General features: G+C 31.7%; 48 protein-coding genes and 1 pseudogene. 23 read left to right on the forward strand and 26 right to left on the reverse strand.

Annotated features, from left to right (window positions below):
* Positions 1–978: 978 nt before the first annotated feature.
* Positions 979–1,677, forward strand: a complete 699-nt coding sequence (locus tag RCH18_RS07450; RefSeq protein ID WP_326936124.1) for a carbohydrate-binding family 9-like protein — start codon at positions 979–981, stop codon at positions 1,675–1,677.
* A 286-nt stretch (positions 1,678–1,963) separates the two neighbouring features.
* Here the strand turns inward: RCH18_RS07450 and RCH18_RS07455 are convergent, their stop codons facing one another.
* From RCH18_RS07455 to RCH18_RS07480, 6 genes are all read right to left on the reverse strand, one after another.
* A complete protein-coding gene (locus RCH18_RS07455; RefSeq protein ID WP_326936125.1) occupies positions 1,964–2,170 on the reverse strand; it encodes an addiction module protein in 207 nt (68 codons plus the stop codon).
* 173 nt (positions 2,171–2,343) lie between these two features.
* Complete coding sequence (locus tag RCH18_RS07460) at positions 2,344–4,389, reverse strand: hypothetical protein (protein WP_326936126.1); 2,046 nt, start codon at positions 4,387–4,389, stop codon at positions 2,344–2,346.
* Positions 4,390–4,732: 343 nt separating this feature from the next.
* Positions 4,733–7,147 (reverse strand): ribonucleoside-diphosphate reductase subunit alpha, encoded by a 2,415-nt coding sequence (locus RCH18_RS07465; protein WP_326936127.1) that lies wholly within the window; start codon positions 7,145–7,147, stop codon positions 4,733–4,735.
* A 279-nt stretch (positions 7,148–7,426) separates the two neighbouring features.
* A complete protein-coding gene (locus tag RCH18_RS07470) occupies positions 7,427–8,404 on the reverse strand; it encodes a ribonucleotide-diphosphate reductase subunit beta (RefSeq protein ID WP_326936128.1) in 978 nt (325 codons plus the stop codon).
* A gap of 254 nt (positions 8,405–8,658) precedes the next feature.
* Positions 8,659–9,231: a DUF3109 family protein gene (locus tag RCH18_RS07475; RefSeq protein ID WP_326936129.1), complete on the reverse strand. Its 573-nt coding sequence runs from the start codon at positions 9,229–9,231 to the stop codon at positions 8,659–8,661.
* A gap of 86 nt (positions 9,232–9,317) precedes the next feature.
* Entirely contained in the window at positions 9,318–10,121 is an 804-nt protein-coding gene (locus RCH18_RS07480) for a hypothetical protein (RefSeq protein ID WP_326936130.1), read from the reverse strand.
* A 188-nt stretch (positions 10,122–10,309) separates the two neighbouring features.
* On the opposite strand from RCH18_RS07480, the gene RCH18_RS07485 reads away from it, so the two are divergent.
* Both RCH18_RS07485 and RCH18_RS07490 read left to right on the forward strand, forming a co-directional pair.
* Entirely contained in the window at positions 10,310–10,888 is a 579-nt protein-coding gene (locus RCH18_RS07485) for a MarC family protein (protein WP_072988717.1), read from the forward strand.
* Between the two features lie 112 nt (positions 10,889–11,000).
* The gene (locus RCH18_RS07490; protein ID WP_326936131.1) at positions 11,001–11,201 is read left to right on the forward strand and encodes a hypothetical protein; all 201 of its coding nucleotides are present in this window, start codon (positions 11,001–11,003) and stop codon (positions 11,199–11,201) included.
* 540 nt (positions 11,202–11,741) lie between these two features.
* Here RCH18_RS07490 and RCH18_RS07495 read toward each other — a convergent pair.
* The 3 genes from RCH18_RS07495 to RCH18_RS07505 are packed head-to-tail and all read right to left on the reverse strand — an operon-like array spanning position 11,742 to position 14,397.
* The gene (locus tag RCH18_RS07495; protein ID WP_326936132.1) at positions 11,742–13,310 is read right to left on the reverse strand and encodes a S41 family peptidase; all 1,569 of its coding nucleotides are present in this window, start codon (positions 13,308–13,310) and stop codon (positions 11,742–11,744) included.
* 60 nt (positions 13,311–13,370) lie between these two features.
* Positions 13,371–13,802 (reverse strand): deoxycytidylate deaminase, encoded by a 432-nt coding sequence (locus RCH18_RS07500; protein ID WP_326936133.1) that lies wholly within the window; start codon positions 13,800–13,802, stop codon positions 13,371–13,373.
* Position 13,803: 1 nt separating this feature from the next.
* Entirely contained in the window at positions 13,804–14,397 is a 594-nt protein-coding gene (locus tag RCH18_RS07505; RefSeq protein WP_326936134.1) for a HupE/UreJ family protein, read from the reverse strand.
* Between the two features lie 177 nt (positions 14,398–14,574).
* Here RCH18_RS07505 and RCH18_RS07510 point away from each other — a divergent pair, with 177 nt between their 5' ends.
* Entirely contained in the window at positions 14,575–15,006 is a 432-nt protein-coding gene (locus RCH18_RS07510; RefSeq protein ID WP_326936135.1) for a TerB family tellurite resistance protein, read from the forward strand.
* 59 nt (positions 15,007–15,065) lie between these two features.
* On the opposite strand, the gene fbp is transcribed toward RCH18_RS07510, so the two are convergent.
* Positions 15,066–16,085 carry a class 1 fructose-bisphosphatase gene (fbp, locus tag RCH18_RS07515; RefSeq protein ID WP_326936136.1) on the reverse strand — a complete coding sequence of 340 codons (1,020 nt, stop codon included), beginning with the start codon at positions 16,083–16,085 and terminating at the stop codon, positions 15,066–15,068.
* Between the two features lie 167 nt (positions 16,086–16,252).
* On the opposite strand from fbp, the gene RCH18_RS07520 reads away from it, so the two are divergent.
* A complete protein-coding gene (locus RCH18_RS07520) occupies positions 16,253–16,750 on the forward strand; it encodes a GNAT family N-acetyltransferase (RefSeq protein ID WP_326936137.1) in 498 nt (165 codons plus the stop codon).
* 101 nt (positions 16,751–16,851) lie between these two features.
* Positions 16,852–18,105, forward strand: a complete 1,254-nt coding sequence (locus tag RCH18_RS07525) for an aspartate kinase (RefSeq protein ID WP_326936138.1) — start codon at positions 16,852–16,854, stop codon at positions 18,103–18,105.
* A gap of 42 nt (positions 18,106–18,147) precedes the next feature.
* On the opposite strand, the pseudogene RCH18_RS07530 reads toward RCH18_RS07525, so the two are convergent.
* Both RCH18_RS07530 and RCH18_RS07535 read right to left on the reverse strand, forming a co-directional pair.
* Positions 18,148–20,296, reverse strand: a pseudogene (locus tag RCH18_RS07530) (peptidase domain-containing ABC transporter).
* Between the two features lie 249 nt (positions 20,297–20,545).
* On the reverse strand, positions 20,546–20,860 hold the full coding sequence (locus RCH18_RS07535) for a transposase (RefSeq protein WP_196831047.1): 315 nt from the start codon (positions 20,858–20,860) through the stop codon (positions 20,546–20,548).
* Positions 20,861–21,136: 276 nt separating this feature from the next.
* On the opposite strand from RCH18_RS07535, the gene RCH18_RS07540 reads away from it, so the two are divergent.
* Positions 21,137–21,262: a hypothetical protein gene (locus RCH18_RS07540; RefSeq protein ID WP_326936139.1), complete on the forward strand. Its 126-nt coding sequence runs from the start codon at positions 21,137–21,139 to the stop codon at positions 21,260–21,262.
* A 414-nt stretch (positions 21,263–21,676) separates the two neighbouring features.
* Here RCH18_RS07540 and RCH18_RS07545 read toward each other — a convergent pair whose 3' ends face one another.
* Positions 21,677–21,871: a class IIb bacteriocin, lactobin A/cerein 7B family gene (locus RCH18_RS07545; RefSeq protein WP_326936140.1), complete on the reverse strand. Its 195-nt coding sequence runs from the start codon at positions 21,869–21,871 to the stop codon at positions 21,677–21,679.
* 206 nt (positions 21,872–22,077) lie between these two features.
* Between RCH18_RS07545 and RCH18_RS07550 the strand changes: the two genes are divergently transcribed.
* From RCH18_RS07550 to RCH18_RS07575, 6 genes are all read left to right on the forward strand, one after another.
* Positions 22,078–22,284, forward strand: coding sequence for a helix-turn-helix domain-containing protein (locus tag RCH18_RS07550; RefSeq protein WP_326936141.1), 207 nt, complete (start codon positions 22,078–22,080; stop codon positions 22,282–22,284).
* Positions 22,285–22,591: 307 nt separating this feature from the next.
* A complete protein-coding gene (locus RCH18_RS07555; protein ID WP_326936142.1) occupies positions 22,592–26,017 on the forward strand; it encodes a hypothetical protein in 3,426 nt (1,141 codons plus the stop codon).
* A 60-nt stretch (positions 26,018–26,077) separates the two neighbouring features.
* Positions 26,078–27,127 (forward strand): glycosyltransferase family protein, encoded by a 1,050-nt coding sequence (locus RCH18_RS07560; RefSeq protein ID WP_326936143.1) that lies wholly within the window; start codon positions 26,078–26,080, stop codon positions 27,125–27,127.
* A gap of 90 nt (positions 27,128–27,217) precedes the next feature.
* A complete protein-coding gene (locus RCH18_RS07565; protein ID WP_326936144.1) occupies positions 27,218–27,796 on the forward strand; it encodes a non-canonical purine NTP diphosphatase in 579 nt (192 codons plus the stop codon).
* 194 nt (positions 27,797–27,990) lie between these two features.
* Positions 27,991–29,934, forward strand: a complete 1,944-nt coding sequence (locus RCH18_RS07570) for a DEAD/DEAH box helicase (protein ID WP_326936145.1) — start codon at positions 27,991–27,993, stop codon at positions 29,932–29,934.
* 88 nt (positions 29,935–30,022) lie between these two features.
* The gene (locus RCH18_RS07575) at positions 30,023–30,790 is read left to right on the forward strand and encodes a carboxypeptidase-like regulatory domain-containing protein (RefSeq protein ID WP_326936146.1); all 768 of its coding nucleotides are present in this window, start codon (positions 30,023–30,025) and stop codon (positions 30,788–30,790) included.
* A 754-nt stretch (positions 30,791–31,544) separates the two neighbouring features.
* Here RCH18_RS07575 and guaB read toward each other — a convergent pair.
* Positions 31,545–33,017, reverse strand: a complete 1,473-nt coding sequence (guaB, locus tag RCH18_RS07580) for an IMP dehydrogenase (RefSeq protein WP_326936147.1) — start codon at positions 33,015–33,017, stop codon at positions 31,545–31,547.
* Between the two features lie 159 nt (positions 33,018–33,176).
* On the opposite strand from guaB, the gene RCH18_RS07585 reads away from it, so the two are divergent.
* Complete coding sequence (locus tag RCH18_RS07585; protein ID WP_326936148.1) at positions 33,177–35,681, forward strand: cation-translocating P-type ATPase; 2,505 nt, start codon at positions 33,177–33,179, stop codon at positions 35,679–35,681.
* Positions 35,682–35,689: 8 nt separating this feature from the next.
* On the opposite strand, the gene RCH18_RS07590 is transcribed toward RCH18_RS07585, so the two are convergent.
* The 3 genes from RCH18_RS07590 to RCH18_RS07600 form a co-directional block, all read right to left on the reverse strand.
* On the reverse strand, positions 35,690–37,084 hold the full coding sequence (locus RCH18_RS07590) for a DUF5723 family protein (RefSeq protein ID WP_326936149.1): 1,395 nt from the start codon (positions 37,082–37,084) through the stop codon (positions 35,690–35,692).
* Positions 37,081–37,632 (reverse strand): hypothetical protein, encoded by a 552-nt coding sequence (locus tag RCH18_RS07595; RefSeq protein ID WP_326936150.1) that lies wholly within the window; start codon positions 37,630–37,632, stop codon positions 37,081–37,083. The genes RCH18_RS07590 and RCH18_RS07595 overlap by 4 nt, the downstream gene beginning before the upstream one ends.
* A gap of 102 nt (positions 37,633–37,734) precedes the next feature.
* Positions 37,735–38,598, reverse strand: coding sequence for a hydroxymethylglutaryl-CoA lyase (locus RCH18_RS07600; protein WP_326936151.1), 864 nt, complete (start codon positions 38,596–38,598; stop codon positions 37,735–37,737).
* A 180-nt stretch (positions 38,599–38,778) separates the two neighbouring features.
* Here RCH18_RS07600 and RCH18_RS07605 point away from each other — a divergent pair, with 180 nt between their 5' ends.
* Together RCH18_RS07605 and RCH18_RS07610 are read left to right on the forward strand one after the other, a co-directional pair.
* Positions 38,779–39,390 carry a SatD family protein gene (locus tag RCH18_RS07605; RefSeq protein WP_326936152.1) on the forward strand — a complete coding sequence of 204 codons (612 nt, stop codon included), beginning with the start codon at positions 38,779–38,781 and terminating at the stop codon, positions 39,388–39,390.
* Positions 39,387–40,097: a DUF3307 domain-containing protein gene (locus RCH18_RS07610; protein ID WP_326936153.1), complete on the forward strand. Its 711-nt coding sequence runs from the start codon at positions 39,387–39,389 to the stop codon at positions 40,095–40,097. Before RCH18_RS07605 ends, RCH18_RS07610 begins: the two co-directional genes overlap by 4 nt.
* On the opposite strand, the gene RCH18_RS07615 is transcribed toward RCH18_RS07610, so the two are convergent.
* Positions 40,080–41,102, reverse strand: a complete 1,023-nt coding sequence (locus tag RCH18_RS07615; protein WP_326936154.1) for a quinone-dependent dihydroorotate dehydrogenase — start codon at positions 41,100–41,102, stop codon at positions 40,080–40,082. The genes RCH18_RS07610 and RCH18_RS07615 overlap by 18 nt on opposite strands.
* Before the next feature lie 140 nt (positions 41,103–41,242).
* Between RCH18_RS07615 and pepT the strand changes: the two genes are divergently transcribed.
* A complete protein-coding gene (pepT, locus tag RCH18_RS07620; RefSeq protein WP_326936155.1) occupies positions 41,243–42,496 on the forward strand; it encodes a peptidase T in 1,254 nt (417 codons plus the stop codon).
* A gap of 86 nt (positions 42,497–42,582) precedes the next feature.
* Here the strand turns inward: pepT and RCH18_RS07625 are convergent, their stop codons facing one another.
* Together RCH18_RS07625 and RCH18_RS07630 are read right to left on the reverse strand one after the other, a co-directional pair.
* A complete protein-coding gene (locus RCH18_RS07625; RefSeq protein ID WP_326936220.1) occupies positions 42,583–43,650 on the reverse strand; it encodes a sensor histidine kinase in 1,068 nt (355 codons plus the stop codon).
* On the reverse strand, positions 43,651–44,334 hold the full coding sequence (locus RCH18_RS07630; RefSeq protein WP_326936156.1) for a response regulator transcription factor: 684 nt from the start codon (positions 44,332–44,334) through the stop codon (positions 43,651–43,653).
* Between the two features lie 292 nt (positions 44,335–44,626).
* On the opposite strand from RCH18_RS07630, the gene RCH18_RS07635 reads away from it, so the two are divergent.
* The gene (locus RCH18_RS07635) at positions 44,627–44,965 is read left to right on the forward strand and encodes a T9SS type A sorting domain-containing protein (protein WP_326936157.1); all 339 of its coding nucleotides are present in this window, start codon (positions 44,627–44,629) and stop codon (positions 44,963–44,965) included.
* A 149-nt stretch (positions 44,966–45,114) separates the two neighbouring features.
* Positions 45,115–46,095, forward strand: coding sequence for a LuxE/PaaK family acyltransferase (locus tag RCH18_RS07640; protein ID WP_326936221.1), 981 nt, complete (start codon positions 45,115–45,117; stop codon positions 46,093–46,095).
* A gap of 51 nt (positions 46,096–46,146) precedes the next feature.
* Here the strand turns inward: RCH18_RS07640 and tyrS are convergent, their stop codons facing one another.
* On the reverse strand, positions 46,147–47,439 hold the full coding sequence (gene tyrS / locus RCH18_RS07645; RefSeq protein ID WP_326936158.1) for a tyrosine--tRNA ligase: 1,293 nt from the start codon (positions 47,437–47,439) through the stop codon (positions 46,147–46,149).
* Positions 47,440–47,599: 160 nt separating this feature from the next.
* Between tyrS and RCH18_RS07650 the strand changes: the two genes are divergently transcribed.
* Positions 47,600–48,589, forward strand: coding sequence for an NAD-dependent epimerase/dehydratase family protein (locus RCH18_RS07650; protein ID WP_326936222.1), 990 nt, complete (start codon positions 47,600–47,602; stop codon positions 48,587–48,589).
* 13 nt (positions 48,590–48,602) lie between these two features.
* Here the strand turns inward: RCH18_RS07650 and RCH18_RS07655 are convergent, their stop codons facing one another.
* From RCH18_RS07655 to RCH18_RS07665, 3 genes are read right to left on the reverse strand one after another with little or no spacing between them, the layout of a single operon-like run.
* The gene (locus RCH18_RS07655) at positions 48,603–49,094 is read right to left on the reverse strand and encodes a DUF4296 domain-containing protein (protein WP_326936159.1); all 492 of its coding nucleotides are present in this window, start codon (positions 49,092–49,094) and stop codon (positions 48,603–48,605) included.
* A gap of 10 nt (positions 49,095–49,104) precedes the next feature.
* Positions 49,105–50,445, reverse strand: a complete 1,341-nt coding sequence (locus RCH18_RS07660; RefSeq protein WP_326936160.1) for a dihydroorotase — start codon at positions 50,443–50,445, stop codon at positions 49,105–49,107.
* Positions 50,446–50,457: 12 nt separating this feature from the next.
* Positions 50,458–51,183 carry a polyprenol monophosphomannose synthase gene (locus tag RCH18_RS07665; protein ID WP_326936161.1) on the reverse strand — a complete coding sequence of 242 codons (726 nt, stop codon included), beginning with the start codon at positions 51,181–51,183 and terminating at the stop codon, positions 50,458–50,460.
* A gap of 103 nt (positions 51,184–51,286) precedes the next feature.
* On the opposite strand from RCH18_RS07665, the gene RCH18_RS07670 reads away from it, so the two are divergent.
* From RCH18_RS07670 to RCH18_RS07680, 3 genes are all read left to right on the forward strand, one after another.
* Positions 51,287–51,958 carry a DUF4271 domain-containing protein gene (locus tag RCH18_RS07670; protein WP_326936162.1) on the forward strand — a complete coding sequence of 224 codons (672 nt, stop codon included), beginning with the start codon at positions 51,287–51,289 and terminating at the stop codon, positions 51,956–51,958.
* A gap of 13 nt (positions 51,959–51,971) precedes the next feature.
* Positions 51,972–52,721 carry a uroporphyrinogen-III synthase gene (locus tag RCH18_RS07675; RefSeq protein ID WP_326936163.1) on the forward strand — a complete coding sequence of 250 codons (750 nt, stop codon included), beginning with the start codon at positions 51,972–51,974 and terminating at the stop codon, positions 52,719–52,721.
* Between the two features lie 172 nt (positions 52,722–52,893).
* Positions 52,894–53,289 carry an Lrp/AsnC family transcriptional regulator gene (locus tag RCH18_RS07680; RefSeq protein ID WP_326936223.1) on the forward strand — a complete coding sequence of 132 codons (396 nt, stop codon included), beginning with the start codon at positions 52,894–52,896 and terminating at the stop codon, positions 53,287–53,289.
* A gap of 229 nt (positions 53,290–53,518) precedes the next feature.
* Here RCH18_RS07680 and RCH18_RS07685 read toward each other — a convergent pair whose 3' ends face one another.
* Together RCH18_RS07685 and RCH18_RS07690 are read right to left on the reverse strand one after the other, a co-directional pair.
* Complete coding sequence (locus tag RCH18_RS07685) at positions 53,519–54,205, reverse strand: zinc metallopeptidase (protein WP_200778639.1); 687 nt, start codon at positions 54,203–54,205, stop codon at positions 53,519–53,521.
* A gap of 153 nt (positions 54,206–54,358) precedes the next feature.
* Positions 54,359–57,628, reverse strand: coding sequence for a leucine--tRNA ligase (locus tag RCH18_RS07690; RefSeq protein ID WP_326936164.1), 3,270 nt, complete (start codon positions 57,626–57,628; stop codon positions 54,359–54,361).
* Positions 57,629–57,671: the final 43 nt, after the last annotated feature.

Raw genomic sequence — 57,671 nt, forward strand, 5'->3', positions numbered from 1 at the left:
AACTCTGATAAACACTTAATAATGATGAAAAAATTAACCGCATAATTAATAATCGAAATTTAGAATAATACTCTTGTTTTATAGGGGTCAAAACACTTTATTAATAGTTATATTATTTTTTAAATAATTATTTCTTAAAATGTTTTTAGTAATAACAAAATAATTTTTCGCTTTTATAAAGCAGTTTTTTTGTAAAAGATCAATGGCAAGACTATCCGCAAAAAAAATGTGATTAAACTCAATGCAAAATGCTATAAAAAAACTCTCAATAACACTATCCTGTTATGCTTGAATAACTAAATCATTAGTGCATATATAATAAATCAAGCATACAATATTTGAGCTTATCTTTTTGCTGTTTATAATTGCTTTCATAATCATCCCCTTTATTATTACAAATATATCTTAGCTTGTAGCTTTTATATTTATACTTTTTGTAGCGAGATTTATAAAATTAAGACTCAATACAAACTTTTAAAAACTCAGTTTTTAACAAAGAATAAATTCATTACCGTGACTTTATTAGCAATTATAGCTTTTTTTGATTTATAATATATTCAAAGTATTTGATAATAGAAGTTTATTTATCATACTGAATTAATTTTATTTATTGCGATAATTAAATTTAAAGCGTTGTGCGACCTTTTAATTAGTTGTTGTATTTCCGTTCAAAGTGCTATTTAATGCTCCTTGAATATTTCGATTAATACTATTTTACTTTGTGTCTTTACTGTTAAACTTAAGGATTTCAGTAAGAACTCTTTAGTACTTCAAAGTTTGAATCTGTTGTATGACATTTAATTTTTCAAATGGTTTATGTGTAATAGACAATCTATAATTATTAAATTTACAAAACACTTCACACTATACAATCGCAATTAATTTTTTATCAGTTTTACATTTACTAAATTGATATCTTTGATTTACTCTGTGGTTATAGCAGCTACGCTAGCACTAAAGAGGATATCTAATTTAAAGATGAAATATAATATTATTGCTATCATACTGCTCATTTTTAGTGTTCAACATATTAAGTCACAAGCTATTTTAATACATAAAAGCAAGAAGCCATTCCTTATTGACGGTGATTTATCCGACTGGAAGACACCTTTCTCGCAAGAGTTTGTTATTCATAACTCTGGAGAAAAAACAACACAATCAACAGTTGCTTCTCTTTCTTGGGATAAAAACTTCTTGTACATTGCGTACAATTGTGTTGATTTTGAAATTATAGGCAAAGAAAGAGAGAAAGATGCTCCTCTTTTTGAAACTGATGATTTGGTGGAGATTTTTTTTAGTCCCACTGTAGAAGTTAAAAGTTATATTGAAATTGGCGTAAATGCTTTTAACACCAATTACGACCTTACCATTCAATGTCTTGCTGACGATTGCTCCAAACGAAAGCCTGATTTATCACTTACTATAAAGGGATTGCAAGCAGCTTCTAAAATCAATGAATTTGGCTATTCCGTTGAAATTGCTATTCCGTTTTCAAGTTTAAACGAAATTACCAATGGTAATTTTAAAACACCAAAAATTGGAACTATTTGGAAAGGAAATTTATTCCGAATTGACTTCGGAAAAACTAAAGAATATCAATCCTTAAAACCGTATCAAAGCAAAAAGCATGGTTTCCATCAACCAGTTGAATTTGCAAAATTAAAATTTGTGAAGTGATGGTAATGTAAAAAAGAAGTCTTTTTTAGAGGTTTTTTTATGTTCATTTTGATTTTTGACACAAGCTTGACGCTTGTGCTAAATATGATTATTTTTGGGATAATAATTAAATGAATTTATTAATTGTCATTCCGACGAAGGAGGACTCGAGGTTTTAAACAAACAGGCGAAGCAATCTCAACTAACGAGAGCAACAAACAAAGATTCTTCCTTCGTCAGAATGACAAAGTTGGAGAGTTAAGAACTTAATTTAATGACATTGTTTTCATCTGAGTAAATAATTCATTTATTTAATAGATTCAATATGCTTTTTCACATCTTCCCAAGTAAAATAATCCTCTTTACCTTCCTCGACTTTTTGCAATCGAAAATCTAATTCCCATTTAATTTCCGATGAAAGATCAATGTTTCTATTAGAAAAGCTATCCCATAACTGCTCTTCTGTAAAAGTTTTCTCATTCGCAGTTATTTTATTAAAATCTTTGATTTCCATTTTACTAAATTAATTTAAATTAGAAATGGATTTGAATTTTTATAATGTAAAAAGAAAGTCTTTTTAGGGACTTTCTTTTTTATTGCTTATTTGTGTTTGTCTACACAATCAGAACTCTAGCGATAGTAGAAGAAAAACTATAAAACAGCAGATGGAATAAGCAATTTGATTTATTAATTGTTATTCATTTCAAATTCATTATTGAATTCGCTTATTTTTTCCTTTCTCTGATCTTTATTATTCAAATTAGTTAGCCAGATCCAACCATATTTTACTTTTTCTTTGTTGAAAATATATGAACGTCCAAATATTTCAATGACTAAAATTAATGCTAAAAACAACCATATGTATATTTGATTATCTCCTATTGATTCCATCCAAGTACTTAATCTTCTATTTGCTCTTAAAATAAAACCAATAATTATTGGCAGAAGTGTAATTATAAAAACAAAGAAGGAATATAATAAGTTAAAATTTTGTTTCTTTTTATATCTTTTCCAACTTGCTTTAACGAATTTTGCTTTTTCAATATTTTTTTTATTTTCTTGTTCTAATGTTTCTAACCTCATTTTTTCAGTATCTCGTTTTTGAAGTTCTTTTTCTAACTCTTTATTTTTTCTTAAAGTTTGTTGAAAAACCTGCTCTTTCTTCTCTTTTTCTCTAAGTAAGTCTTCAAAATAACTGTCATTATTTAAAAATTCTAAAGAGTTATCAATATTATCAATTGATATTTCTTCTGGTTTATTTGGCTTCTCTCTTAAATGATAACTTATTTCTATTGCAGATTCTTTTGTTAAAGTACCGTTTTTAACTTGTTCTTGAATTTTCTTGTATTCTTGATAAACAGTTTGATTTAGTTGTGATGATAAAATAATTTGAGCTTTTGTTACAACGTCAAATGATTTTGGCAAACTTGATTTATCACTAAAGCCTTTTTTTAATTTGAACCAAAATTTATTTGTAATATAATCAATGTCTTTTGCAAATGGAATGTCATCTGCTTCAAATTTAACTTTTGACTGATGTGCTAAATATAAAGCAAACCTATTACCTGTTATAAAAATGTGACCAATTTTTTCAAAATTTATTTTGCTTTCACCACCCCTAAAATAATTTATTTTTGTAAAAATTTTGAAGAATTGTCTACAAAGATTTTCATCAAAATATTTTCCTTTATCTTCAGATGCGGTTTTTAATTCATTCATTATGCTTTCATCTTCAACCACATATTCAGGATGATCATAAATAGAATTTTTAAACTCTTTTAAATGAATTCCCATTGAATTTAAATCAGATTCAAATTTTATTCGTTTAGTTACAATATCACTTGGATTATAGCATCCATTCAATATTGATTTCATCGCGGTTTTACTAGTATCTAAAGCGGTTAATCCTTTGTGGATACTTTCTGCAGTTTGAAAAAAATAGTTTATTTCGTTTTTTGTTTCTTCAAGATAAAAAAGGTTAATTAATTTTTGACCACTTTTATTTTTACTTGAAGTATTTATTTCTCTTACTAAATTATAAAAATCATCAAAAATTTGTTTATAAAGCAAACCATTAAAACCTAATGAATTAAATAAATGCTCAGTACTTAAAAAAATAGTTAATTCACTATTCCATTTTCCGAGTTCGTTTATATCAGCTGTATATTTAATTCCTTGATATAAAATCACTCCTTCTCTAATTAGATTTAAATTGGTCGTAAAATTGATATTTGATTGATTTTTAATTATAAACGCACTAATATATTTTGAATATTTATCAGTAACACCATTATCAATTAAATACTTATTGAAATTTTCAACTACAAATTGTTTTTCACTTTCTGTAATTTTATTATTTTCTAATTTCTCAATATAATTCAACAATTGTTCAATTATAGTATTTTGTTTATTTTGAATTGAAATGAATTCAGAATTCAAAGTTTCAAAATCTTTTTTTATAGAAGTATTAAAAACATAGTGTCCATCTTTAGAAATCACTATGTCTTTTAACCTATTTCTTACCGTAGTTCTTACTACAGATTCAGGTATTTTGAAATCATAAACTTTTTCTAATAAATAGGTAAGCTCTGTCGAATTAGTCGCCCATTTATTTTCTTGTACTACTACACCTTTTATGAATTCTGCTAAAATATCAGTTACATTTGTGTATTTTTCATTATTATATAGTTCACTAAAGAGCGCAACTGATGCAATTAGATTATTGTCGTTCATACTAATTTTAAATTTAATACATGTTTTGGTAATATTAACACTTACATTATACTTTGGTCGATATTAAAAAGCGACTACAAACTCTTTTCTATTTAGATTGGCGAATCATAATCATCCTAAATTTATCTGATTTATAAAATCTAAACTTCTTACAAGAGATTGATTCCCCTAGCCTTGATAGTAGTGAAAACCCTTTTTTGCCGTCGTTCGGCGAAAAAGATTGCAACGCATAGCAGCAAATAGCTCCAAGAAAAAATTCTTAAAAAAAAAGCCATTCTCCTCACAAAAAGGAGAACGGCAATTTTCTAATTATATAAAATCGTCGTTCTTGAAAAGTGTGAAATTAAGATCCACACATATCGCAATCTTCAGGGGCAGAATTTCTGGCCATTTCGATCATTGTTCTGTATTCTTGAGAACTCATCTCTACTTGAGCAGCAGGAACCGCTACTTGAATAGGTTTAGGTTCTTCTTGAATAGGTTCTGCTTTTTTATCGTTGTTCAATGTAAATTTAATTGCATCAACAGCAGCTTTTGTTCTTAAATAATACATTCCAGTTTTCAATCCTGATTGCCAAGCATAGAAATGCATCGAAGTCAATTTAGAGTAATTAGCGTTTTGCATAAACAAGTTCAATGATTGTGATTGATCTACAAAATATCCACGTTGACGTGACATATCAATAATATCTTTCATCGACATTTCCCAAACTGTTTTGTACAATTCCTTCAAATCTTGCGGAACATTCAAATCCTGCACCGATCCATTGTTACGCATCAATTCTTGTTTCAAGGTTTCGTTCCACAAGCCACGCTCCACCAAATCATGTAATAAATGCTTGTTTACCACAATAAATTCTCCCGAAAGGACTCTTCTTGTATATACATTAGAAGTGTATGGTTCAAAAGCTTCGTTGTTACCTAATATTTGTGACGTAGAAGCTGTTGGCATAGGCGCTACTAACAAAGAGTTACGCACGCCATGTTCCATCACTTCTTTTCTTAAGGAAGCCCAATCCCATCTACCTGAAAGTTCTTCATCCTGAACTCCCCACATATTGTACTGGAATTCTCCTTGAGACATAGGTGACCCTACAAAACTAGAGTAAGGACCTTCCTCTTTTGCCAGTTCCATAGAAGCGGTTACGGCAGCAAAATAAAGGGTTTCAAAAATTTCTTGATTTAGCTTTTTAGCCTTATCACTGGTAAACGGCAAACGCAACATGATAAATGCATCAGCTAATCCTTGTACTCCAAGACCTATTGGTCTATGGCGTTTGTTAGAGTTTTCCCCTTCTATTACAGGATAGTAATTTCTATCTATAACTTTGTTTAAATTTCTGGTCACACGTTTTGTAACCGTATATAACATGTCATGATCAAATTTACCGTTTTCAACAAACATAGGTAAAGAAAGTGAAGCCAAGTTACAAACTGCGATTTCGTCCTTGGACGTGAACTCCATAATCTCAGTACACAAGTTTGATGAACGAATCGTACCTAGATTTTTTTGATTTGATTTTCTATTTACCGCATCTTTATAAAGCATATAAGGAGTTCCAGTTTCTATTTGCGATTCTAGAATTTTCTCCCACAATTCATGTGCTTTGATGGTTTTTCTACCTTTTCCACGTTTTTCATAATCAATATACATCGCTTCAAATTCGGCGCCATATACATCATACAATCCAGGACACTCATTAGGACACATCAAGGTCCAATAGCTGTCATCTTGTACACGTTTCATAAACAAATCCGAAGTCCACATGGCAAAGAATAAATCTCTAGCACGCATTTCTTCTTTTCCAGTATTCTTTTTTAAGTCTAGGAATTCAAAAATATCAGCATGCCAAGTTTCGATATAAATCGCAAAACTACCTTTACGTTTTCCACCACCTTGATCTACATAGCGAGCGGTATCATTAAAAACTCTCAACATAGGAACAATCCCGTTAGAAGTTCCGTTAGTTCCACGAATATAGGATCCAGTGGCACGAACATTATGAATAGAAAGGCCTATTCCACCTGCTGATTGCGAGATTTTAGCCGTTTGTTTCAGCGTATCGTAAATCCCGTCAATACTATCATCCTTCATTGCTAGGAGGAAGCAAGAAGACATTTGCGGTTTAGGCGTTCCAGCGTTAAATAAAGTTGGCGTTGCGTGTGTGAAAAATTTCTTTGACATTAAGTCGTACGTTTCAATCACAGAATCCAGATCATCTAAGTGGATCCCCACCGAAACACGCATTAACATGTGCTGCGGGCGCTCTACAATTTTACCGTTTATTTTAAGCAAATACGAACGCTCCAGAGTTTTAAACCCAAAATAATCGTAGTTGAAATCTCTGTTGTATATAATATGCGAATCTAAAAACTCCGCATTTTCCATAATTACTTTATGTACTTCTTCAGATAATAGTGGTGCATATTGACCATTTCGTGGATTTACATAATGAAACATATCGTTCATTGTTTCCGAAAATGCCTTTTTTGTATTGGAATGCAAATTCGAAATAGCAATTCTAGCTGCTAACTGTGCATAATCAGGATGCGCAATCGTCATCGAAGCCGCCGTCTCTGCTGCAAGATTATCTAATTCTGATGTAGAAACTCCATCATAAAGTCCTTCAATCACTCGCATGGCTACTTTTACAGCATCTACCAAATCATTCAAACCATAGCATAGCTTTTTAATTCTATCTGTGATTTTGTCAAACATTACAGGCTCTTTGCGACCGTCTCTTTTTACTACGTACATAATTTTTTTTTGTTTTTTTAAAACAACAAATCCCTTTGCTGCTTTTGTTTGTTTGTAAATTGTTGCGAGGAAAGAAACATTGTCATACTACGTCTTTTCCTCATTTTTTTTTTGAAGCTATTTCCAGCTATCCGTTGCAATCTTTATCTTTTTTTTCTCAAAAAAAGATAAAGGATTTCCACTGCTATCTGGGCTAGAGCTAAAGTAGTAGGAAGAAATTTAGTCTAAAATCAACATGTTTAAAATAAATTAATTTACAAACTCATTAAAATTTTACTATTAAAATTCAGCATCAAAAGTTATTTTTTGAGCATCAACATCTGAGTTCATCACTCCTGATTTTTGATATTCAGCTACTTTTTTCTCAAAGAAATTTGTTTTCCCTTGTAGCGAAATCATATCCATGAAATCAAATGGATTTGAAGTATTGTATTCTCTTTCACAACCCAGTTCCACTAACAATCTATCAGCAACAAACTCTAAATACTGAGTCATCAATACGGCGTTCATCCCTATCAAACTTGCAGGAAGCGATTCAGTGATAAATTCTCTTTCAATATTCAAAGCGTCAACAATGATACTTCTAATTCTTTCTTTTGGAACTTTATTAATTAAGTGGTGGTTGTGTAAATGAACTGCAAAATCACAGTGAACACCTTCATCACGAGAAATCAACTCATTAGAGAAAGTTAATCCTGGCATTAATCCACGTTTTTTCAACCAGAAAATAGAACAAAATGCTCCAGAAAAGAAAATTCCTTCTACCGCTGCAAAAGCAATTAAACGCTCTGCAAACGAATCAGACTCGATCCATTTTAAAGCCCAATCTGCTTTTTTACGAATAGCAGGAAAAACTTCTAAAGCATTAAATAAATCATCTTTCTCTGCTTCATCTTTCACATAAGTATCAATTAATAAAGAATAGGTTTCACTATGGATATTTTCCATCATGATTTGGAAACCGTAGAAAAATTTAGCTTCTGCATATTGCACTTCATTCACGAAGTTTTCAGCTAAATTCTCATTTACAATTCCATCTGACGCTGCAAAAAATGCTAAAATGTGTTTTATAAAGTATCTTTCATCATCATTTAACTTGTTATTCCAGTCATTTAAATCCTGAGATAAGTCAATTTCTTCAGCTGTCCAAAAACTAGCCTCCATCGATTTATAAAATTCCCAAATATCGTGGTGTTTTATAGGGAATATCACGAAACGATTTTTATTTTCTTGTAAAATTGGTTCTATATTTGTCATAATAATATTTTATTTTTATAGTGAGTTTAATGAATTTTTTCACATTAAATGATTTACAAAGGTTGTGAAATATTGCGGTTATTAAAAGCCAAACTTATCCACAATATAGGGTAGTTTTTAACAAAGGATAAAATTACAGAATTTTCAATCAATTGCGCAAAACATTGATTATCAATTACTTGTGGTGACTAAAAATATTTGATAAACGTTAAAATATAGGGTAATAAATTTAATTAAAAAAATAAAATAGGTACTTATTTTTCGCTTTTTAAGTCTTGAGCAACTTGCTCTAATTCTAAATACCAATCCTCACCAAATCTACGTATTAACGCTTCTTTGACAAATTTGTAAACAGGTACTTCAAGTTCTTGTCCAAGTGAACAAGCGGGATCACAAATATCCCATTTATCGTAATTTACAGCAGCAAACTCAGTAAAATCTTTAACTCTAACGGGATAAAGGTGACAGGAAACTGGTTTTTTCCAGTCAATTATTCCTTGATTGTAGGCTTGTTCAATACCGCATAATGCAGTTTTACCATCAAAGATTACATAAGCACAATCCTTGTTATCAATTAATGGCGTTTCCAGGTCGCCATCTGTTCCAGTTACCCATGTTCCTTGCGCTTCAATTGCCGCAATTCCTTGCTTGCGCAAGAAGGGCTTTACCTTAGGATAAATTGTTTCTAAAATTTTGGTTTCTTCTAAACTGAGAGGTGCGCCGGCATCGCCATCAACGCAACAAGCACCTTTACATGCAGTTAAATTACAAACAAAATCTTTTTGAAGTAGATCCTCTGAAACTATGGTTTTTCCTAATTGAAACATTTTGCAAAGGTATTCAAAGTAATTCAAAAAAGTACTTTTGCCAATTAAAAATTCAAAAAGAAAATAAGATGATTGCAGCAAATGAACTACATAAAGGTATAATCCGATTTTTTAAATGCATTTGTTTTTTTAGCGATATTAATACATTTCATAGAAGTTATAGCTCCTTTATTGGCTAAATCTTTCATAGTCATAGTCATCATTAGAGGCTTTTCATCTGGCTTAAAGTAATTTTTCAATGCATTAGGGGTTGTTTTATTTTGTTGTGTTTTAAATAAATCAGCAAAACTGATCTTAGCCTCATTTGTAAAATAAAAAACCATTTCAAATTCCTTGTTTTTTGCTTGAATCCCTTTGCAATTATATCCCATAATAACTTTATTAGGTAGAGTGGTATAAGTATAATCATCTATCTCTTTTCTTGTATCTTCCATTTTTGAATAATCAGGTATTTTTGACACCATGGCCATCTTTACCTTCTCTTGATAAAAAGCATTGATCATAATACCGTTTTTACTATCAATTATTATAAACATATCTTCAGTGTTCCTTATTTTAAAACCAAAATATTCAGCATCTGGTTCTAGCAAATAATCAGCAATTATAAGTTTATCGTTATCACTTTTTATTTCTAATGTATATTCCCAGCTAAACGGATATGAAAGTGGAATAGTGGCTACATCTACTTTATTTTTTCCATAAACCATTCCCATAATATCTACGTTCATTCTACTTTCATTCTCCTGCTCCGAAAGAGTATCACTATTCACCGTTTTTGGCAGGACTTTATCTTGGATCTTTTTTGTTATCCTTTTTAGAATTTGCGCTTCTGCTGTGCTTACAAATATTAATAAAAGTGCCATAATTATAATTTTTACTGTCTTCTTCATAATCATACTGTTAAAATTATTATCAAATTTACAAATTGATTTTCAGATAGTTAAGGATTTATTAAACAAATTACTATTTGCAAAATATAATAATTTAAAAATAAAAGTAGATTTAGTAAACAATCAAAAATAAAAATTAATATGGCCATCAACCAAGCTTAATTATATACTTTTGCACAAAAAATCAAATGTTTGGATTAGATATTAAAGAAATAATAACTGTAGGAATGGTACTTTTTGCTGTAATCGATATTATTGGTTCAATTCCAATCATTATTGGTTTGAGGGCAAAATTTGGAATAATAGAATCTGAAAAAGCATCTATAGTTTCAGGCGTCATTATGATCACCTTTTTATTTGTAGGCGAGGAACTGCTAAAACTTATAGGAATTGATGTAAATTCATTTGCCGTTGCTGGCTCATTTGTATTATTCTTTTTAGCATTAGAAATGATTTTAGGTATTCGCATTTATCGTGATGAAGAGGCTAGTTCCGCTTCCATTGTGCCACTTGCTTTTCCATTAATTGCTGGAGCAGGAACAATGACTACCCTACTTTCATTACGATCACAATTTTATACGGTAAACATAATTATAGCCATTATTCTAAATATAATTTTAGTTTATATCGTTTTAAAATCATCTTCAAAAATAGAACGGATGTTAGGCAAAAATGGACTTGGTGTTATTAGAAAGACTTTTGGTGTAGTGCTACTTGCAATAGCTGTTAAATTATTTGCCGCGAATGTTAAAGGTCTATTTGTGTAAAAAAAAATTACTTAGTTTTACTGACTAATTGGAGAATCAAGCATAATTTGGAATTTTATAATATTCCAAATCGAATTTAATCAACAATTTTTACATCTAATTAATACTGTTTATGAAAATTTTTATTAATATATTAGTTTTTCTAGCTATTGCTTTAATTGTATTCAATGTGACTCAACTTGATTACAGAGATCCATTTAACGGTGATTCTATTGTTGCCTTTATAGGAATTGCAGCAGCTTTCTGTGCTGTAATGATTCTTTTAATTTTTAAAGTTTCTAAAAGAATCGAAGAAGAAACGAACGAAAAGTAAATATTTAATTTTACTGTTTTGATCTTTGATAGAAACATTTAAGCTGAATTATGCACTCTTAATTTTAGCAATAATTAAAAGTAGATTTAGATAAAAGTACGTCACGGTAATTTTATAAAATTGTAATGATTTTATAAAAAATTGTATTTATTTCTTACTTAGTTGCTCATACCTGGCCCGTAATTATAGTTTGCAGAAAAATTGCAGCTATATTTTAAAAAAATGCTGCAAAATCGCAAAATTCATCAAACAAATTAGATCTATCTTGAGCTTTAAATAAACGTTTTAATTGGAGATGTGAATTAAGGTTGTGCTAATTACTACTTTTACAAAAGATGTTCTAATTTAGAGACCATCTCCCTCTTTCTGCTACAAAGGCTGGAGTACTAATTTTGAAATTAAATAAATTTCTAATTATTAGAACCTTAGCTTATCAAATAAATTACTTTCCAGTCAGAAGATATAAAGCAAATCGATTGATTCATAAAGTGTAGTGACCTTAATAATTTATAATTTTAATAAATATCTTTTACATTACAATTATTTCAAAACTGCATTAATCATGGCATCTTTTTTTAAAATAATTTTATAGTAATTATTTTCACCAAATATTTGTCTTGCAAATTCTGCCATTAAATAGCGTTTTACTATCGCTTTACTTTTCCCAAAATTCAAGTTTAATCCATTTCCAAAAATGAATGTTTGAAAGGCATTGAAATAAATGTCTGTTTGGTTCATTTTAATTTCAAACTGCTCAAAAGTCAATCCTTTAAAATTATTCCTGTCTTTATCTAATTGTTCAAACACAAAATTTCCAAGGATACCCGATTGCATTAAATAAGCCGTACTTTCACTTCCATGTTCTACTTCAAGAGGGACAAAAATATCAGGGACAATTCCGCCACCGCCATAAACCGTTTTGCCTTTTTTAGTTTTGAATTTTATCGCTTTTTCAACTTTGATACTGTCTTTTTCATATAGTTCACCATTTCCAATTCTCGACTCTGACTCTTGAAAATAGGCTTCATTCCCTTTTGAATAAGGTTTTTGAATCGAACGACCTGTAGGGGTGTAATACCGAGCAATGGTTAGCCGAACGGCTGAGCCATCAGCAAAATCCATTTCTCGTTGCACCAATCCTTTTCCAAAAGAACGACGACCAATTATTGTTCCTCGATCATTATCTTGAATAGCGCCAGCAAGGATTTCGCTCGCTGATGCGCTGTTCTCATTGATAAACACATAAACATTCCCATTTTCAAAACTTCCTTTTTCAGTTGCATAAGTCTTGTCAATATTGCCGCTTTTGTTTTTTGTAAATACAATTAGCTGCTTGTTTGGCAATAATTCATCTGCAATGGCAATCGCTTCTTCCATATAACCGCCACCATTATCTCTCAAATCGATAATTAATGATTTTGCGCCTTGTTGCTTCAATTTTGCTAAACCTGTAACAAATTCATTATAGGTAGTTTCAGCAAATCTATTTATTTTTATATATGCTACATTTTTTTCTAAAAGCAATGCAGCATCAACACTTTTAATGGGGATTACATCTCTAATGATAGTAACTTTCAATTTCTTTTTTTCCGATTTTCTGTAAATGGTAAGCTCAATATTTGATCCTACGGTTCCTTTTAATTTGGAAAACAAACTATCTGTTGGCAATTTTCTACCGTATAACTTTGTTTTGTCGGCATATAAAATTCGATCTCCTGATTCTATTCCTGCCTTTGCCGAAGGGCCATTAGCCACTGGTTTTATAACCGCAACAGAATCCTTGTACATATAAAAATTCACTCCAATTCCCACAAAGTTTCCTTTCATACTTTCGGCAACTTCCAGCTGTTCACTAGGTGGAATATAAATAGAATGTGGGTCTAATTTAGCTAGAATATTATTTACTGTAAGATCTACAATACTATCTGTATTGATATCATCAACATATTCTTTGTCTATAAAATCTATTAATTTATTGAGCTTATTTTTAGAATTACTTTTCACTAAATATTCAGTAGTGTTGGGAAAATTAAGCAATCCACCCAGAACAACTCCTGCAGCAAGGGCTGAAAAGATAAAAATAGGCAAATATTTAGCGGAATATTTCATTTTACAATTCTATTTATTAGGTGCAGTACGATAACTTTTAAAATTTATTACTTCGAGCAATTACTCTTCTAAAACTGGAATATGATCTACCTCTACTCCCGCCTTGATTAGAAATGCAAGTCCTGCATCATCTTTATATCCATTTTGATACACCACTCTTTTTATTCCTGATTGATGTATTAATTTACTGCACTCTTTACATGGTGATAGCGTAATATATAAAGTAGCTCCTTCACAGGATTGAGTAGACCTTGCCACTTTCAAAATGGCATTTGCTTCAGCGTGCAGTACATCCCATCGCGTGATTCCTTCACCATCCTCACAACAATTCTCAAATCCTGAAGGTGTTCCATTATAACCATCGGAGATGATCATGCGATCCCGAACAATTATAGCGCCTACTTTTTTGCGTTTACAATAGGATAGTAAACTCCATTCTTTTGCAATTCTGAGATATGCCTTATCGTATTTATTCAATTTTTTATCGTTCATTTTATTTATTCCAAATTTCACTTGCAATAATCATAGGCACCACTACACCAATTACAAATGCTGACATGACTAAAGTCCAGTCTCGTTTTGCAAATCGGAAAACCGTTTGAACGATATACGAAAATAGTAGCACCATAAAAACCACTACAATTTGTGCTGCTTCAATTCCTAACGCAAATTCACTTAAAGGTACTAATTTAGCACTAGCACTTCCCCCTAAAATTGATTTAAAATAATTTGAAAAACCTAAGCCATGAATTATTCCAAAAAAAAGGGTAATAAAAAATACAAAATTAATACTGCTTTTTTTATTTGATTTCCCAGCGGTAAAAAGGTTAAACAAGGCTGTCATTAAAATTGTAATAGGAATAAGCAATTCAATAAGATTTACTTTTATAATTACGATCTCAAATACAGATAACATCAATGCCATTGTATGTCCTATTGTAAATACGGTAACTAACAATACAATTTGTTTCCAATCGTAGAAGGAGTAAGGAATTGCAAGAGCTATTAAAAATAAAACATGGTCGTAAGCATTAATATCCAAAACGTGTTTTAAACCTATTTGAAAGTAAATCCAAAATTCTGACATCAGTAAAATATTAAGTTGATAAGGGTTTGTAAACTTACGATTAATTTTGAAAATCTTTGATTTGAAGATCTTATTTAATACCATCCTAAATCAAAGTAATGAAAATCAAAAATTTAAAATTTAAAAATCAATAAATTTAAAAATAGATTTATCTTTGCATGTTAAAAAACAAAATTTATGTCATTTTCAGATTTATTTGATAGCGAATTTCAGCAAAGAAATAAAGGTCATTTTGCATCAATTGTACGTGTAGCGTTTACTGACGAGAAAGTATCTCTTGAGGAAAAGGCATTTTTAGATAAATTAGCCGTACGATTAGAAATTTCACCTGCAGAATATGAGGAAATTTTAGAAAATCCTTTTAAATACCCAATAAATCCTCCCTATTTACACGAACATAGAATTGAGCGATTATATGACTTAGCACGTATTGTGCATATTGACCACCATTTAGGTGATAAACAAGAAATATTGCTTAAAAAAATTGGTATTGGACTTGGATTCAATGTTGATAATATAGATTACATCGTTGATAAAGCATTGAAGTTAGTCGATAAAAAAGTTGATATTGATACTTTTAGCGTTGAAATGCATAATATGAATAAATAAATTTATTCACTTATAAGAGCTTCCTGCAAAACAGGAAGCTTTCATATAAAAAAATTGATTTAGTACTTGCTCAATTTTGCTTTAAGCATAAAATCTTCGGCTTTTTCGACCATATTATAACTTCCACAGAAAAAAGGAACACGCTGATGCAATTCAGTTGGAATGATTTCCATGATACTTCCAAAACCATCCGATGCTTTACCGCCTGCTTGCTCTACAATAAAAGCCATAGGATTACATTCATATAATAAGCGCAATTTACCCTTTGGCGCTTTAGAACTAGTAGGATAAATATAAATACCTCCCTTTATCATATTCCTATGAATATCAGACACCAAACTTCCTATGTATCGCGAAGTATAAGGCCTGTCCTCTTCTTCGGTTTGACAATATTTTATATAATCCTTGACACCTTGGGGAAAATGAACATAATTTCCTTCATTGATGGAATAAATGGGACCATCTTTAGAGAATTGCATATTAGGATGCGATAAATAAAAGGTACCAATTGCAGGGTTCAAAGTAAATCCATTAACTCCATGCCCTGTAGTGTAAACAATCATTGTCGAAGTTCCATAAATCACATAACCCGCAGCCACCTGATTGATTCCAGGTTGTAAAAAATCTTCAATACTTACAGGAGATCCAATAGGCGTTATTCTTCGATATACAGAAAAAATAGTTCCTACTGAAACATTTACATCAATATTAGAGGAGCCGTCTAATGGATCCATTAAAACTACATATTTATTATTATGGCTATTATCACTCCCTGCTACAGTAATAAAATCATCATTTTCCTCTGAGGCAATGCCGCATACAATCTCCCTATTAATTAATGTTTGAATAAAAACTTCATTTGCATAAACGTCAAGTTTTTGCTGGTCTTCACCCTGTATATTTTGTTCTCCAGCAGCTCCTATAATGTCAACTAATCCGGCTTTGTTAACCTTATAATTCACCACTTTTGCAGCTAATCTAATGGAATTGATAATTCTTGATAATTCTCCAGAGGAGTATTGGAAAGCATTCTGATTTTCGATGATAAATTCACCTAAAGTTTTGTTGCGTTGTTTCATATCGAAATCGATGTAGTTTATTTGAAGTAACAAATATCGTTTTTTTTGTGAAATTGAATTCAATAATAGTTACTTAGTTTACCACTATTGTATATTTGCCAATAAACAGGGTATTTTACAAGTTAAAAATCAACTTTTCACAGTTAGAATCCAGTAATAAATAATGTATGAATATTAGAAAAGGAAAACCAGAGGATATGAAAGCAGTTTTAGAACTGATCCAAGAATTAGCTGAATTTGAAAAAGAGCCTGATGCTGTTCTTGTAACGGAATCAGATTTAATTCGTGATGGTTTTGGCACAAATCCATTATTTAAAGTATTAGTCGCAGAAATTGTTAATGGTTATAATGATAAAGACATTGTTGGGATCGCTTTATATTATTATCGATTCTCAACATGGAAAGGAAAAACAATTCATTTAGAAGATTTAGTAGTAAAAGAAAGTATGCGTGGAACAGGTTTAGGTTACGCTTTATATTCTGAAATTATAAAACAAGGGAAAAAAGATGGAGTTCGACGAGTAGAATGGAATGTCCTAAATTGGAATACGCCTGCAATTGAATTTTATAAAAAATCAGGAGCTAGAGTTCTCGATGATTGGATGGTTGTTCAGATGGATGCGGAAGGAATAAACAATTTTGTTGAAAATAAACTAAGAAATTAAATTCCAAAAAATAAATTCCAAATTCTAATGCTGAATACAAATTGGAATTTGGAATTCGGAATATGGAATATGGAACTTAAAATATTGGAATTTACATAATTATGAGAGTATTTAAATTTGGTGGTGCATCCGTTAAAGATGCTGCAGGAATTAAAAACGTATATGACGTTTTACAAAAAGTAGGTTATGAAGATGTTTTATTAGTAGTTTCGGCAATGGGTAAAACGACTAACGCCTTAGAAGTTGTTATTAAAAATTATTTTGATAAATCTCCTGAACTGAATTCGTCGGTACAAGAAGTAAAAAACTACCACCATCAAATTTTGTTAGATTTATTTGAGCATGAAAATAAAGATGTTTTTACAGCAGTACATTTACAGTTTGCCGAGTTAGAATATTTTTTAGCGCATAATAAATCTCCAAATTATAATTTTGTTTATGACCAAATTGTCAGTTTTGGAGAACTAATTTCAACAACAATATTAAGTCATTTCATGAATTTCATGGGCACAAAAACACAGTGGCTTGACGTTCGAAATTTTATAAAAACAGATAAAAATTACAGAGATGCTGAAATAGACTGGGGATTAACTCAGAAAAACATTTCCAAAAACGTAAAGAAAAAAATTTTAAATATAACGCAAGGTTTCTTGGGATCTGATGAGAACAATTTCACCACTACATTAGGTCGAGAAGGATCTGATTATACGGCTGCTATTTTTGCTTATTGCTTAAATGCTGAAAGTGTGACCATTTGGAAAGATGTTCCTGGCGTAATGAATGCTGACCCAAGATATTTTGAAAATGCGAGTTTACTGAATCAAATATCGTATCGTGAAGCTATTGAACTTGCTTTTTATGGCGCTACGGTTATTCACCCAAAAACCTTGCAACCGTTACAAAAAAAGGAAATTCCGCTGTACGTAAAATCGTTTATCAATCCTTTGCTTAAAGGAACTAGTGTTTCTAGAGGAGCCGATTTAGAGCCTTATTTACCTTGTTTCATTGTTAAAAGAAACCAACTTCTAATTTCGCTTTCCTCGATTGATTTTTCTTTTATTATGGAAGAGCACATTAGTGAAATTTTTGCTTTGTTTCACCAATTTAAATTAAAGGTAAACTTAATTCAGAATTCGGCTATTAGTTTTTCGGTTTGTGTGGAGGATAAATTTTGCAATTTTAATGATATAAATGCCATCTTGTCTAAAAAGTTTAAGGTGGAATATAATGAGAATGTAACTTTATATACCATCAGACATTTTGATGAAAATGCAGCACAAACTGTGGAAGGAAATAAAGTTGTTTTATTAAAACAATTGAGCCGAGAAACGATGCAGGTGATTACAAAAGAATAAATAAAAATAGGAAACCACTTAGTCGTTTTCCCTTTTTTTTGGCTATCCTAATACTTGTTTGTTCCATAAATCATAATATTTTCCTTTTTGTTCTAATAAAAAACTATGATTTCCTGTTTCTACAATTGTCCCGTTTTCCATTACTAGAATAGTATAAGCATTGGCAATGGTGCTTAATCGATGGGCAATAACAATAATTGTTTTGCCTTGCGCTTTAAAATCATCTATCACCCGTTTTACAATTTGCTCTGCATTAGTATCTGGTGATGATGTAGCTTCATCCATCAATAAAACCTCAGGGTTCTTGTATAATGCTCGTGCAATAGCCAGACGCTGTTTTTGCCCGCCTGATAACATTGCGCCATTCTCGCCAATTTGGGTGCCAAATCCATTGGGTAGTTTTTCTACAAATTCAGTTATTCCGAGTTGTTTAGATAAATCTAAAATGCGTTGCATGTCTGGAAAAGAATCGCCCAAGGCAATATTTTCGATTATATTTCCTGAAAACAAATTGAGTTGTTGCGGAATAACTCCAATATAATTGCGCAAACTTTGATAATGTATAAATTGCGAGTCGTATTCACCAATGTAAATTTTGCCTTCTTTTATAGGATATAAATTTTGCAAAAGCGAAATCAGTGTTGTTTTGCCACTACCACTTTCACCAACAATAGCTGTGGTTTGATTTTTTTTGAAAACTGCATCAAAATTCTTAAAAACTTCCGTTCTAGAACCGTATCTAAAACTGACCTTTTCAAATTTTATATCGCCAATATTTTCTCTTTGCAATGCTACTTTATTCTCGGTTTCTTCTCGCTCTAAATCCATTATTTCAAAAAGACGATCGGCAGCAATAAGTGCATTTTGTGCCGTTTTATTCATACCAATAAGCGATGCCACTGGCGACGTAAAATAACCTATTAAAGCATAAAAAGAAAATAATTCGCCTGGCGTAATAGCTCTATCAATTACATAACCTGAACCTATCCACATTAAAATAACTGTAAAAATAGAAGCCAAAAACTCTGTTGAAGTTCCTGCAAAAACACTATTTAAACCTGATTTATAGCCTGAAAACAACAATTTTACAAACTTATTTTCGGTTTTAAGATTAGAGAATTCTTCTATTCCAAACTCCTTAACCGTTCTTACGTGAGTTACGCTTTCTACCAATTGGGTTTGCAATTCAGCAGCATTTTCCATTATAACTCGTTCAACCTTTTTATTGAATTTATTTAGAACAAAATAAATTGCAGCATAAAACGGAATTACCAGCAAAATAACTAAAGCTAGTTTCCAGTAATACGTAAACATTAAGGTAAACGAAAAAATAATAATAAAGATATTTACATCATATCAATAGCAACTTCATTGATAAACGACCTAATTTTAACAGCATCGCCTATTCGCGAGGTTATTTCGCCAACTTGCATTGTATCAAAAAATCGTTGCGGCAAATGCAATAAATGTTTGTAATAGCCTAAAATTAATTTGGCATCTATTAATTGCCCCGTTTTCATCACAAAAATGCTCTTTTTAGACCAATGTACGCTTGAAGCAAAATGATACCAATCATAGAAACGCTCAATAAATTAAGTAAATTTCTATTGCCTTCAACCAAAACATAATCGGTTATTTTCTGGATATAAATAGACATAGCTAAACCTAATATGGTAAATAGTATTGCACCAACCAATGCCTGAATTAAGATGGTTTTGTGTGGCTGAACTAAATGCCAAAAACGCAAAGCTGGGGAAGTTTTATCATTATAAGTTTTAAAATCATCACTGGGTGCAAAAAGAATCAAAACACTAGACCATATTTCTTGAAATTTTTGAAAAGTGTAGGTTTCTATTTTGCCATAAGCAGGATCCATTGCTTCAATTGTATCCTTATTGACTTTATAGATAACGATGTAGTGGTGCAATTGTTCTTTTACCACAACATGAGCAATGGCAGGAAGCGGAATTTTATCAATCGCATCCATGCCGCCTTTTACTCCTTTGGCAGAAAAGCCCGTTTTTGCAGCAGCCTCAATAATTCCCAGAACATTGGTGCCTCGTTTGTCTGTATTTGCATACTGACGAATGCGCGCTATAGGAAGATTTACCTTATAATGATTGCCTATAGAAGCGAGACAAGCAGCACCACAATCTTTAATATCATGTTGTTTTATTTTAATGGATGCCATTTTCTGAAAGATTATCAGAAAATAAAAGGTAGCTTGTGAGATTAAATAATAGTTTTCAACATTTTTTTTATCAACTCAGGAGTTCTTCTGTCATCGATTACAACAAGAACGTTCAAATCAATGTCATTGCTATCAAAACCTATAAAAATATGATTTTGAGTAAAATAGAATAATTTATTGTCAGAGGTTTTTTAAGGTGAAGCAATTGAAAAGCTACTTCTCTTTTCAAGCCTTGAAAAATGTAGCTTCTCACAACTTCTTTTTTTTCTCCAAGGCCAATTTCTTTTTTATTAATTCGTCTTTTAATTTCCCTTCTAGCTCTTTTTGAATGACAATTTCTTTGAGTAACTTGTTTTCTTTTTCAAGCTCTCTAATGCGTTTAAGTTGATCTGGAGTCATTCCGTGAGAAAAACCCTCTTCTCCCATAGTATCCATTTTCTTTTTCCAAGCATAATAACTCGCAGGAAATACCGAGTACTTCTCTAATGTAAGTTTAACGCCTTGTTCTGAAGCTTCTTTTATGATTTTTAGCTTCTCTTCTTTGGTAAATTTTCGTTTTTCCATCCTACAAAATTATAGTTTTTGATTTATAATTGTGTCCGATTATTTAAGGGTCCAAAACATCCATCTAAATCTCTTTTCTCCTGACTACTTAGCTCTACTAAATTCAAATTTTCTAAATTCATAATTTCTAGTTTTTAAAATTAAACATTTTTTGGTTTTAACAAGTCTATTCTCGAGATATTTTTGTTAAATCAAAATTGTGTAATAATTTTTTGATAGTCAATAACTTTTTAGAAAAAATTATTACTTTTACAATAAGATATATAATCATAAGTTATGGAAACCATTATCGATAAGATAAAAACCATTAAAGACAAAAAAGGATATTCGCATGAATACATGCGGCATCACCTACATATTAGCCAAGTTGCCTACTCTAAAATTGAAAAAAACGATCATTAAGTTTAATATTATTTTCTATCCTTCACCAATTTTACTTTCAAGATAATTGCAATAGTTATTAATGCAAAAAACAAAGGATACATAAAAGGAATGTCCAAATGAAAAACAATTCTTAAGAGCGCCAAAATAATAATTGAAATATAAACAAATAATTGTGCTGTTTTCATGTTATTGAATTAAAAAATTTCTCATTGAAATATACCATTTTTGATTACAAAAAATATTAGTCCAGTATTTTGAGAAAGAAAATAATATATATAAACTTTTTTTTCATAAAGAACTCAATGAAAATTAATTTTTAAATTATTAAAAAACCAGTGTGTACTTATCTATATGAAATAATACCATTTAGTTAAGTACACAAATCAGAATTTAACTAAATATTCTTCTGGATTTTTTTTTATTTAAGCATGACTACCAGCTACCTTCAGAACCGCTTCCTGTACTATAACCTGTACCATTACATTTTCCACAATTTCTTTCATGATACATCATCGCACCAGCTGCCACAATAGCTAAACCTTCTAATAATTTTACAACCCATCCCCCATCTACTTCTTGCACCTCCTGAGCATTAAGCTCCACTAAATTCAAATTTTCTAAATTCATAATTTCTAGTTTTTAAAATTAAACATTTTTTGGTTTTAACAAGTCTATTCTCGAGATATTTTTGTTAAATCAAAATTGTATAATAATTTTATGACAATCAATAACTTTTTAGAAAAAATCATTACTTTTATAATAAAATTTATAATTAAAAGTTATGGAAACCATTATCGATAAAAATAAAAACCATTAGAGGCAAAAAAAGATATTTGAATGAGTACATATGGCATCACTTAGACATTAGCCAAATTGTCTACTCTAAAATTGAAAAAAACGAAACCAAACTTTCAGTAGAACGACTTTATAAAATTGCGGAGATTCTGGAAACTTCAGTTGCCTCTATTCTAGTCATCAGTCCTAGCAACATTTATACTCAAAACAACAACAATGATAATGCTACCGTTATTGTACATTAAGAGGTAGAGCACTTATACCAAGACCACAAAGAAACTAACGAAAAATTTATAGCTTCGTTACAGGATGAAATACAGTTTTTGAGAGATTTACTTGTAAGTAAACCATCATAAACACACAACTTGTAAGCAAAACAATCATTAAAGGTATATTTTGGTTTGTTTGTGTAATGTATCGAAAAAGTTTTTAATACAAAACAAATAACGGCTTATCTATAAATACCATCATAACTAGCCTCATAACCAATTCATATTTTCTCAATTATCAAATTATATATACTACTTTTGATACTTTTGAGTTATTCTACTTATGTTTAAAAAACTACTTTTTTGGGTTGCCATAAGTTGTTTTTCTGCGCTACAAGCACAGGAAATTAATTTTTTATACAAATCAAAAAAGATATTGCCTTCTCGTGATACTATTTACATTGAAAAAGAAAGTATAAATCCCAGTTTTTTTAAGGTGCTTGACGCCAATGGCCAGCCAATAAACAGCTCTGAATATAACATTAATTATAAAAAAGCTTTCTTACTTTTTACAAATGTTAACAGTTCAGATTCTATCACCGTTAAATACCTGAAATTTCCTGAATTTCTAACAAAAGAATATCGAATCTACGATGCAAGCAGAGTAGTCGAAAATCAATCGGGTTTAGGAAATTTATATGCAGTTGAGGATTCTAAAATTAAAAAGAACATTCCCTTTGACGGTTTAAACACTTTAGGAAGTATCACACGGGGAATTACAATAGGCAACAATCAAAATGCGGTGCTCAATTCCAATTTAGATTTACAAATCACAGGAAAAATTTCTGAAAAAGTAAGTTTACGAGCTTCCATTCAAGATAGTAATATTCCACTTCAAGATGGTGGATATTCTCAAAAACTAGATCAGTTTGACAACGTGTTCATGGAGATTTTCAGCGACAAATGGAATATTAGAGCTGGAGATATTTTCTTAGAAAATAGAAATTCACAGTTTTTAAATTTTAATAAAAAAGTGCAAGGCTTATCCACAAGTTTTAATTTTGGCACTGAAACTAATAAAACCAATGTTTTTGCATCTGCTTCACTAGTTCGCGGTCAATATGCTAAAAGTACTATTATAGGACAGGAAGGAAATCAAGGACCTTATAAATTAAAAGGACAAAATGGCGAGTTATATGTACTCGTCATTTCAGGATCAGAGCGCGTTTATGTTAATGGATTGTTACTAAAAAGAGGAGAAAACAATGATTACACGATAGATTATAACGCAGGCGAAATTATTTTTACACCGTTATATACAATCACTTCTGAAATGCGTATTGCAATTGAATATCAATATTCTGATAGAAATTACACGCGTTTTGTAACTTATGCCGGTGCCACTCACGAAAATAAGTCATGGAGTTTTGGAGCCTATGTTTATTCAGAAAATGATCAAAAAAACCAACCTTTACAGCAAAATCTTTCGGCGGAGCAAGCTCAAATTTTAGTTGAAGCAGGGGATAATTTGAACTTGATGGTTGCTCCGTCCGCTTATTCAGATACCTATTCTGAAAACAAAGTTCTCTATAAAAAAAGCATTTTCAATGGCGTTGAAATTTTTGAGTTTTCAAATGACAAACAAGATGAACTATTTAATGTTAGATTTACTCTTGTAGGTGCTAACTCTGGAAATTATATTGTTACAAATTCAGCAAACATAACCCGAGTTTATCAATATATCGAGCCTGTAAATGGAATTCTGCAAGGAAATTACGAGCCTATTATTACACTGATTGCACCTACCAAAATCCAAGTTGCCACTTTTTTAGGAAAATACAAGCCTACTGATAAAACAGCAGTAGATTTTGAAATAGGAATAAGCAACAATGATAAAAACTTATTTTCGACACTTGATGATAAAAACAATAAAGGACTAGCAACAAAAATAAATGCAAAACAGCGTATATTCTCTAAAAAATGGAAATTAGACGCTTTTACCAATTATCAATTTATTCAAAAGAATTTTCAAGCAATTGAAAGACTATATACAATTGAATTTGACAGAGATTGGAATTTAGGCACGGCAGGAATTGGCAATCAGAGTTTGCTAATCTCAGGATTACAATTAGATTTAAATCCAAAAATTAATTCACCAAATCAGGGCAAAATTTTATATCAGTTTGAAAAACTGGATTTCTCGGATAATTTCTCAGGAAATAGGCATATTTTGGATGGATTATTTCAGCTTAAAAAATGGAGTTTTTTAAATCAAGGAAGTTTTTTAAAAAGTGAAGGTTCTGAATTCTACTCTCAGTTTTTAAGAAATCAATCTCGACTTCGTTTTCATTTTAATAAAAATTGGATTGGCTCTACGATGCGCTTAGAAAACAATCTGGAGAAAAATAAAGCGACAAATCAATTTTCGGCTTTAAGCCAAAAATTTACTGAATATGGTATTTATACCGGTCGTGGGGACAGTACAAAAGTTTTTGTAGAGTTAGGTTTTTTAAAACGAACTAATGATAGTTTACAAAATGGAATTATTAAAAAGGTCAATGCTTCGCAGTCTTTTCAATTAAAGTCTAAATTGATTCAAAACAATAAAAGTGATTTATCACTGTATGCCAACTACAGAATATTAGATTTTGAAGATCCCACTAGAAAAAAAGAATCTTCGTTGAATTCAAGAATTATTTACACCGATCGTTTTTTTAATCAGTTAATTCAGAACACAACCGTTTATGAAACGAATTCAGGAAGTATACCACAGCAAGAATTCTCTTATCTCGAAGTTCCTGTAGGACAAGGAGTTTATACTTGGAATGATTATAATAGCAACGGCATTCAAGAGTTACAAGAATTTGAAATAGCGCCATTTATTGATCAGGCAAAATTTATACGTGTGTTTTTACCCAATAGGACATATATCAAAACACACCAAAATAAATTCTCACAATCTCTAACATTCAATCCCAATCAATGGCAAAATGATAAAGGAATAAAGAAAATTATTTCCAGTTTCTATAATCAAACAGCCTTTATTATTGATAGAAAAAATCGCAGTGATGGAATTACTTTTAATTTAAACCCTTTTAGTAATTCGAATGAAAATGTGCTGGGACTGAACTCAAGTTTACGAAACAGCTTGTTTTTTAATAGAGGCAAGCAGGATCATTCAGTCACCTACACGTATTTAAAAAATAATACTAAAAACTTATTGTCTATTGGTTCACAACAAGCAACAAATAGTTTAAATCAATTACAATATGCACATTTATATAAGAAGAGTTGGCTTTTTGGTTTCTTAACTAAAACCTTTCGAACCACAATAAAATCTGAAAATTTTCCAGAAAAAAATTATGAGATCTCAGGATTTCAACTCGCTCCAAAGATTACCTATTTATTTTCAAAAAACACGAGCTGGGATATTTTCTATGAATTACAAAATAAAAATAATCAGATAGGCGTTTTTGAAAAACTAATTCAAAATCGTTTTGGAACCGCATTTGCTTACGCTAGTGATAAAAAATTTACTATGAATAGCGAACTTTCGTATTACCAGAATAAATTTAGTGGAAATGAGTTTTCGGCTGTTAGTTTTCAAATGCTAGAAGGACTGCAAATAGGACAAAACTTGACATGGAAACTGCTTTTGCAAAAAAACATTACGCAGTTCTTAGATATTAATTTCAATTACCAAGGCAGGAAAAGTGAAACGAGCCAAGCCATTCATACAGGAAATGTACAATTGCGCGCTTATTTTTAAATTAAAGATAGTTTGTCAATTGAAGTTTTCATAACACTATTTTCAATGAGTCCTAAGTCTATGAAAAAAACAATCTTAATAGCTCCTCTAAATTGGGGTTTAGGTCATGTAACAAGATGTATTCCTATAATATCTGCTTTATTGGAAAATAATTTTAACCCAATAATTGCTTCAGATGGACAAGCACTATTATTATTAAAAAAAGAATTCCCTGATTTACTAGCGCTTGAGCTTCCTTCCTACCAAATTGAATATCCCAAAAATGGTAAAAATCTAAAATGGAAGTTATTTAAAAATAGTTTAAAAACTGTCCGAGCAGTTCGACAAGAAAAAAAAATAATTGCAGAATGGATTCCGGAATATAATATAAACGGAATCATATCAGACAATAGATTAGGAATTTATAGCTATAAAGTTCCTTCTGTGTATATTACCCATCAATTGAAAGTGATGTCAGGAAATACGACTTGGATTACTAGTAAAATACATCAACAATTTATAAAAAAATACACTGAATGTTGGATCCCAGATTTTGAAAGTGAGCCAAATCTCAGCGGTAAACTTGGACATTTAGCAAAAACTAGCTTAAAAATTAAATATATTGGTTCTTTGAGTCGGCTGAATAAAAAAGATATACAAATAAAGTATGACCTAATGATTGTTCTTTCTGGACTAGAACCTCAGCGCGGACTTTTCGAGGCAAAACTAAAAAAAGAAGTTTTGAAATATGAAGGTAAAACCGTATTTATAAAAGGTGTGATTGAAGAAAATCAAATAAAAAAACAAGAAGGAAATGTAACCTATTATAATTTTATGACTTCTAAAGAACTTGAAAAAACTTTTAATTCTAGCGAACTCATTCTTTGTCGCGCTGGTTATACTACAATTATGGATTTAGCGCAACTCCAAAAAAAAGCATTTTTTGTTCCCACTCCAGGACAATTTGAACAAGAATACCTCGCTAAATATTTACTGCAAGAAAATTTAATTCCTTTCGCAACGCAGGATAATTTTAAAATAGAGCTTCTTCTAGAAATTGATAATTATAAAGGATTGCCAAGAAAAGCTTCTCAACTTAACTGGGGGAAGTTATTTCAGGTTTTTGAATAGTCACTTCACCTTTAAATTTGTCACATTTAAAAAAATCTTGTATCGAATGCAAAAAATTTATCTTTGAAGACTAATTTTAAACTATAAAAAATGCAAATTGTATTCGCTTCTAGCAATAAAAATAAAATATTTGAAATGCAGAGTATGCTTCCTGACAGTATTAAAATTCTTAGTTTAGAGGATATTGGTTGCCATGAAGATATACCAGAAACCGCAGATACTATTGAAGGTAACGCAATTTTAAAAGCAAATTACGTAAGCAGTAAATATGGTTGCGATTGCTTTGCTGATGATACAGGCTTAGAAGTTGAAATCTTAAATGGCGAACCTGGCGTATTTTCAGCTCGATATGCTGGAGAACAACGCAGTGCTGAGGACAACATGAATAAATTACTGACTGCACTTGGAAACAAAGACAATAGAAATGCACATTTTAAAACGGTAATAGCCTTGAACATAAATGGTATTCAAAAATTATTTACAGGAGTTGCAGAAGGCGAAATTACAATTGAACAGTCGGGAGATGGAGGATTTGGTTATGATCCTATTTTTAAACCAAAAGGCTATGTGGAAACATTTGCAGAATTATCGCTAGAAATAAAAAATGAAATTAGTCACAGAGGTAAAGCGACAAAGCAATTGCTTGATTATTTGACAAAACTTGGATAATTAAACATTTCTTCATTATTTACGTGCGAAAATTATTCTATAGTAAAGTAATTAAGATCTAAATTGATTAAACAAATTTTCCGAATTCATTATTAAAAACATAACAATCTGATAATCAAATCACAATTTCTTAAAATAGCATTAGTTTATATAAATAATTTAGAGTAATTTTGCACCCTATTTTAAAAATACATATGAATAAATTTGAACAATTAGGATTGAGTGAATCGTTACTGAAGGCGATTTTAGATCTAGGATTTGAAAGTCCGACCGAAGTACAGGAGAAAGCGATTCCCCTATTATTGGAAAAAGATACAGATATGGTTGCGTTGGCTCAGACAGGGACAGGGAAAACGGCAGCTTTTGGTTTTCCAGTTATTCAGAAAATTGATGCTGACAACAGAAACACACAAGCATTAATTTTATCTCCAACACGCGAACTTTGTTTGCAGATTACCAACGAAATTAAAAACTACTCTAAATACGAAAAAGGTATTAATGTGGTAGCAGTTTACGGCGGAGCGAGCATTACAGACCAAGCGAGAGACATAAAGAGAGGTGCACAAATTATTGTGGCAACTCCAGGAAGAATGCAAGATATGATTAATAGAGGTTTAGTTAACATCTCTCAAATTAATTACTGTATTCTTGACGAAGCTGACGAAATGTTAAACATGGGTTTCTACGAAGACATCGTAAACATCCTTTCTACAACGCCAGACGACAAAAACACATGGTTATTCTCTGCCACAATGCCTGCCGAAGTAGCACGTATTGGAAAACAATTCATGAAAGATCCAATTGAAATTACAGTTGGAACTAAAAATTCAGGTTCAGCTACCGTTTCTCACGAATTTTACTTAGTAAATGCACGTGATCGTTACGAAGCTTTGAAGCGCTTAGCTGATGCTAATCCAGATATTTTCTCAGTAGTTTTTTGTCGTACTAAAAGAGATACGCAAGCAGTTGCCGAAAAATTAATTGAAGATGGATACAGCGCAGCAGCTTTGCACGGAGATTTATCTCAAGCACAACGGGATGGTGTAATGAAATCTTTTAGAGGAAGACAAATCCAAATGCTTGTAGCGACTGATGTTGCGGCACGTGGAATTGACGTTGATAATATTACTCACGTAGTAAATTACCAATTACCTGACGAAATAGAAACATATACTCACCGTTCAGGTCGTACTGGTCGTGCTGGAAAACTAGGAACTTCGATTGTAATTGTCACTAAAAGCGAATTGCGTAAAATTTCTTCAATCGAAAGAATTATTAAGCAAAAATTTGAAGAAAAAACCATTCCATCTGGAATTGAAATCTGCGAAATTCAATTACTACACTTAGCTACTAAAATTAAGGATACTGAAGTTGATCACGAAATTGACAACTACTTACCAGCAATTAATAGCGTTCTTGAAGGTTTATCAAAAGAGGAATTGATCAAGAAAATGGTATCAGTTGAATTCAATCGTTTCATCAATTATTACAAGAAAACTAGAGATATTTCAGGACAATCTTCAGTTTCTGAAAGACGTGATCGTGATGATAGAGATGGTGCTCCAAGAGAAAACAATAATGGTGGCGCAACAAGATATTTTGTGAACATAGGTTCTAGAGATAATTTTGACTGGATGTCATTAAAGGACTATTTGAAAGAAACATTAGACTTAGGTCGTGATGACGTTTTCAAAGTAGATGTAAAAGAAGGTTTCTCTTTCTTTAACACTGATCCAGAGCATACGGATAAAGTAATGGAAGTATTGAACAACGTACAGTTAGAAGGACGTAGAATCAATGTTGAAATTTCTAAGAACGACGGTGGCGGAAGACGTGATCATAATGGAAGAAGTTCTGGCGGAAGTTTTGGTAGCGGAAGAAGTTCAGCACCTAGAAGAGAAGGTAGTTTTGCTCCAAGACGTGAAGGTTCTTCAGGTGGCGGATTTAGAAGCGACAGAAATTCAGCTCCTAGGGAAGGTGGATTTGGCGGAAGAAGTGATTCAAGAAGCTCCGCTCCAAGAAGAGAGGGTGGTTTTACATCTGATAGACCGAGAACGGAAGGATCATCTGAAAGAGCACCTAGACGTTCTGAAAGCTTTGGTGATTCCCCAAGACCTAGAAGACCTAGAAAAGAGTAACATTCATTGTTAATCTTCTTATAATTATATTAAGAAACTACAAAATATTACATCCTGATTTATTACTTTTAAAGTTTTAAATTAGAATATGAAATATTTTGTAGTTTTTTTATTTTTAATCTTATCCACAACTGCTATTTCGCAAGTTAAAGAACCCTCCCATAAAGTAAACGCTATCATTATCAGCAACACTACTAAGCAACCTTTGGTTGGTGTCAATATTATCAATGTCAATAAAGTTAGAGGAGCCACAACTGATTTAGATGGCTACTTTGAAATAGATGTTCAAGTCAATGATACTTTACATGTTACTAGCTTAGGTTTTCAGTCGCTACGAGTAAGAGTAACAAATGACTGGATAAAAAATATTACTACAAAAATTCAACTTACCGAAAAAGCAATTGCTCTAGAAGAAGTGGTTATTCGCCCCTTTAACTTAACTGGTTACCTAGAAGTTGACACCAAAATAATTCCCGTTAAAGAAAATTTTAGATATAGTATTTCTGGTCTGACCCAAGGTTATGAGGCAGGTCAATATTCTCCAAATGCTTTTGGTAGAGTTTTAGGATCCATTTTTAATCCGGCAGATGTTCTTTACAATTTCTTCGGGAAAAATCCCAAAGAACTTAGAAAATTAAAGGAAATGAAGAAAGACGACACCGTGAGAAATCTTTTAGAATCAAAATTTGATAGAGAAATGATTGCTGTGCTTTTAGGTGTAGATAAAAATGAAATCGCTGAAATTTTACAGCGTTGTAATTATTCAGAGTCATTTATACAAACCGCAAACGATCTTCAAATTATGGATGCCATCAGTGGTTGTTATGAGGAATATAAGGTCTTGAAAAAGAAGTAAGGGGAAATGAAATTTCAAACTTTAAAATTCCAAATTCTAATAATGGGAGGGAATTAAATTCCAAACTTTTAAATTCCACATTCCAATAATGGGAGGGAATTAAATTGCAAACTTTAAATTCCAAATTGCAAAGCTTTTAGAATAGAAATTAATTTTTTAAATTCCAAGTTCAACAATTTGGGAAATGAAATTCCAAACTTTAAAGTTCTAAATTCCAGTACATGTAAAGTAGAAATTCTATTTTTTTAAATTCCAAATTCCAAAAATTGTAGAAAGAAAATTTACATAATCTACAAGAAAAATTCCAAATTTTAAAAAAGCAAATTCAATATTTTAGGTTGCAATAATAAGCCCTTTTTATATTAATTAGTCTGAAGGTAAATGCAATGGCAAAATATCACAATTATTTTTCCATCCACTTTAAATTAGTAAAATAATTTTTTAAAGTTAAAAATTAATGCTAATTCGTGAAAATTGTGTAAAAAAAAGTGTCGCCGTTGATTTGCAATATTTTTTGTTTCCAAATCAAAAAATAACCTATATTTACTCGTAATACTAAACACTAATTTTAAATATCTAAATCATGGCAAAAAGTCAAGACGCAAAGAAAACTGCGAAAAAAGAGCCTTTAAAAACAGCAAAGGAAAAGAAAGAAGAAAAAAGAGATAAGAAAAACTCTCCAAAAAGAGATTAATTTCTAACAAGAAAGGCTGTCGCGTTTTACTGACAGCCTTTTTTATATTTAATCAAGTTATTATCTAGAATAATTTGGTGCTTCTTTTGTAATAGTAACATTGTGCGGGTGGCTTTCATTAATTCCACTAGCCGTAATTCGAACAAAACGACCTATTTCTTGCAAAGTTGGAATGTCCTTTGAGCCACAATAACCCATTCCAGCACGAAGACCACCAATGAATTGTTGCATACTCTCATTTAATTCACCTTTGTAAGGCACACGACCTACTATACCCTCGGGAACTAATTTCTTTACATCATCTTCTACATCCTGAAAATAACGATCTTTTGACCCTTCCTGCATCGCCTCAATAGAACCCATTCCCCGATAGGATTTAAATTTTCTTCCTTCAAAAATAATAGTTTCGCCAGGAGATTCCATAGTTCCAGCTAAAAGTGAACCTAACATAACGCAATCAGCACCTGCAGCGATAGCTTTAGGAATATCACCTGTATACCTAATTCCACCATCAGCGATAACAGGAACACCAGATCCTTTTATTGCCGCAGCAACTTCAAGCACCGCTGAAAACTGAGGAAAACCAACACCAGCTACAATACGAGTGGTACAAATTGAACCAGGTCCAATTCCTACTTTTACGCCATCGGCACCATTTTCAACTAAAAATCTAGCTGCTTCCGGAGTGGCAATGTTACCGACAATTACATCTATTTGGGGAAATTTACTTTTTACTTCTTTTAAAACATTTACAACTCCTTGACTGTGTCCATGAGCGGTATCAATAATTATAGCATCTACGCCTGCATTTACTAATGCTTCTGCTCTTTGTACCGCATCACCCGTTACGCCTATTGCAGCAGCAACACGCAAACGACCAAATACATCTTTATTTGCAATAGGTTTTTGTGTAAGCTTAGTGATATCTCTAAAGGTAATTAATCCAACTAATTTATAGTCCTTATTTACAACAGGTAATTTCTCGATTTTGTGTCCTTGTAAAACTACCTCAGCTTGTTCAAGAGAAGTTCCTTCAGCAACAGTCACTAAATTCTCGCTAGTCATTACCTCAACTATAGGTCGTGAACTGTTTTTTTCAAAACGCAAATCTCTATTAGTCACTATTCCTTTTAGAATTTGATTTTCATCAACAATAGGGATTCCACCTATTCCAAATTCTTTCATTGCATTTTTGGCATCAGCCACAGTAGAAGTTAATGGTAAAGTAACAGGATCGATAATCATTCCTGATTCTGCACGTTTCACTTTCCTAACCTTTGCAGCTTGCTGCTCTATGGTCATATTTTTATGCAAAACGCCTATTCCTCCTTCTTGAGCCATAGCGATTGCCATTGCACTCTCCGTAACTGTATCCATAGCAGCAGATACAATAGGAACATTTAGCGTTATATTTCGAGAAAATTTAGATTTTATACTCACTTCGCGCGGAAGCACATTAGAGTAATTTGGAACTAATAGAACATCATCGTAAGTTAATCCTTCACCGATAATCTTAGTGTTGTGTGCGATCATTGCAATTGTACTTGGAGATTAATTGCGTGCAAATATAAACAATCTTAAGCAAAAAAGCAGGCTGTTTCTGGAATTAATAATTAAATTGCAGTTCAAAGTCAATTCTTTGCAACTCTGAAACACAAGGTTTCTAATCTATAATTAAAATTCCTTTATGTTATGATAACAGCTAACCAAACTGAAAAACTAAAAGGCCTGTCTAACGACGAAGTATTAAAGTCAAGAGCAATATTTGGTGAGAATTCAATAATTCACGAGGAGAAGAATGTTTTTTTGAATTCTATTTTGGAAATGATTATCGAACCGATGTTCTTGCTGTTAATAGCTGCCGCTGCTATTTATTTTATAACTGGCGATTACGGGAATGGTATTTTTATGACGGCTGCAATAGCATTAATTTCGACCATTTCCCTTTATCAAGAATCAAAAAGTAGATCAGCGATACAAACTTTAAAAAAACTTTCACAACCTAACAGCAAAGTCATTCGCAATAACGAAACAGTAGAAATTCCAAGTGAAGAAATTGTCATTGGGGATCTCATTCAAACCGAAGAAGGCACTTTTATTCCTGCTGATGGAGTTATTATTCAATCTAATGATTTTGCAGTAAACGAATCTATTTTAACAGGCGAATCGATGGCTGTTTTTAAAAATGAATCAGCAACAGATAATACCGTTTTTCTTGGCACAGTTGTGACCAGTGGATTGGCAATTTGTAAAGTTACAGCCATTGGAAACAAGACCCAGTTAGGAAAAATAGGTAAAAGTTTAGAGGAAATTGCTGTCGAAAAAACACCATTGCAATTGCAAATAGGGAGTTTTGTAAAAAAAATGTCTATTGTTGGTTTAATAATTTTTGGAATTGTTTGGGCCATCAATTATTATAACACAGGAGCTGTTTTGGATAGCCTATTAAAAGCGCTTACACTTGCAATGAGCATCATTCCTGAGGAAATTCCGGTTGCTTTTACCACTTTTATGGCGCTAGGTTCTTGGCGGTTAATGAAAATGGGAATCATTGTTAAACAAACTAAAACAGTAGAAACTTTAGGAAGCGCTACCGTAATTTGCACTGATAAAACGGGTACAATTACTGAAAATAAAATGAGTCTTGCAATGGGTTATACGTTTGCTAATGATGCAATAAATAGTGATTTTTCGTCTGAATTAAGTATTGAATTATTGACTATCGCTATGTGGGCTAGCGAACCCATTCCTTTTGATGCAATGGAAAATGCCTTGCATGATGCTTACGCCAAATTAAATATAGTTGATGAAAGACCTAATTTTAAATTAGTTCATGAGTACCCTTTAGATGGAAAACCGCCAATGATGACTCATGTATTCGAAAATAAGAATGGAACAAGAATTATTGCTGCCAAAGGAGCAACAGAGGCACTAATCGCAACTTCAAATTTATCTGAAAAAGAAAAAGAGCAGGTTTTAACGGCAATGAAAACAATGGCATTAGAAGGCTATAGAGTTCTGGGTGTTGGTGTCTCTCATTTTCAAGGTAATAATTATCCTCAAAAACAGCAGGATTTTAAATTTGATTTTAAAGGTTTAGTTGCGTTTTATGATCCGCCAAAAGCGAATATAAAAGCAACATTCGAAACTTTCTATAATGCCGGAATTCAGATAAAAATTGTTACAGGAGACAATGCCGAAACAACAGCAACTATTGCCAAACAAGTTGGTTTTCGAAATGCCGATAAAACACTAAATGGCGATGAATTGATGGCCATGGACGATGCCACTCTTAAAACCAGAGTGATGGAAACCGCCATATTTACCAGAATGTTTCCTGAGGCAAAACTAAAAATTATAAAAGCCTTAAAAGACAACAATCAAATTGTAGCGATGACTGGCGATGGTGTTAATGATGGACCAGCATTAAAATCAGCTCACATAGGAATCGCCATGGGAAAAAAAGGAACCGAAATTGCAAAGCAAGCCGCAAATTTAATTTTAATAGATGACGATTTCTCTAAAATGATTGATGCTATCGCTATGGGTCGAAAAATTTATAGCAATCTAAAAAAAGCTATTCAGTATATCATTTCCATTCACATTCCTATTATTCTAATTGTCTTTATTCCGCTGGCACTGGGCTGGATTTATCCTAATATATTTTCTCCAGTTCATGTGATTTTTCTAGAAATAATTATGGGGCCAACTTGTTCGATAATTTATGAAAATGAACCAATGGAACGCAATTTAATGCAAGTCAAACCTAGACCTTTTACCAATACTTTTTTTAAACTCAATGAAATCACAATCAGTATCATTCAGGGTTTACTGATAACTCTTGGATTATTATTTATTTATCAATATTGCGTTGCTCTAAATTATTCTGAAACCACCACTAGAACTTTAGTTTTCTTAACTTTAATAGCTGCAAATATTTTTTTGACATTAACAAACCGGTCTTTTTATTACTCTATTTTCACGACTTTACGCTATAAAAATAATCTAGTTTTAATTATTGTAAGCGCAACTATTGTTATGACAGCTTCGTTACTATTTATTCCAGTTTTCACTACTTTCTTTGAATTTGAAAAAGTGTCTGGAGTGCAACTAAGTTTAAGTATTTTAGTTGGATTTCTTTCGGTAATTTGGATCGAAATTTACAAAATATTTAAAAGAAGAAAAGTACTCCTTTAGCATGATGTTTAGTTTTTTCTATTCTTAAAAACGACATTTAATCCAAGTTGGAACGAAATACTATTTGCTTTTGTAACATCACTATATTCTAAAAGATTATCCGCAATAACATAGAAATTTATAAATCCAAAATTACTAGACAAACCTAGACCTATATTTTTAAAAGAATAGGAATCTAAAGTGTAGGTAGCTTTTAAATTTAAGGATTTGAAAACTTTTCGACGATAATAGGTTGTTAAAGCAATTAACGGTGTTCTTGGTGTGGTCATTACAAATAGCTGAGCACCAATAGCGTTTTTAAAAATTGTCTCCGGATTAGAATTTAAGCAGTCACAGTCCTCAGGTCTTTCTTCATCAAATGAAAATTGAATCGAACTGTTAAACTTTGCGGGGCGCCAAGTGGTATATTTTGAATTTAAGGTGTCTAATGGAATTGCTTCTTGAAAATCTTCATATAGGTTGTCAACAGAATCACCAGAACTAAATTTAGGAATTATACCTCTATAATTATAAAGTCCTTTCAAGGAATAGCTTTCGACATCTTTAGCGTGTCTAATAAAACCAACATCTAAAATGCTGGCTGTGATTTGGATGTCTTTTTTTGGGTAATAAGTAAAACCCGCATCGAATCCTAATCCTAAATTACCTCCTAAAAGAGCTCTTTTTGTTATATCCTTAGTTACGTTTGGAGTTGCAGTTTCATCAAAATACTCCTTAATTCCCGAAGTATTAAGTTGCAATTGCGAATAAACCTGTTGATCATAAACTCCTGTATTTGACGGAATTGTGTAAACGTAACCCGAGTTATTAGTTGTAGTTGCATTAAAAATACTAGAGTAAATTTTTGCACGTACCCCAAAAATGAGTTTTGCATTAATATTTTTATGAAAACCAATATGATAAACAGATAGTAATTCTGCTTTTACATTTAGGTCGCCTAAATTAAAAATTTTACCCAAATAATTCCTATTGCCATTTAATGCTAAAATGGCTAAATCTTTTGGAACATAACTTAAAGCATCAAATTCTTGGTACATCCCAAAGGAAACGTATATATCATTATCTCTTTTACCAATCTTGAAACCACCATTAAAAATCTCTAATTGTTGGTTTATTGCTAAATGGTCTTTTCTAGTGGTTGAAAATACAGCATTGCGTAATTTTATATTAAAATCAACATCATTTTTTGCAAATAAATCATAAGCAGAAAAACCCGTTGAACCCACATTAGCAGAAATCCCGGACAATAACGGAATTCCAATATACCATTTATACTTGAAATCAGAACCAGGATTTATCAATAGTAATTGTGGAACTGAAGTAAAATTATATAGAACTTGCTTATTTTGAGAAAAACAATTCACCGCTAGAAATAGAATATTGACTAGTAATAATTTTTTCATTCAATTACTAAGTAAGCGGTTATACTTGAACGCAGTTTTAAACTACCTATACTTAAATCAGTCATGGTGCGACTAGGTCGCATTACTAGAATAAAAGTAATTTTAGTAGTTTTTTTTAATAAATCAAGTTGCAAGCCTTCAAATAGATCAGTTTTAGTAGTTTTATTTTCTGCACTTGTGTAAGATGGAATAGCTAACTTGAGAGCATGTACTGACTGATTGTCTTTATCTAAAAATAAAACATCTAAAGTGTATGCTCTATTTATCGTGTTTTCTAACTCATAGAAAAGCTCCACTTTTTTTAATCTTTGTCTAAAAAAAGAATCGTCGAATATTTGGATGGTTGAAGTCTCAAAAATAATATTTCGCTCTACTCCATTAGTTACAAATTGAGTGGCCTTTGCGTCAAAATAAGCTAAGTTAGTAACAATTACAGGTTCTAATTTTATAGTGTTTACTTGTTCAAAATCAAGATCACTTGCACAAGAAAAAGAAAAAATTAGCAATATTGCTAATATTATAGATCGATTAAAAGTTAACACTTTCATACTATTCCGAGTAAAATGATGTTGTCTTATATACTACAACCAACGTGTCAAAACTAATTTTATTATTTGCGTAATTACGTAAAAATTACAAAACCGCTTTGTTTAATGGTAATCACTAAATAATCTTGAGGCATCATTATATGCGCTTTCAAAACTCATTGGACTCAAATTAGTTAACTCCTTTTGAGCTGTAAAATAAGACAGTAACTTTTCGGTAGGCATATTTCCTGTTAGTTTATCAATAGCCATTGGGCAACCACCCAAACCTTGAATAGCGCCATCAAAACGGCGGCATCCTGCTTTATAAGCTGCATCAATTTTCTCAAACCATTTATCTGGAGTGGTATGTAAGTGCGCTCCAAACTCTACTTGGGGATAAGCTGGAATTAAATTTGAAAATAAATAAGAGATTACGTCAGCATTGGAGCTGCCCACTGTATCCGAGAGAGATAGAATTTTCACACCCATATTTGCTAGTTTACGAGTCCAATCACCTACAATTTCGACATTCCAAGGATCACCGTAAGGATTGCCAAAACCCATTGACAAGTAAGCCACAACTTCCTTATTATTTTTAGCTGCTATATTTAAAATTTCTTGAAGTGTCACTAAACTTTCAGCAATAGTTTTATGAGTATTACGCATTTGAAAATTCTCAGAAATAGAAAATGGAAACCCTAAATACTGAATCTCTTTATGAATAGAAGCTAGTTCAGCACCTTTTGTGTTGGCAATTATAGCTAATAATTTACTACTGGTTTGAGATAAATCAAGTCGTTCAAGAACCTCAGCGGTATCTTGCATTTGCGGAATCGCTTTTGGAGAAACAAAACTGCCAAAATCGATACTGTCAAACCCCACACGTAATAGCGATTGAATATAAGCCACCTTTTTCTCAGTAGGAATAAATGGTTTAATGCCCTGCATCGCATCACGTGGACATTCTATAATTTTTATTGACTCCATAGAAAGCCAAAGATACTAAAGATATTGTTTTTACGAAATCGTTTTTTATATAAGTTGATTAAGAACTATTACGTATTATGGTAATAATACTAATTATTACACTTTTAGGTAATAAATTGAAGTATTACACATTTTGGTAATAATTATTGCTCCCATAAAAAAAAGTAGTAATTTTAGCAAATGATTGCAATACTGACAGCAGATATAATTAACTCTAGAAAACTACCTCCTAGTAAATGGATTAAAGGTTTAAAAACCTTATTGAACACCATTGGGAAAACTCCAAATGATTGGGAAATATATCGCGGTGATGAATTTCAATTAGAAATAAAAAATCCTGAAGAAGCATTATTCACAGCCTTCCAACTGAAAGCATATTTTAAATCTATCAATTTAGACATTAGAATAAGTTTAGGTTTTGGGGATATAACATATAAATCAAAAAAAATTACGGAAAGTAACGGTAACGCTTTTATTCGTTCTGGTGAAACATTTGAAACTTTAAAAAAACAAAAATTAAATTTAGCAATCAATTCTGGAAACATAGACTTTGATGAAGAAATAAACTTAATTTTAAAATTAAGTTTATCTTTTATGGATAACTGGCTCCAACAAGCTGCTGAATTTGTACTAATTGCCATTCAAAATCCAACACTTTCGCAAGAAGAAATTGGTGTGAAACTAGGCATAAATCAAGCCGCAGTTAGCCGAAGACAAAAACGCTCCAACTATGAATTATTACTACAAGTTGAACAGCATTTTCGAGGGAAAATAAAAACACTTGAGGTATGATTGTATTTGTAAAGCTACTTTTGGCACATTTACTTGGTGATTTTTTATTGCAACCCACTTCATGGGTAAAAGATAAAGAGCAAAAAAAACACAAAAGTATTTACTTGTACTTGCATATTTTTTTACACTTTATTTTAGCTTGGATTTTAGTTGGAGAACAAGATTTTGGCTGGTATGCTTTAGCTTTGGCAATTTCACATGGCTGTATTGACTTTTTGAAACTGTATTTTCAAACTGCAAGAACAAAACGCAGTTGGTTTCTAGCAGATCAAATTTTACACTTGTTAATAATTGCTGCAATTACTTTACTTTATAACAACACCTTATTTGCATTTTCAGCTTTAGGTAACCAATTTTGGTATATTATAACTGCTATTATTCTCTTAACAAAACCAACATCAATACTTATTAAAAACATCATCTCAATTTGGACACCTGAAAACAAATCGAAAGATGAATCGTTGCAAAATGCGGGGAATTATATAGGACTGCTAGAACGACTTTTCGTGTTCTGCTTTATTTTGACAGGACATTTTGAAGCAATTGGTTTTTTATTAGCCGCAAAATCAATTTTTAGATTTGGCGATTTAAAAGAAGCTAAAGACCGAAAGCTCACTGAATATGTGTTGATTGGAACTTTATTAAGTTTTGGAATTGCATTGTTAATTGGACTTCTAGTCCAAGCAGGATTACGATTTTCTTTTTAGAATTTCTTTATTTATGGCTTTCACTAGTGCTGGACCTTCATATATAAAGCCAGTATATAATTGTACCAAACTGGCTCCAGCATCCAGTTTTTCAAGAGCATCTTGCGCTGAATGAATTCCTCCTACTCCAATAATTGGAAATGATTTATTGCTTTTTTCAGATAAAAAACGAATTACCTCGGTTGAGCGATTAGACAAGGGTTTACCTGACAATCCGCCCATTTCTAATTTATTATCGGACTGTAAACCTTCCCTAGAAAGCGTTGTATTTGTCGCAATAACACCTGCGATTTTGGTTTCATTTACAATTTCAATGATATCAAGAAGTTGCTCATCTGTCAAATCTGGAGCGATTTTTAATAAAATTGGTTTTTGTTTTGGCTTAGCCAAATTCCTATTTTGAATTGTTTGTAACAGTTGCTTCAATGGTTCTTTATCTTGCAAAGCACGAAGATTAGGCGTGTTTGGTGAACTTACATTTACAACAAAATAATCTACATAATCAAAAAGTGCTTCAAAACAAATTTCATAATCATTAGTGGCATTTTCATTTGGCGTCACTTTATTTTTGCCAATGTTTCCTCCTATTAATACACCCGTATTTTTTTTCAACCGTTCTACAGCCGCCGTAACACCTCCATTATTAAAACCCATTCTATTGATTATCGCTGAATCTTCCTTTAAACGAAACAATCGCTTTTTTGGATTTCCCTCTTGACCTACCGGAGTTAGCGTTCCTATTTCTATAAATCCAAAACCAAAATTGGATAATTCTTTATACAAGACCGCATCTTTATCGAAACCAGCAGCTAAACCAACTGGATTTGGAAATTTTAATCCAAAAACTTCGGTTTCTAATCGCTTATCATTAATTGCGTACAAGGCTCTAAAAATTGATGAAAACCCTGGTATTTTAGACAATAAGCGGATTAAAGAAAAAGTAAAATAATGTACTTTTTCAGGATCAAATTGAAAAAGAATCGGACGTATAAGCAGTTTGTACATTGTGAAGTTGTTGTGTTATGCAAAAATAGAATTATCTGGTCGATAAATAAATAATTGTACACTAAATTACTTCACCAAATTTTTAAGCTAAAAAAAAGCTCCTGAAAAAAATGATTATATTTGTATAAAATTGAAAAAAAATGCAAAATATTATAGATCGTTTTATCAGTTACGTCATTATTGACACGGAATCTGATGCGAATTCAGAAACTACTCCAAGTACAAATAAGCAATGGAATCTTGCCAATAAACTAGTTGAAGAATTAAAAGCTATCGGAATGGAAGAGGTTACCATAGACGATAAAGCTTATATTATGGCTACTTTACCGAGTAATGTTGACCACAAAGTACCCACTATTGGATTTGTATCTCATTTTGATACTTCACCGGACTTTTGCGGAGCTAATGTAAAACCGCAAGTTATAACCAATTATGACGGTAAAGATATTATTCTAAATGCTGAAAAAAATATTGTTTTATCTCCAAATTATTTCAAGGATCTACTACAATACAAAGGACAAACCTTGATTACGACCGATGGACTGACCTTGTTAGGAGCTGATGATAAGGCGGGTATTACAGAAATTGTCACAGCAATGGAATACCTCGTCAAAAATCCAGATATTAAGCATGGAAAAATCAGAGTTGGATTTACACCCGATGAAGAAATTGGTCGTGGAGCAAATCATTTTGATGTAGAAAAATTTGGAGCTGACTGGGCATACACTATGGATGGAAGCCAAATAGGAGAATTAGAATACGAAAACTTTAACGCAGCAGGCGCCAAAATAACATTTAAAGGTAAAAGCGTTCATCCTGGATATGCTAAAGGTAAAATGATCAATTCTATGTTGATCGCTAATGATTTTATCAATAAGTTACCAATAGATGAAACTCCCGAAACCACTAAAGGATATGAAGGTTTTTTTCATGTTCATCATTTGAAAGGATCAATAGAAGAAACCGTTTTAGAGCTTATTATTCGCGATCATAGCAAGAAAAAATTTGAAAAGCGCAAAAAATTAATTGAAAAAATTACCAGAAAAATCAATAAGAAATTTGCAAAACAGTTTGGCGAAGATATTGTAATAGCTGAAATAAAAGATCAGTATTACAATATGAAAGAAAAGGTTTTACCAGTTAAACATATTGTAGACATTGCTGAAAAAGCGATGAAGGAGATTGGAATAAAACCACTTATAAAGCCTATTCGCGGTGGAACTGACGGATCACAATTATCATACAAAGGGTTGCCTTGTCCAAATATTTTTGCAGGTGGTCATAATTTTCATGGAAAATATGAATATGTTCCAGCAGAAAGCATGCAAAAAGCAGTAGAAGTAATTGTAAAAATTGCAGAGCTAACAGCTATTGAAAAGCAAGTAAATAAATAAAATTAAAGTTCTTATATCCTTAATTTAAATAATGAGATCTTTAAAAAAAACCGATTTGTTTAAAATCGGTTTTTTTATAGTTTATGTTACTTCTGAATTTCTTTAATTTTATATCTAACTTTTTGAAGCGTAAAAGAAAATTCAGACCCCACACCAAAAGAACTATCGACATAAATTTTCTCGTTGTGTGCTTCGATAATATGTTTTACAATTGACAAACCCAGTCCTGAACCACCTTCTGTTCTTGCTCCGCTTTTATCAACTCTATAAAATCTTTCAAAAAGGCGTGGAATATTTTTTTTCACAATCCCCTCGCCGTTGTCCGTAATTCGAACTATAACTTTGTCTTTTGTTAAATTTTCTATACTTACTTCTGTTGCGCCTTTTACTTCACCATATTTGATTGAATTAACCATTAAATTGACAACTGCTTGTTGGATTTTTTCTTGATCGCCCTTTACCATAATAGGTTCATTATACTTCATGTCAAACATTAACAAAATATCTTTTTTAGATGCTTTCATTTCAAGCATATCAAAAACATTTTGAATAAGCTTCACAATATCAAATTCAGTTATTTCTAAGTTTAATTCTCCTATTTCAAGTTTAGAAATCATATCTAAATCCTGAACAATATAGATGAGCCTTTCAACTCCTTTTTCGGCTCGTTCTAAATATTTTTTCCGAATTGCTTTGTCATTCATAGCTCCATCAAGTAGTGTTGACAAGTAGCCTTGAACCATAAATAAAGGTGTTTTTAATTCGTGAGACACATTGCCAAGAAATTCGCGTCTGTATTCTTCACGCACTTTTAGAGTTTCAATTTCTAACTTTTTATCGGTTGCAAATTTTTTAACTTCACGTGTAAGCGTTGCCATATCAGTGGTTATTGGCTGACTTCTAAAAGTGCTTGATTCAAGCAAAGCAACATCATCATAAATTTTTTTTACCTTTTTGTAAATGAAGCGTTCCACGCGATATTGGATTACTACAAATGAAAAAGAAGCAATTAATAGAGCAAAAATCAAACAGAATTGAAAAGAGAAATTGAAAAATAAGTAGGTCAAAAGACCAACTAATCCAGTAGAGAAAAAAGTAATGTAAAGTGATGACATTACGGCAAAACGGTATGTTTTTTTAAAATTCACAGTGATTTATACTTCAAACTTATATCCCACACCTTTTATAGTTTTAAATAATTCTTCGCCTATTTTTTCTCGAAGTTTCCTAATATGAACATCAATCGTTCTTCCTCCAACTACAACTTCATTTCCCCATACTTTTTCCAATATTTCATCTCTTTGAAAAACCTTTCCGGGTTTTGAAGCTAAGAGATAAAAAAGTTCAAATTCTTTTCTTGGTAAAACAATTTCAACGTTATCCTTTACAATTTTATACTCTTCTCGATTGATTTCAATACCACCTACATTAAGTGTTTCGCTATTTTGATCTTTTTCAGTTAACCTGCGCAATAAAGCTTTTACTTTACTAACTAGCAATTTAGGCTTTATAGGTTTTGTAATATAATCATCTGCACCAGCTTCAAATCCTGCCACTTGCGAGTAATCTTCGCTTCTAGCAGTTAAAAAAGTAATTAAAACATTACTGAGTTCAGGAATTTTTCGAATATTCTCGCATGCTTCCATTCCGTCCATCTCTGGCATCATGACATCCATAATAATAAGATCCGGAATCACTTTCTTAGCCATTGCAATTGCCTCCTTACCATTAGTAGCAGTAAATATTTGATAATCTTCCTGCGCAAGGTTATATCCTACAATTTCTAAGATATCTGGCTCATCATCCACTAATAGGATTTTAGTGTTTTTTTTCTTCATAAAAGTTTCGAAAATTGTTCTTTGAGTGGTAAATGTAATCATAAATGAGCAACTGAAAAGGTAGTATTGCTAAATTTACTAAGCGTGTAATAATTAAATTTAAGAATTTAAATAGTACTATTAATAATGTAGAATTATATGTTAAAGCAAAAATTACAATAAACAATTGAAAAACCTTGTAGTTTTAAACCTATTATTAAATCCATCAAAAAGTTTAATACGTTTTTTTGAAATTTTTTTTTACTTTATTATTTGAATTTTTTTTGTACTTTTACTATCCAAATTACATCTAATGACAAAAAACTACTTTTATATTTTCACTTTATTGGTTATTTTATTTTCTCTGAACTTATCGGCTCAAGAAATCAAACCTCAACCTAGGATACAAGAAGTCACACTAATTGAAGGCTTAAATTTGTATCCTAATCCTGTGACTAACGGTAAAATTTATATTTCAACAAAGAATGATTTTGATAAAGAAATTGTTATTTTTGACGTGTTAGGCAAGAAGGTTCTTCAAACTATTTTGAATTCAAGAGAATTAAACGTTTCTAGTTTATCTTCGGGAATATACATCATTAAGATAAATGAAAAAGAAGCATCCGCAACTAGAAAATTAATTATCCGATAATACACCTTAAATTATATCACAAAGTCTCTTTTTAATAGAGACTTTTTTTACGCTTTTTAAATAAATATTTTTACCATTAAATTTCACTTTTAAACAGTTTAGTCTTGGTATGCATTTTAAAAATTTGATTACTTTTGCAAAAAAATTTCTTGTTAACAACCTCTAATATATTCTCTATTTCGAGCCAAAAACAATTTGAAAAAATTGCTTTGAAAGTATTTCGTTTCCAATTCGAAAATAATCTTGTTTATCGAGAGTTTTGTGAGTTGTTAAAAATTGATGCTCAAAAGATAAAAGCATTACATGAAATTCCTTTTTTACCTATACAGTTTTTTAAAAGCCATGAAGTAGTTTCTAATAAAAACGCTATTCAGGAAGCTTTTACCAGCAGCGGAACAACAGGATTGATTACCAGTAAACATTTAGTTACCGATGTTTCTTTATATGAAGAAAGTTATCGCCAAGGATTTTCTCAGTTTTATGGCAATATTGAAGATTATGTAGTTTTAGCGCTACTTCCTTCCTATTTAGAGCGTGAGGGTTCATCGTTAATTTATATGGTGAAGGATTTAATTGGAATGTCAAAGCATCCTGAAAGTGGGTTCTATTTGCATAATCACAATGAGCTTATTTCTAAACTTATTGCGTTAGATCAAGTAGGTCAAAATGTTATTTTAATTGGAGTTACTTTTGCTTTATTGGATTTAATCGAAAAACATCAGTTTCAACTAAAACATACCATTATTATGGAGACAGGTGGTATGAAAGGAAAACGTAAGGAAATGATTAGAGAAGAATTACATCAGCAACTTTGTGAAGGTTTTGGAGTTTCAGCAATCCATTCAGAATATGGGATGACAGAACTGCTCTCACAAGCGTATTCCCTTGGCGAAGGCGTTTTTGAATGTCCATCATGGATTCAAATTCTAGTGCGTGATACAGAAGATGCTCTAACGTATATCCCTGATGGAAAAACGGGCGGAATTAATGTAATTGACTTAGCAAATATTAATTCTTGTTCTTTTATAGCAACGCAAGATTTAGGCAAAAAATATCCCAATAACTCTTTTGAGGTATTGGGACGTTTTGATAATTCTGATATTCGAGGTTGTAACTTGATGGTGATGTGAAGGCTAATTGTTGATTTGTTTAATTAGTTAACAGATATTTTGAATAAACAGCTAAACCACTCTAACCAAAAAATAATTTTTCTTGCCACTTTGCAATAGCACGAACTGATTGTTAATTAAATCTTTTGTAGTAAGAACAAAACCTTCAATAACTTTTTCTCTATTAACTGAAATAGAATTAGCCGTTAAGGCTCGTCTGGCTTCACCATTAGATTTAAAAAATCCTGTTTTTTCATTTAAAACGGCAATGATATCAATTCCTGATCCTAATTCAACTTTACTAATTTCAGCCTGAGGAACACCTTCAAAAACATCTAAGAAAGTAGCTTCATCTAGTTGTTTCAAATCTGCAGCAGTAGAATTTCCAAATAATATATTTGATGCTTTTATTGCATTATCTAAATCAGCTGCTGAATGAACCATTGTTGTTATCTCTTCGGCTAAACGTTTTTGTAACAAACGTAAATGTGGAGTTTCTTTATGATATTGAGTTAATATTTCAATTTCATCTTTTGTTAAAAAAGTAAATATTTTAATATATTTTTCAGCATCAACATCAGAGGTATTCAACCAATATTGATAAAATTTATAAGGAGAAGTTCTTGCTGCATCTAACCAAATATTTCCACCTTCAGATTTGCCGAATTTTGTTCCGTCCGCTTTTGTGATTAAAGGGCAAGTCAATGCGTAGGCTTTCCCTCCAGCAATTCTACGAATTAATTCAGTTCCCGTGGTGATATTTCCCCATTGATCACTCCCGCCCATTTGCAACGTACAGCTTCTATTTTTATATAAATGTAAGAAGTCATATCCTTGAACTAGTTGATACGTAAACTCAGTAAATGACATTCCTTCGGCAGCTTCAGAAGACAACCGCTTTTTTACGGAATCCTTAGACATCATATAATTCACTGTAATGTGCTTTCCAACATCCCGAATAAAATCTAAGAAAGAAAAGTTTTTCATCCAGTCGTAATTATTCACTAATTCAGCTGCGTTTTCCCCATCAGATGTAAAGTCTAAAAAACGAGCTAATTGCCCTTTTATAGCTTCTTGATTGTGACGCAAAGTGCTTTCATCCAATAAATTTCTTTCATTCGATTTTCCTGACGGATCACCAATCATTCCCGTTGCACCACCAACTAATGCTAATGGTTTATGTCCTGATAACTGAAAATGCTTTAAAAGCATTACTCCTACTAAATGTCCTATATGCAACGAATCAGCAGTTGGATCAATTCCTACGTAAGCTACGCGCATTTGTTCCATTAAATGTTCTTCTGTGCCGGGCATAACATCATGAAGCATTCCTCTCCAAGTCACTTCTTCAATAAAATTTTTCATCTTTTCTAAGCAATTTGCGCAAAGATAGTAATTCAACTTTAATGACAATATCAATTTGTATAGCATTAATACTAGCAATACTAATATAATTGATCGTCATTGTTACTCAATATACGCAGATCATTTTCTAAAAATGAAATTGATTGATTACATTTACAAAATGATTTTAGTAACAGGAGGAACTGGATTAGTTGGCGCTCATATAGTATTACATTTAATTGAGAATGGAGAAAAAGTGCGTGCCATTTATCGAAATTTTGAAAGTATAGAAAAAACGAAATCACTCTTTGCACGTTATAAAAAAACGCATTTATTTGAATTAATACAATGGATTCAGGCTGATATAATTGATGTTCCATCTCTAGAAAATGCATTTCTAGGAATCAATAAGGTCTATCACTGCGCTGCCATTATTTCTTTTGATCCTAAAGATGAAGAATTGATTAGAAAGGTTAATATTGAGGGAACCGCCAATATTGTTAATTTCTGTCTCGCTTATAAAATTGAAAAATTATGCTTTGTTAGTTCGATAGCTGCTTTAGGTGACTTAGCATCTTACGAAAAAATGATCACTGAAAAAACAGAATGGAATCCAGAGAAACCGCATAGTGATTACGCCATTTCAAAATATGGCGCTGAAATGGAAATGTGGAGAGGTCAACAAGAAGGATTAGACATTATTATTATCAATCCTGGTGTAATTATTGGCCCTGGTTTTCAAGAAAGTGGTAGCGGATTGTTATTTAAAAAAGTAGCTAATGGGCTTTCATTTTACACATTAGGATCTACAGGTTTTATTGCTGTATCTGATGTTGTGATGATTGCAGAGAAATTAATGAATAGCGACATTCAAAACAAAAGATTTACATTAGTAGCGCAAAATATTGTTTTTAAAACTATATTTAACAGCATTGCAGATGCTTTACAAAAGCAAAGGCCTACTAAACATGCTACCCCCTTTTTTATGGAAATAGTTTGGAGAATAGATTGGTTTTTGGCTACTTTTTTTGGAAAAAAAAGAGAATTCACAAGAGCTACAGCTAAAGCATCTTGTTCTAAAAATTTATATTCTAATAAAAAAATAAAGAACGCTTTAAATATTGAGTTTAAGGATATAGAACTCTATATTCAAGAAATTTCACACTCATAAATCTAGTGCTTAATTACTGTAAGGGCTGTTCTTTTATCACAGACTTTTTTACTAAATTTTTCTTTATAAATCTTACTTTCTCTTTATATAAAGTGTCAGCTACAAGTAATGGCGCTTTTTTTAGCTTTACTTTTTTAATTTCTTTTGCTTTCTTTTCTTCTAATTTAATTAACGAATCAGTAATAACTTTTTGCATTTCAATACGAGCTTCAACTTGGTCGAACAAAATTTTATATTCTTTATAATCGGCAGAATAATAAACATTACTTTTTACAAACTGGAGACTGTCTACTTTGTATTTTTTAAATATATAGTCTGTAGCATTAATTTTAAAACTATCTAAAGAAGTTGGATTTTGATATTTTATACCTTCTAAAATCGATATATCATACATAATATTGACCATAACATCCTTATCAATTAAACGTTTGGGCTTTTTTACTAAATCGCCTGTACAACTTATCAATAGCATTAATATTACAGCAGAAATGAATGACTTTCTCATTTTTTACATATTATCTTTCAAACAATAAACGCTTACCTGCGCGAATATTTTTTACTTTAAAAGCAGCATAAACTAACTCACCATTAACTAGGGTATGTGTTATTCTCGACTTAAAGGTAAATTCCTCAAATGGAGACCAACCACATTTAGATAAAATATTTTCTTTTTTTACACTCCATGGCAAACCAGAATTTACGATCACTAAATCAGCGTAATAACCTACTTTAATAAATCCACGTTTTTCTATTTTAAAAATTTTAGCAGGATTATGACACATCTTTTCAACTATCTTCTCAATACTAATTTTTCCTTGATGGAACGCCTCAAACATGGCCACTACAGCATGTTGTACCAGTGGCCCACCAGAAGGAGCTTTTAAATAGGATTGTTTTTTCTCTTCCAGGGTATGTGGTGCATGATCTGTAGCAACCACATCAATTCTACCATCAATTAATGCTTCCCAAAGCGCTTTTCTATCATCAACGGATTTTATAGCTGGGTTCCATTTAATAAAATTACCTTTCGTTTTATAATCTTCATCAGAAAACCATAAATGATGGATACACACTTCAGCGGTAATTAATTTATCTTCTAATGGGATTTTATTGGTAAAAAATTCAAGTTCTTTGGCTGTTGATAAATGAAAGACGTGCAGTCTTGCTCCTGTTTTTTTGGCTAGTTTAACTATTCTTTCTGTAGATTTGTAGCATGCTTCAACAGATCTAATTTCTGGATGACATTCAACTGGAATATCTTCTCCATATTGTAATTTAAATTTCTCTAAATTTGACTGTACCGTATTTTCATCTTCACTATGAACTGCAATAAGCAATTTTGTGGATGAGAATATTTTTTCTAAAGCCTCTGAACTATCAACTAACATATCGCCTGTTGATGAACCTAAGAATAGTTTTAATCCAGCAACATTTCTGGGATTAGTTTTTAAAATTTCTTCTAAATTTTCATTGGTTCCGCCCATCATAAATGAATAATTAGCGTAAGACTTTTGAGCAGCTAACTCATATTTTTGCTCTAATATTTCTTGTGTAATGGCATTAGGAACTGTATTTGGCTGTTCAATAAAAGAAGTGATTCCACCTGCGATTGCAGCTTTAGATTCAGATTCTATATCACCCTTGTGTGTTAATCCTGGTTCTCTAAAATGTACCTGATCATCGATAGCTCCTGGCATTAAGTAACTCCCTTCAGCATCAATAATTTTACAATCTGGTGATTTAGCACTGATGTTTTCTGAAATCTCAACAATTAAATCATTTTCAATTAATACATCGCCTTCAAAAATCACCCCTTCATTTACTATTTTGGCATTCTTAATTAAAACCCTGTTCATCGTTTCTATTTCTTATAATGTGTTAAATAATTTTTTTAATCTTAACGCAACAACGCCAAAAACAGCCTCTACAATAATAGAGTTACTCATTTTAGATTGCCCTTTTGTTCTATCAGTAAAAATAATAGGTACTTCTACAATTAGAAAATTTTTACAATAGGTTCTATATTTCATTTCGATTTGAAAAGCATAGCCCACAAATCTTATTTTGTCTAAATTGATTTTCTCCAAAACCTCACGTTTGTAACATACAAAACCAGCGGTAGCATCATGAATTTTCATTCCCGTTATTAATCGCACATAAACCGATGCAAAGTAAGACATTAAAACGCGACTCAATGGCCAGTTTACAACATTTACTCCAGTTACATATCGAGAACCAATTGATAAATCAGCATCGCCCAAATGACAGGCATTGTATAATTTCTCTAAATCTTTTGGATTATGCGAAAAATCAGCATCCATTTCAAAAATATATTGATACTTTCGGTTTAAAGCCCATTTGAATCCGTGCACATAAGCAGTTCCTAAACCCTCTTTTTTTGCTCGCTTCTCTAAAAACAATACCTCTTTAAACTCCTCTTGAAGTAGAATAACTTTATTTGCTGTATGATCTGGAGAATTATCATCAATTATTAAAACATGAAAGGATTTGTGCTGCGACAATACCGAACGAATAATACTTTCAATATTCTCAATTTCATTGTAGGTAGGAATAATAACAACACAATCATTCATATTTTGACTAATTTCAGCGCAAAAGTAAACTTTTTCTACGATTAGAAGCTTAATAAAATTATAATAAAAAGAATCATATAAAAATTAGTAATTTTACAGCGATATGATGGAAAATACACTTGAGCTGAGAATTATTGAGAGCAAAGACTGGGCAACAGCACTTTTTATATTGTCATTTGCGATTATAACAATTGTTAAATCAGTTTTTGAAAATAGATTTAGCGATTTTGCTAACTTAATTTATTCCAATAAATATATTAAAGTGTATAAAGATAGTACGAACTTAAATAGCACTTTCACTTTATCTCTTTTTTTTGTTCAAATTGTTTCTCTTGCCTTTTTTATTCAAATCACATTAAGTTATTTTGGATATGCCAGTAAAACAGATTGGTTACTATATATTCAAATCTTCACATTTCTGATTTTTTTTATTTTATCAAAATACTTGATTGAAAAAATTATTGCTACTTCTTTTAATATTGAAGAATTTATGGAGCAATTTAATCTCCAGAAAGTGACTTATAGAACTTACATTGGACTTTTCATTCTCCCTTTGAATATAATTTTATTTTATTATGACTCCTTTTCAACTATTATACCTTTAATAATTATTGCTATAATATTGATTGCAAATGCACTAACTTATTTGATTTCAATTAAAAATTATCAAAATATAATATTCGGTAAGTTGTTTTACTTTATTTTATATCTTTGCGCTCTCGAAATAGCACCTTATTATTTTATGTATTATTGGTTTACAAAAGGGAATGCTTAGAAATAGTGAAAATATGAAAGTGAAAACAATTTTGGTCTCACAACCTGAACCTAAGGTAGAAAATTCACCTTACTTTGAACTTCAGCAAAAGCATAAAGTAAAGTTTGATTTTAGGCCTTTTATTCATGTTGAAGGTGTAAATGCTAAAGAAATCCGACTTCAAAAAATAGATCTTAATAATTACTCAGCGATAATATTAACGAGTAAAAATGCTGTTGATCACTTTTTTAGAGTAGCCGAAGAAATGCGCTTTAAAATTCCCGAAGGATTAAAATATTTTTGTCAATCAGAGGCAATTGCTTTTTATTTACAAAAATACGTTGTGTATAGAAAACGTAAAATTTACGTAGGCCCAAAGGATTTTGCCGATTTATCCCCATTAATAAAAAAATATAAGGATGAAAAATTCTTATTACCTGCCTCAGATCAATTAAATGCTGATGCACAAATAACTTTAAATGCGTTAAAAGTAGATTGGACGCCTGCCGTATTTTATAAAACAGTAATGAGTGATTTATCTGATCTTGCTGATGTATATTATGATATTTTGGCATTCTTTAGCCCTACTGGAATAAAATCATTATTTATGAACTTTCCAGATTTTAAACAAAACGAAACTCGAATTGCGGTTTTTGGAAGCACTACTCAAAAAGAAGCGATAGAGCACGGATTAAGAGTTGATATTCTTGCTCCAACACCTTCTACACCTTCTATGACTATGGCTTTAGAAAAATATATTATTGAAGCTAATAAAGGAAAATAAAAATATTATTTTTGATATTCAAATGCCACTCAAATTCTGTGTGGTATTTTTTTTAAAAATTAAATGATTTTAAATTATCATATTTTGTCTATTTTCGATTTCAAAATGTAACTAGAATACAGTTTTTAATTTAAAATTATATTTTATGAACATTAATTCCTAAACTGTCGAAATTGACGGTATTGATAAAGAAATTTTGCGCAATTTAATGGATGATACCCGTACACCAATTCTCCAAATTGCAAATAAAATAGGAATTTCGGGAGCGACAATTCATCAACGATTGCGTAAACTGGAACAATCGGGTGTTATTTCACGCTCCAAATTTACTGTAAACAATAAAATTTTAGGTTATAATACAATGGCTTTTGTAGGGATTTATCTTGACAAGGCAGCGCGAAATCATGAAGCTCTGAAAGATTTAAGGAAAATACCCGAAGTCTTGGAATGTCATTACACTACAGGAAACTGGTCTATTTTGATAAAAATTATTTGTAGAGATAATGAACATCTAATGCACTTACTAAACACAAAAATTCAAGCAATAGAAGGTGTTTCAAGAACATAAACTTTCATATCCTTAGATCAACAAATTGACAGACAAATCCAGCTTTAATTGTTAATTAGGGAATGAGAAAATGAGATGTTTTGAAAATATGAGAATATGAAAAGGTGAGAATTCGAAAATATGAGAATTCGAAAAGGGGCATAATTTGAAAAAAGCCGCTTCATTGTAGCAATGAAACGGCTCTTGTTTGTAAACAATTTTCTATTTTTCTAATTAATTAATTCTCTAATTAATCTCTCCTACCGCCCATATAAATAGAAACGTAATATAATAAAGTGGCAATTGATCCTAACGCGGCAACAACGTAAGTTCTAGCGGCCCATTTCAATGAATCCTTAGCACCCGCTTGTTCTTGCTGTGTTAGCATTCTTTTATTTTCTAACCATGCTAATGCACGATTACTAGCGTCATATTCTACAGGCAAAGTAACAATTGAAAATAGAGTAGTCGCTGCAAAAATGATAATTCCTACTAACAACAATTGAGGAAAAGTGTTTAATAATAATATACCGCCAAGTAATATCCATTGCATATAACTTGACGCTACATTTACAATAGGCACCAATTTAGAGCGCATTGTTAGCCATTGATATCCAACCGCATGTTGCACTGCGTGACCACATTCATGGGCCGCAACGGCAGCTGCTGCTGCATTTCTTTGATTGTAAACAGCCTCACTTAAATTAACTGTTTTATCCATTGGATTATAATGATCTGTTAATCTTCCTGGTGTAGAAATTACTCTTACATCACGAATGCCATTATCAGCGAGCATTTTTTCAGCAATTTCAGCACCTGACATTCCGTTTTGTAATTGTAATTTAGAATAATGTTCAAATTTACTTTTTAGTCTTGAACTAACTAGCCAGCTGAATAACATGATTGCTCCAGCTAAAATTAAATATCCCATTCCCATAGTTTTTTCTTTTATTTTTTGAGTTAAAAGCTAATCAGCAAATTACGACCCAAAAATTAACAATGCCAAATTGACACTAGTTAAATATTTGCAAATAAAAAACCCAAACTCCAGCAATAAAAATTTGGGTTGATATTATTAAAATTTCAGATACTATCCCACTAAATTGATAATCTTGCCTGGAACAATAATCACTTTATTTGGAATTTTTCCGTCTAATTGCTTGATGGTTCTCTCGTCTTTCATTACGATTTCCTCAATTTGATCTTTGGTTAAGTCCAATGGCAATTTTATAGTAAAACGCATTTTTCCATTAAATGAAACCGGATATTCTTTTTCACTTTCTACTAAATGAGCTGGTTCGAAAACTGGAAAAGCAACCGTTGAGATCGAGCCTTTATTTCCTAACAAAGACCATAATTCCTCAGCGATGTGCGGTGCATAAGGCGAAATCACAATCGCTAATGGTTCGAGAATTACACGAGAATGACAGTTTTGCGTCGACAATTCATTTACACAAATCATAAACTGCGATACCGAAGTATTGAAAGAAAAATTCTCAATATCCTCTGCTACTTTTTTAATGGTTTTGTGTAGCGATTTTAAATTTTCTCTTGTTGGGGCTTCATCAGTGACAATCAAACCATTTTCATCAAAATACAAGCGACACAATTTCTTTAAGAAACCAAAAACTCCCGAAATTCCCGCAGTATTCCAAGGTTTAGCTTGTTCCAGTGGCCCTAAGAACATCTCATACAAACGCAATGTATCGGCTCCATATTCGTTACAAATATCATCTGGAGTTACCACATTATATTTGGATTTTGACATTTTTTCTATTTCGCGACCCACTATATATTTTCCGTTTTCTTCTCTTACGAATTCGGCATTTTTATAATCTTCTCTCCAATTCTTGAAAGCTTCAATATCTAATTCATCTGATGAATTAATCATTGAAACATCAACATGAATTGGCTGTACGTTTTGATCTGTAATTTTATTTTTTGAAACGTAAGTATTAGTTCCATTTAATCGATACACAAATGCGCTCATTCCTAAAATCATTCCCTGATTAATCAGTTTTTTAAATGGCTCTTCGGTTGGTGCAAAGCCTCTGTCCTTTAGAAATTTATTCCAAAAACGAGCGTATAATAAGTGACCCGTTGCATGCTCGTTTCCACCAATATATAAATCTACACTTTCCCAGTATTTTAATGCCTCTTGACTAGCAAATTCATTCTCATTATTTGCATCCATATAACGCATCCAATACCATGAACTTCCTGCCCAGCCTGGCATGGTGTTTAACTCTAGAGGAAAAATAGTTTCATTATCGACTAAGTCAGTATTGATAACTTTATTATTCACGCTATCCCAAGCCCAAACTGCCGCATTTCCTAACGGTGGCAATCCATCTTCAGTGGGTAGATAATTTTCTACTTCTGGTAAAATAATGGGTAAATATTTTGCCTCAATCATTTGCGGTAAACCATTCACGTAATACACGGGAAAAGGTTCTCCCCAATATCTTTGACGAGAAAAAACCGCATCACGAAGGCGATAATTTGTTTTACCTTTTCCTTGAGTCATTTCTTCTAACGCTGCAATTACTTTTTGAGTTCCCTCTTTATAACCCAATCCATTTAAAAAATCAGAATCTACTAACTTGAAACCTTCCTTTGATCCATAAGCAGCTTCAGAAATATCTTGATCAAAAATATTCTTGATTTTAGGCATACCTCCAGAAGTTTCGGGATTGTCTTTAAAGAAATTGGCAAAAGCATAATCTCTTTCGTCACCGCATGGAACAGCCATAACAGCTCCAGTTCCATAACCTGCTAATACGTAATCACCAATCCAAACAGGAACAGGTTTTTTAGTAAAAGGATGTTCAGCATAAGCTCCTGTAAAAACTCCAGATATTGTTTTTACATCCGCCATACGTTCTCTTTCGGAACGTTTAGAAGACGCAAAAATATATTCGTTTACTTTATCCAAATGTTCTGGCGTTGTAATTTGTAAAACCAAAGGATGCTCAGGAGCCAACGTCATAAAAGTGACTCCAAAAATAGTGTCAGGACGAGTTGTGAAAACGGTTATATACCTAGCAACCTCTGCGACATTCCTTATAGTATCAAGTTCAATAGTGATTGTATCTAAAACACCCGCTAAGTTTCTTAAAATTTCTTCATCCTTAAAACGAATAACTTTAAACCCTTGTTTAGTGAGAATTTGTGTTTTTTCATCAATACTTAGATCAATAGAATTTTGATTTTCACCATCAACTTCAATGACTATCTTTTTTGACAAACAAACAAAATCAACAATATGATCTGCAATTAAATGTTTTTGCAAAAATTTATAATCAATCGCTTTAGAATGTATACTAGACCATAAAATTTGCTCTGCATTGGTTAAGATATTTTCTGATTCTTTCTCTTTTTCTGATAAATTAGAGTTGTTAGCATTACTTAAATTTATTGTAGAAATATCAGAAGACAAATCAGGTGATAAAACTCGGAATGATACCATGGCTCCGACTGATTTTCCAATCCAATTCCTCTGGCTTTCTTTGATACTTTCACTCCAATCTATATCGTTTAAACCTTGTAACAATCGCTCAGCATACGCTGAAATTCGCATACTCCACTGTGTCATTTTTTTTCTAACAACGGTAAAACCACCGCGTTCCGAAACGCCATTTATAATTTCGTCATTGGCTAAAACTGTTCCTAATCCTGGACACCAGTTGACCTCCGTTTCTGCTAAATATGTTAATCGGTATTGTAATAGGATTTTTTCTTGTTGTTCTTTGGCGAAAGCGCTCCATTCGCTTGACGAAAAAACTTCAATATTATCATCACAAACTGCGTTTACATTTTCATTTCCTTGTTTTTCAAAAATTGCTATCAAAATCGAAATATCCTCTGCCTTATCGTTGGTCTTGTTATACCAAGAATTAAACAATTGAATGAAAATCCACTGGGTATGTTTGTAATAATCCGGATTAGAGGTGCGCACTTCCCGACTCCAATCAAATGAAAATCCAATTTTGTCTAATTGTTTTCTATATCCAGCAATTTTATTCCCTTCTTTATCCACCCCACCATCAATATTAACTGATGTTGTATCTTCGGGACGCTGACCGGTTTGAATCGCATATTGTTCTGCTGGTAGCCCAAAACTGTCATAACCCATGGGATGCAATACATTAAAACCTTGATGCCTTTTATAACGAGAATAGACATCTGACGCAATGTAACCTAATGGATGTCCTACATGTAAACCAGCTCCAGATGGATATGGAAACATGTCAAGCACATAATACTTTGGTTTTTGAGAATTGTTTTCGGCTTTAAAAGTTTCATTTTCTAACCAATACTTTTGCCATTTGGCTTCAATTTCGTTCGGATTGTATTTCATTCTCTTTTTTATTGTTATATAGTGGTGTCATGCTTTCGCACAC

This window comes from Flavobacterium sp. PL11, assembly GCF_035985025.1.
In the GTDB taxonomy this organism is placed as follows: domain Bacteria; phylum Bacteroidota; class Bacteroidia; order Flavobacteriales; family Flavobacteriaceae; genus Flavobacterium.

Excerpts from the sequence above, each read along its gene's own strand:
- RCH18_RS07450 (WP_326936124.1), top strand. The coding sequence starts at position 979 with ATGAAATATAATATTATTGCTATCATACTGCTCATTTTTAGTGTTCAA.
- RCH18_RS07455 (WP_326936125.1), bottom strand. The coding sequence starts at position 2,170 with ATGGAAATCAAAGATTTTAATAAAATAACTGCGAATGAGAAAACTTTT.
- RCH18_RS07460 (WP_326936126.1), bottom strand. The coding sequence starts at position 4,389 with ATGAACGACAATAATCTAATTGCATCAGTTGCGCTCTTTAGTGAACTA.
- RCH18_RS07465 (WP_326936127.1), bottom strand. The coding sequence starts at position 7,147 with ATGTACGTAGTAAAAAGAGACGGTCGCAAAGAGCCTGTAATGTTTGAC.
- RCH18_RS07470 (WP_326936128.1), bottom strand. The coding sequence starts at position 8,404 with ATGACAAATATAGAACCAATTTTACAAGAAAATAAAAATCGTTTCGTG.
- RCH18_RS07475 (WP_326936129.1), bottom strand. The coding sequence starts at position 9,231 with ATGTTTCAATTAGGAAAAACCATAGTTTCAGAGGATCTACTTCAAAAA.
- RCH18_RS07480 (WP_326936130.1), bottom strand. The coding sequence starts at position 10,121 with ATGAAGAAGACAGTAAAAATTATAATTATGGCACTTTTATTAATATTT.
- RCH18_RS07485 (WP_072988717.1), top strand. The coding sequence starts at position 10,310 with ATGTTTGGATTAGATATTAAAGAAATAATAACTGTAGGAATGGTACTT.
- RCH18_RS07490 (WP_326936131.1), top strand. The coding sequence starts at position 11,001 with ATGAAAATTTTTATTAATATATTAGTTTTTCTAGCTATTGCTTTAATT.
- RCH18_RS07495 (WP_326936132.1), bottom strand. The coding sequence starts at position 13,310 with ATGAAATATTCCGCTAAATATTTGCCTATTTTTATCTTTTCAGCCCTT.
- RCH18_RS07500 (WP_326936133.1), bottom strand. The coding sequence starts at position 13,802 with ATGAACGATAAAAAATTGAATAAATACGATAAGGCATATCTCAGAATT.
- RCH18_RS07505 (WP_326936134.1), bottom strand. The coding sequence starts at position 14,397 with ATGTCAGAATTTTGGATTTACTTTCAAATAGGTTTAAAACACGTTTTG.
- RCH18_RS07510 (WP_326936135.1), top strand. The coding sequence starts at position 14,575 with ATGTCATTTTCAGATTTATTTGATAGCGAATTTCAGCAAAGAAATAAA.
- fbp (WP_326936136.1), bottom strand. The coding sequence starts at position 16,085 with ATGAAACAACGCAACAAAACTTTAGGTGAATTTATCATCGAAAATCAG.
- RCH18_RS07520 (WP_326936137.1), top strand. The coding sequence starts at position 16,253 with ATGAATATTAGAAAAGGAAAACCAGAGGATATGAAAGCAGTTTTAGAA.
- RCH18_RS07525 (WP_326936138.1), top strand. The coding sequence starts at position 16,852 with ATGAGAGTATTTAAATTTGGTGGTGCATCCGTTAAAGATGCTGCAGGA.
- RCH18_RS07535 (WP_196831047.1), bottom strand. The coding sequence starts at position 20,860 with ATGGAAAAACGAAAATTTACCAAAGAAGAGAAGCTAAAAATCATAAAA.
- RCH18_RS07540 (WP_326936139.1), top strand. The coding sequence starts at position 21,137 with ATGGAAACCATTATCGATAAGATAAAAACCATTAAAGACAAAAAAGGA.
- RCH18_RS07545 (WP_326936140.1), bottom strand. The coding sequence starts at position 21,871 with ATGAATTTAGAAAATTTGAATTTAGTGGAGCTTAATGCTCAGGAGGTG.
- RCH18_RS07555 (WP_326936142.1), top strand. The coding sequence starts at position 22,592 with ATGTTTAAAAAACTACTTTTTTGGGTTGCCATAAGTTGTTTTTCTGCG.
- RCH18_RS07560 (WP_326936143.1), top strand. The coding sequence starts at position 26,078 with ATGAAAAAAACAATCTTAATAGCTCCTCTAAATTGGGGTTTAGGTCAT.
- RCH18_RS07565 (WP_326936144.1), top strand. The coding sequence starts at position 27,218 with ATGCAAATTGTATTCGCTTCTAGCAATAAAAATAAAATATTTGAAATG.
- RCH18_RS07570 (WP_326936145.1), top strand. The coding sequence starts at position 27,991 with ATGAATAAATTTGAACAATTAGGATTGAGTGAATCGTTACTGAAGGCG.
- RCH18_RS07575 (WP_326936146.1), top strand. The coding sequence starts at position 30,023 with ATGAAATATTTTGTAGTTTTTTTATTTTTAATCTTATCCACAACTGCT.
- guaB (WP_326936147.1), bottom strand. The coding sequence starts at position 33,017 with ATGATCGCACACAACACTAAGATTATCGGTGAAGGATTAACTTACGAT.
- RCH18_RS07585 (WP_326936148.1), top strand. The coding sequence starts at position 33,177 with ATGATAACAGCTAACCAAACTGAAAAACTAAAAGGCCTGTCTAACGAC.
- RCH18_RS07590 (WP_326936149.1), bottom strand. The coding sequence starts at position 37,084 with ATGAAAAAATTATTACTAGTCAATATTCTATTTCTAGCGGTGAATTGT.
- RCH18_RS07595 (WP_326936150.1), bottom strand. The coding sequence starts at position 37,632 with ATGAAAGTGTTAACTTTTAATCGATCTATAATATTAGCAATATTGCTA.
- RCH18_RS07600 (WP_326936151.1), bottom strand. The coding sequence starts at position 38,598 with ATGGAGTCAATAAAAATTATAGAATGTCCACGTGATGCGATGCAGGGC.
- RCH18_RS07605 (WP_326936152.1), top strand. The coding sequence starts at position 38,779 with ATGATTGCAATACTGACAGCAGATATAATTAACTCTAGAAAACTACCT.
- RCH18_RS07610 (WP_326936153.1), top strand. The coding sequence starts at position 39,387 with ATGATTGTATTTGTAAAGCTACTTTTGGCACATTTACTTGGTGATTTT.
- RCH18_RS07615 (WP_326936154.1), bottom strand. The coding sequence starts at position 41,102 with ATGTACAAACTGCTTATACGTCCGATTCTTTTTCAATTTGATCCTGAA.
- pepT (WP_326936155.1), top strand. The coding sequence starts at position 41,243 with ATGCAAAATATTATAGATCGTTTTATCAGTTACGTCATTATTGACACG.
- RCH18_RS07630 (WP_326936156.1), bottom strand. The coding sequence starts at position 44,334 with ATGAAGAAAAAAAACACTAAAATCCTATTAGTGGATGATGAGCCAGAT.
- RCH18_RS07635 (WP_326936157.1), top strand. The coding sequence starts at position 44,627 with ATGACAAAAAACTACTTTTATATTTTCACTTTATTGGTTATTTTATTT.
- tyrS (WP_326936158.1), bottom strand. The coding sequence starts at position 47,439 with ATGAAAAATTTTATTGAAGAAGTGACTTGGAGAGGAATGCTTCATGAT.
- RCH18_RS07650 (WP_326936222.1), top strand. The coding sequence starts at position 47,600 with ATGATTTTAGTAACAGGAGGAACTGGATTAGTTGGCGCTCATATAGTA.
- RCH18_RS07655 (WP_326936159.1), bottom strand. The coding sequence starts at position 49,094 with ATGAGAAAGTCATTCATTTCTGCTGTAATATTAATGCTATTGATAAGT.
- RCH18_RS07660 (WP_326936160.1), bottom strand. The coding sequence starts at position 50,445 with ATGAACAGGGTTTTAATTAAGAATGCCAAAATAGTAAATGAAGGGGTG.
- RCH18_RS07665 (WP_326936161.1), bottom strand. The coding sequence starts at position 51,183 with ATGAATGATTGTGTTGTTATTATTCCTACCTACAATGAAATTGAGAAT.
- RCH18_RS07670 (WP_326936162.1), top strand. The coding sequence starts at position 51,287 with ATGATGGAAAATACACTTGAGCTGAGAATTATTGAGAGCAAAGACTGG.
- RCH18_RS07675 (WP_326936163.1), top strand. The coding sequence starts at position 51,972 with ATGAAAGTGAAAACAATTTTGGTCTCACAACCTGAACCTAAGGTAGAA.
- RCH18_RS07685 (WP_200778639.1), bottom strand. The coding sequence starts at position 54,205 with ATGGGAATGGGATATTTAATTTTAGCTGGAGCAATCATGTTATTCAGC.
- RCH18_RS07690 (WP_326936164.1), bottom strand. The coding sequence starts at position 57,628 with ATGAAATACAATCCGAACGAAATTGAAGCCAAATGGCAAAAGTATTGG.